Annotated in this window: 62 protein-coding genes (2 of these 62 cut by a window edge); 13 read left to right on the top strand and 49 right to left on the bottom strand. The window is 64.6% G+C overall.

The features are described from left to right. Positions 1 to 811, bottom strand: the 5' portion of a protein-coding gene (locus WP12_RS11515; RefSeq protein WP_235399107.1) for a peptidylprolyl isomerase. The gene continues 506 nt to the left of window position 1, outside the view; 811 of the gene's 1317 nt are visible here — the first part of the coding sequence; it begins with the start codon at positions 809 to 811; its stop codon lies off the left edge, out of view. A 98-nt stretch (positions 812 to 909) separates the two neighbouring features. Further along, positions 910 to 3156 (bottom strand): LPS-assembly protein LptD, encoded by a 2247-nt coding sequence (locus WP12_RS11510; RefSeq protein ID WP_046193891.1) that lies wholly within the window; start codon positions 3154 to 3156, stop codon positions 910 to 912. A 188-nt stretch (positions 3157 to 3344) separates the two neighbouring features. Here WP12_RS11510 and WP12_RS11505 point away from each other — a divergent pair, with 188 nt between their 5' ends. After that, entirely contained in the window at positions 3345 to 4814 is a 1470-nt protein-coding gene (locus WP12_RS11505; RefSeq protein ID WP_046193890.1) for a leucyl aminopeptidase, read from the top strand. Here the strand turns inward: WP12_RS11505 and WP12_RS11500 are convergent. Together WP12_RS11500 and WP12_RS25830 are read right to left on the bottom strand one after the other, a co-directional pair. After that, on the bottom strand, positions 4763 to 5305 hold the full coding sequence (locus WP12_RS11500) for a 5' nucleotidase, NT5C type (protein ID WP_084691108.1): 543 nt from the start codon (positions 5303 to 5305) through the stop codon (positions 4763 to 4765). The two genes, WP12_RS11505 and WP12_RS11500, sit on opposite strands and share 52 nt — an antisense overlap. After that, positions 5305 to 5904 carry a hypothetical protein gene (locus WP12_RS25830; protein WP_235399104.1) on the bottom strand — a complete coding sequence of 200 codons (600 nt, stop codon included), beginning with the start codon at positions 5902 to 5904 and terminating at the stop codon, positions 5305 to 5307. Before WP12_RS25830 ends, WP12_RS11500 begins: the two co-directional genes overlap by 1 nt. Here WP12_RS25830 and WP12_RS11490 point away from each other — a divergent pair. From WP12_RS11490 to WP12_RS24085, 3 genes are read left to right on the top strand one after another with little or no spacing between them, the layout of a single operon-like run. Then, positions 5839 to 7248, top strand: coding sequence for a cytochrome ubiquinol oxidase subunit I (locus WP12_RS11490; RefSeq protein ID WP_046193840.1), 1410 nt, complete (start codon positions 5839 to 5841; stop codon positions 7246 to 7248). The two genes, WP12_RS25830 and WP12_RS11490, sit on opposite strands and share 66 nt — an antisense overlap. Then, positions 7245 to 8249 carry a cytochrome d ubiquinol oxidase subunit II gene (gene cydB / locus WP12_RS11485; protein ID WP_046193839.1) on the top strand — a complete coding sequence of 335 codons (1005 nt, stop codon included), beginning with the start codon at positions 7245 to 7247 and terminating at the stop codon, positions 8247 to 8249. Before WP12_RS11490 ends, cydB begins: the two co-directional genes overlap by 4 nt. Beyond that, positions 8230 to 8358 (top strand): DUF2474 domain-containing protein, encoded by a 129-nt coding sequence (locus tag WP12_RS24085; RefSeq protein WP_084691107.1) that lies wholly within the window; start codon positions 8230 to 8232, stop codon positions 8356 to 8358. Before cydB ends, WP12_RS24085 begins: the two co-directional genes overlap by 20 nt. A 17-nt stretch (positions 8359 to 8375) precedes the next feature. On the opposite strand, the gene WP12_RS11480 is transcribed toward WP12_RS24085, so the two are convergent. The 16 genes from WP12_RS11480 to WP12_RS11405 form a co-directional block, all read right to left on the bottom strand. After that, positions 8376 to 8906 carry a dihydrofolate reductase family protein gene (locus tag WP12_RS11480; protein ID WP_046193887.1) on the bottom strand — a complete coding sequence of 177 codons (531 nt, stop codon included), beginning with the start codon at positions 8904 to 8906 and terminating at the stop codon, positions 8376 to 8378. A gap of 528 nt (positions 8907 to 9434) precedes the next feature. Beyond that, positions 9435 to 11156, bottom strand: coding sequence for a dihydroxy-acid dehydratase (ilvD, locus tag WP12_RS11475; protein WP_046193838.1), 1722 nt, complete (start codon positions 11154 to 11156; stop codon positions 9435 to 9437). Positions 11157 to 11193: 37 nt separating this feature from the next. Further along, positions 11194 to 12228 carry a dihydroorotase gene (gene pyrC, locus WP12_RS11470; protein ID WP_046193837.1) on the bottom strand — a complete coding sequence of 345 codons (1035 nt, stop codon included), beginning with the start codon at positions 12226 to 12228 and terminating at the stop codon, positions 11194 to 11196. A gap of 115 nt (positions 12229 to 12343) precedes the next feature. Beyond that, entirely contained in the window at positions 12344 to 12610 is a 267-nt protein-coding gene (locus WP12_RS26470) for a pyruvate kinase (RefSeq protein WP_200894510.1), read from the bottom strand. A gap of 57 nt (positions 12611 to 12667) precedes the next feature. Beyond that, positions 12668 to 13546 (bottom strand): ion transporter, encoded by an 879-nt coding sequence (locus tag WP12_RS11460; RefSeq protein ID WP_084691106.1) that lies wholly within the window; start codon positions 13544 to 13546, stop codon positions 12668 to 12670. A gap of 76 nt (positions 13547 to 13622) precedes the next feature. Further along, on the bottom strand, positions 13623 to 13973 hold the full coding sequence (locus WP12_RS11455) for an ATPase inhibitor subunit zeta (RefSeq protein WP_100951620.1): 351 nt from the start codon (positions 13971 to 13973) through the stop codon (positions 13623 to 13625). Beyond that, positions 13973 to 15034, bottom strand: coding sequence for a TerC family protein (locus WP12_RS11450; protein WP_083579235.1), 1062 nt, complete (start codon positions 15032 to 15034; stop codon positions 13973 to 13975). The genes WP12_RS11455 and WP12_RS11450 overlap by 1 nt, the downstream gene beginning before the upstream one ends. Positions 15035 to 15237: 203 nt before the next feature. After that, positions 15238 to 16083 carry a universal stress protein gene (locus WP12_RS11445; RefSeq protein ID WP_046193835.1) on the bottom strand — a complete coding sequence of 282 codons (846 nt, stop codon included), beginning with the start codon at positions 16081 to 16083 and terminating at the stop codon, positions 15238 to 15240. A gap of 209 nt (positions 16084 to 16292) precedes the next feature. After that, positions 16293 to 16586, bottom strand: coding sequence for a TFIIB-type zinc ribbon-containing protein (locus tag WP12_RS11440; protein WP_046193834.1), 294 nt, complete (start codon positions 16584 to 16586; stop codon positions 16293 to 16295). 3 nt (positions 16587 to 16589) lie between these two features. Then, positions 16590 to 16769 (bottom strand): DUF465 domain-containing protein, encoded by a 180-nt coding sequence (locus WP12_RS11435; RefSeq protein ID WP_046193833.1) that lies wholly within the window; start codon positions 16767 to 16769, stop codon positions 16590 to 16592. An 11-nt stretch (positions 16770 to 16780) separates the two neighbouring features. Then, positions 16781 to 17260 (bottom strand): LysR family transcriptional regulator, encoded by a 480-nt coding sequence (locus WP12_RS26465; RefSeq protein ID WP_083579234.1) that lies wholly within the window; start codon positions 17258 to 17260, stop codon positions 16781 to 16783. 314 nt (positions 17261 to 17574) lie between these two features. Continuing rightward, positions 17575 to 17880 (bottom strand): hypothetical protein, encoded by a 306-nt coding sequence (locus tag WP12_RS11425; protein ID WP_046193831.1) that lies wholly within the window; start codon positions 17878 to 17880, stop codon positions 17575 to 17577. A gap of 121 nt (positions 17881 to 18001) precedes the next feature. Next, entirely contained in the window at positions 18002 to 18997 is a 996-nt protein-coding gene (locus tag WP12_RS11420; RefSeq protein WP_046193830.1) for a TerC family protein, read from the bottom strand. A 140-nt stretch (positions 18998 to 19137) separates the two neighbouring features. Then, on the bottom strand, positions 19138 to 19434 hold the full coding sequence (locus tag WP12_RS11415) for a TFIIB-type zinc ribbon-containing protein (protein WP_046193829.1): 297 nt from the start codon (positions 19432 to 19434) through the stop codon (positions 19138 to 19140). A gap of 3 nt (positions 19435 to 19437) precedes the next feature. Then, positions 19438 to 19617: a DUF465 domain-containing protein gene (locus tag WP12_RS11410; RefSeq protein WP_046193828.1), complete on the bottom strand. Its 180-nt coding sequence runs from the start codon at positions 19615 to 19617 to the stop codon at positions 19438 to 19440. 244 nt (positions 19618 to 19861) lie between these two features. Then, positions 19862 to 20764 carry a hydrogen peroxide-inducible genes activator gene (locus tag WP12_RS11405; RefSeq protein ID WP_046193827.1) on the bottom strand — a complete coding sequence of 301 codons (903 nt, stop codon included), beginning with the start codon at positions 20762 to 20764 and terminating at the stop codon, positions 19862 to 19864. Between the two features lie 205 nt (positions 20765 to 20969). On the opposite strand from WP12_RS11405, the gene WP12_RS11400 reads away from it, so the two are divergent. Together WP12_RS11400 and WP12_RS11395 are read left to right on the top strand one after the other, a co-directional pair. Then, positions 20970 to 21704, top strand: a complete 735-nt coding sequence (locus tag WP12_RS11400; RefSeq protein ID WP_046193883.1) for a Bax inhibitor-1/YccA family protein — start codon at positions 20970 to 20972, stop codon at positions 21702 to 21704. Positions 21705 to 21913: 209 nt separating this feature from the next. Further along, the gene (locus tag WP12_RS11395; RefSeq protein WP_046193826.1) at positions 21914 to 22675 is read left to right on the top strand and encodes a sulfite exporter TauE/SafE family protein; all 762 of its coding nucleotides are present in this window, start codon (positions 21914 to 21916) and stop codon (positions 22673 to 22675) included. 209 nt (positions 22676 to 22884) lie between these two features. Here WP12_RS11395 and WP12_RS11390 read toward each other — a convergent pair whose 3' ends face one another. Both WP12_RS11390 and WP12_RS11385 read right to left on the bottom strand, forming a co-directional pair. After that, entirely contained in the window at positions 22885 to 24192 is a 1308-nt protein-coding gene (locus WP12_RS11390; RefSeq protein WP_268794730.1) for a bifunctional folylpolyglutamate synthase/dihydrofolate synthase, read from the bottom strand. 357 nt (positions 24193 to 24549) lie between these two features. Then, positions 24550 to 25443 carry a LysR family transcriptional regulator gene (locus WP12_RS11385; RefSeq protein ID WP_046193824.1) on the bottom strand — a complete coding sequence of 298 codons (894 nt, stop codon included), beginning with the start codon at positions 25441 to 25443 and terminating at the stop codon, positions 24550 to 24552. 101 nt (positions 25444 to 25544) lie between these two features. Between WP12_RS11385 and WP12_RS11380 the strand changes: the two genes are divergently transcribed. The 5 genes from WP12_RS11380 (at position 25545) to WP12_RS11355 (ending at position 32860) form a co-directional block, all read left to right on the top strand. Beyond that, positions 25545 to 27176: an NADH-quinone oxidoreductase subunit L gene (locus WP12_RS11380; RefSeq protein WP_046193823.1), complete on the top strand. Its 1632-nt coding sequence runs from the start codon at positions 25545 to 25547 to the stop codon at positions 27174 to 27176. Then, on the top strand, positions 27173 to 29740 hold the full coding sequence (locus WP12_RS11375; RefSeq protein WP_052730342.1) for a YbcC family protein: 2568 nt from the start codon (positions 27173 to 27175) through the stop codon (positions 29738 to 29740). Before WP12_RS11380 ends, WP12_RS11375 begins: the two co-directional genes overlap by 4 nt. Then, a complete protein-coding gene (gene cysD / locus WP12_RS11370) occupies positions 29737 to 30642 on the top strand; it encodes a sulfate adenylyltransferase subunit CysD (protein ID WP_046193881.1) in 906 nt (301 codons plus the stop codon). The genes WP12_RS11375 and cysD overlap by 4 nt, the downstream gene beginning before the upstream one ends. Positions 30643 to 30644: 2 nt before the next feature. After that, positions 30645 to 31508, top strand: coding sequence for a DUF6671 family protein (locus WP12_RS11365; protein ID WP_046193822.1), 864 nt, complete (start codon positions 30645 to 30647; stop codon positions 31506 to 31508). A gap of 398 nt (positions 31509 to 31906) precedes the next feature. After that, on the top strand, positions 31907 to 32860 hold the full coding sequence (locus WP12_RS11355) for a LysR family transcriptional regulator (RefSeq protein WP_046193880.1): 954 nt from the start codon (positions 31907 to 31909) through the stop codon (positions 32858 to 32860). On the opposite strand, the gene WP12_RS24075 is transcribed toward WP12_RS11355, so the two are convergent. From WP12_RS24075 to WP12_RS11245, 24 genes are all read right to left on the bottom strand, one after another. Next, positions 32769 to 33029, bottom strand: coding sequence for a DUF2274 domain-containing protein (locus WP12_RS24075; RefSeq protein ID WP_072598055.1), 261 nt, complete (start codon positions 33027 to 33029; stop codon positions 32769 to 32771). The two genes, WP12_RS11355 and WP12_RS24075, sit on opposite strands and share 92 nt — an antisense overlap. A gap of 3 nt (positions 33030 to 33032) precedes the next feature. Continuing rightward, positions 33033 to 34157, bottom strand: coding sequence for a TrbI/VirB10 family protein (locus tag WP12_RS11350; RefSeq protein ID WP_200894509.1), 1125 nt, complete (start codon positions 34155 to 34157; stop codon positions 33033 to 33035). A gap of 71 nt (positions 34158 to 34228) precedes the next feature. Further along, complete coding sequence (trbG, locus tag WP12_RS11345) at positions 34229 to 35251, bottom strand: P-type conjugative transfer protein TrbG (protein ID WP_046193819.1); 1023 nt, start codon at positions 35249 to 35251, stop codon at positions 34229 to 34231. Beyond that, the gene (gene trbF, locus WP12_RS11340; RefSeq protein WP_024924691.1) at positions 35248 to 35931 is read right to left on the bottom strand and encodes a conjugal transfer protein TrbF; all 684 of its coding nucleotides are present in this window, start codon (positions 35929 to 35931) and stop codon (positions 35248 to 35250) included. The genes trbG and trbF overlap by 4 nt, the downstream gene beginning before the upstream one ends. Then, entirely contained in the window at positions 35931 to 37283 is a 1353-nt protein-coding gene (gene trbL / locus WP12_RS11335; RefSeq protein WP_046193818.1) for a P-type conjugative transfer protein TrbL, read from the bottom strand. Before trbL ends, trbF begins: the two co-directional genes overlap by 1 nt. A gap of 3 nt (positions 37284 to 37286) precedes the next feature. Further along, entirely contained in the window at positions 37287 to 37580 is a 294-nt protein-coding gene (gene trbK-alt / locus WP12_RS11330; RefSeq protein ID WP_046193817.1) for a putative entry exclusion protein TrbK-alt, read from the bottom strand. A 22-nt stretch (positions 37581 to 37602) separates the two neighbouring features. Then, on the bottom strand, positions 37603 to 38364 hold the full coding sequence (gene trbJ, locus WP12_RS11325) for a P-type conjugative transfer protein TrbJ (RefSeq protein ID WP_046193816.1): 762 nt from the start codon (positions 38362 to 38364) through the stop codon (positions 37603 to 37605). Then, complete coding sequence (gene trbE, locus WP12_RS11320) at positions 38361 to 40799, bottom strand: conjugal transfer protein TrbE (protein ID WP_046193815.1); 2439 nt, start codon at positions 40797 to 40799, stop codon at positions 38361 to 38363. Before trbE ends, trbJ begins: the two co-directional genes overlap by 4 nt. A 7-nt stretch (positions 40800 to 40806) precedes the next feature. Continuing rightward, positions 40807 to 41088 (bottom strand): VirB3 family type IV secretion system protein, encoded by a 282-nt coding sequence (locus tag WP12_RS11315; RefSeq protein ID WP_046193814.1) that lies wholly within the window; start codon positions 41086 to 41088, stop codon positions 40807 to 40809. Beyond that, a complete protein-coding gene (locus WP12_RS11310; RefSeq protein ID WP_046193813.1) occupies positions 41088 to 41420 on the bottom strand; it encodes a TrbC/VirB2 family protein in 333 nt (110 codons plus the stop codon). The genes WP12_RS11315 and WP12_RS11310 overlap by 1 nt, the downstream gene beginning before the upstream one ends. Continuing rightward, on the bottom strand, positions 41417 to 42400 hold the full coding sequence (gene trbB, locus WP12_RS11305) for a P-type conjugative transfer ATPase TrbB (RefSeq protein WP_046193812.1): 984 nt from the start codon (positions 42398 to 42400) through the stop codon (positions 41417 to 41419). Before trbB ends, WP12_RS11310 begins: the two co-directional genes overlap by 4 nt. A 172-nt stretch (positions 42401 to 42572) precedes the next feature. Continuing rightward, positions 42573 to 43001 (bottom strand): ribbon-helix-helix protein, CopG family, encoded by a 429-nt coding sequence (locus WP12_RS11300; protein WP_200894508.1) that lies wholly within the window; start codon positions 42999 to 43001, stop codon positions 42573 to 42575. Positions 43002 to 43012: 11 nt separating this feature from the next. Beyond that, positions 43013 to 45001: a conjugal transfer protein TraG gene (locus WP12_RS11295; RefSeq protein ID WP_046193811.1), complete on the bottom strand. Its 1989-nt coding sequence runs from the start codon at positions 44999 to 45001 to the stop codon at positions 43013 to 43015. Between the two features lie 31 nt (positions 45002 to 45032). Then, entirely contained in the window at positions 45033 to 46772 is a 1740-nt protein-coding gene (locus tag WP12_RS11290; RefSeq protein WP_046193810.1) for a relaxase/mobilization nuclease domain-containing protein, read from the bottom strand. A gap of 244 nt (positions 46773 to 47016) precedes the next feature. After that, complete coding sequence (locus WP12_RS11285; RefSeq protein ID WP_046193809.1) at positions 47017 to 47778, bottom strand: lytic transglycosylase domain-containing protein; 762 nt, start codon at positions 47776 to 47778, stop codon at positions 47017 to 47019. Positions 47779 to 47781: 3 nt separating this feature from the next. Then, positions 47782 to 48117: a DUF736 domain-containing protein gene (locus WP12_RS11280; RefSeq protein ID WP_046193808.1), complete on the bottom strand. Its 336-nt coding sequence runs from the start codon at positions 48115 to 48117 to the stop codon at positions 47782 to 47784. Positions 48118 to 48162: 45 nt separating this feature from the next. Further along, complete coding sequence (locus tag WP12_RS11275; protein WP_046193807.1) at positions 48163 to 48708, bottom strand: S26 family signal peptidase; 546 nt, start codon at positions 48706 to 48708, stop codon at positions 48163 to 48165. Further along, on the bottom strand, positions 48705 to 49214 hold the full coding sequence (locus WP12_RS11270) for a DUF2840 domain-containing protein (protein WP_046193806.1): 510 nt from the start codon (positions 49212 to 49214) through the stop codon (positions 48705 to 48707). Before WP12_RS11270 ends, WP12_RS11275 begins: the two co-directional genes overlap by 4 nt. Continuing rightward, positions 49211 to 49465: a ribbon-helix-helix protein gene (locus tag WP12_RS11265; protein WP_046193805.1), complete on the bottom strand. Its 255-nt coding sequence runs from the start codon at positions 49463 to 49465 to the stop codon at positions 49211 to 49213. Before WP12_RS11265 ends, WP12_RS11270 begins: the two co-directional genes overlap by 4 nt. After that, the gene (gene parA, locus WP12_RS11260; protein ID WP_046193804.1) at positions 49462 to 50100 is read right to left on the bottom strand and encodes a ParA family partition ATPase; all 639 of its coding nucleotides are present in this window, start codon (positions 50098 to 50100) and stop codon (positions 49462 to 49464) included. Before parA ends, WP12_RS11265 begins: the two co-directional genes overlap by 4 nt. Beyond that, positions 50097 to 50390 (bottom strand): helix-turn-helix transcriptional regulator, encoded by a 294-nt coding sequence (locus tag WP12_RS11255; RefSeq protein ID WP_046193803.1) that lies wholly within the window; start codon positions 50388 to 50390, stop codon positions 50097 to 50099. The genes parA and WP12_RS11255 overlap by 4 nt, the downstream gene beginning before the upstream one ends. Positions 50391 to 50541: 151 nt before the next feature. Further along, positions 50542 to 51048 (bottom strand): DUF2285 domain-containing protein, encoded by a 507-nt coding sequence (locus tag WP12_RS23440; RefSeq protein ID WP_200894504.1) that lies wholly within the window; start codon positions 51046 to 51048, stop codon positions 50542 to 50544. Next, positions 51041 to 51322: a transcriptional regulator domain-containing protein gene (locus tag WP12_RS25535; RefSeq protein ID WP_200894503.1), complete on the bottom strand. Its 282-nt coding sequence runs from the start codon at positions 51320 to 51322 to the stop codon at positions 51041 to 51043. Before WP12_RS25535 ends, WP12_RS23440 begins: the two co-directional genes overlap by 8 nt. Positions 51323 to 51447: 125 nt before the next feature. Continuing rightward, entirely contained in the window at positions 51448 to 51711 is a 264-nt protein-coding gene (locus WP12_RS11245; RefSeq protein WP_046193877.1) for a DNA -binding domain-containing protein, read from the bottom strand. 186 nt (positions 51712 to 51897) lie between these two features. Here WP12_RS11245 and WP12_RS11240 point away from each other — a divergent pair, with 186 nt between their 5' ends. Beyond that, positions 51898 to 52125, top strand: a complete 228-nt coding sequence (locus WP12_RS11240; protein ID WP_046193802.1) for a helix-turn-helix domain-containing protein — start codon at positions 51898 to 51900, stop codon at positions 52123 to 52125. 185 nt (positions 52126 to 52310) lie between these two features. Here WP12_RS11240 and WP12_RS11235 read toward each other — a convergent pair whose 3' ends face one another. The 3 genes from WP12_RS11235 to WP12_RS25530 form a co-directional block, all read right to left on the bottom strand. Next, positions 52311 to 52634: a DUF736 domain-containing protein gene (locus tag WP12_RS11235; RefSeq protein ID WP_046193801.1), complete on the bottom strand. Its 324-nt coding sequence runs from the start codon at positions 52632 to 52634 to the stop codon at positions 52311 to 52313. 588 nt (positions 52635 to 53222) lie between these two features. After that, positions 53223 to 53663 (bottom strand): hypothetical protein, encoded by a 441-nt coding sequence (locus tag WP12_RS11230; protein WP_046193800.1) that lies wholly within the window; start codon positions 53661 to 53663, stop codon positions 53223 to 53225. A gap of 148 nt (positions 53664 to 53811) precedes the next feature. Next, positions 53812 to 53979, bottom strand: coding sequence for a hypothetical protein (locus WP12_RS25530; protein ID WP_168226284.1), 168 nt, complete (start codon positions 53977 to 53979; stop codon positions 53812 to 53814). 358 nt (positions 53980 to 54337) lie between these two features. Here WP12_RS25530 and WP12_RS25525 point away from each other — a divergent pair, with 358 nt between their 5' ends. Beyond that, positions 54338 to 54516, top strand: the 5' portion of a protein-coding gene (locus WP12_RS25525; RefSeq protein WP_200894502.1) for a hypothetical protein. It continues 103 nt past the right edge of the window; the window shows 179 of its 282 coding nt (coding positions 1–179); it begins with the start codon at positions 54338 to 54340; its stop codon lies beyond the right edge, outside the window.

Here is a 54516-nt window from a genome sequence, read left to right as displayed (position 1 = left end):
GGCTGATCTGCCCCGAATTGAGCTGGCCGAGAACGCCTGACAGCGCGTCGGGGAGCTGTTCGGCGCGAACCCAGCCAAGGTCGCCGCCAACCGCGGCGGTCGATGCCTCGGAGAACTGGCGGGCATAGGCGGGGAAGGACGCGCCCTTGCGGATCTGATCGATGATCCGCTCCGCGTTGGCCAGCGCATCGCCCATCGTCTCGGGAGTCGCCGAGAGGAAGATTTCACCGACATGATATTCGTTCGCGCCCTTGGACGCGTTGAGGCGCGCGATGATAGCGTTGACCTCGTCTTCACTGACCGCGACGAACGGCTCGACCCGGCGGCTCAGCACCCGGCGCCATGCGGCCTCGCCCTCGATCTGACGCTTGATCGATGCGTCCGATGCGCCCTGATCGCGCAAGAACTTACTGAACTCCTTGGGCGATTTCTTGAAATTGGCGGCAACGCGCTCAAAGGTCTGCTGCACTTCCTCGCGCGACACCTCGATCTTCTGCGCGGCGGCTTCCTGGATCTGCAGCGTCTCGTCGATGAGGTTGCGCAGCACCTGGAGTCGCAGCCGTTCCTTCTCCTCATCGGGCAGGCGGCCGCCATTGGCAGCGATCACTAGCGCGAGACGCTGATCGACGTCGGTCTGGGTGATGATGGTGCCGTTGACGATCGCCGTCGCGGTGCGGACGTTGGGATCGCGATTGCCGAAGACCGTGACGTCCTTGGGAATGTTGAGCCCACCGGAAATGTCATCCTCATTCGGCACCGTCTGGCCGATCAGCGGCGCGGACAGCGCCACCGCACCTACGACGGTCAACAGGAGAAACTTGCCCTGGCTCAGCTTCTTTCCACGCACCTAGTCACATCCTCAATCATATGGGGTGGGCGTCTCCTGACACGCGCCCGCTGAATGCACGCTTAGCGGCCCAAATTCTTGAGCGCCAGCCGCAACAGGAAGGTATTGCCGCGGCGGGCGTCTCCGATTGCGTCATATTCGCGCCGCCAGGTGACGCCGAGCTCGATGCAGTCGTCATCATACAGGATACCGAGCCGATGGCGGATCGGCTGATAACCATCTGAAAGCGTAAGAGGATCTTCCTTGCGGCTCGTCAGGTCGACCACGGTCGACCCGAACACAGACCAGTAGCGCGCGAGTTGAATTCGGCCGCCCAGACGAACCTCCTCACGATCGCGAAGATCCTCGATCCCGGGGGTCACATTGCGGTTCAGCTTGAGGTAGCCGACGATCGCGTAGGTCCTGCTCGTGCCGATCGTCGCGTCGATCTCGTTGCGGCGGATCGCGAAATTGTCCTTGTCGAGCCGGAACCGGTGGGTGAATTCGAGGAATCGTCCATATTTCAGCGTAGTCCGGCCGACGACGTCCGACAGCCGGTCCGACAGGCCGGTGCCGACCGGCAGCAGGCTGGGCTTGTCGGTCAGCCGGTAACTCTGGCCGATCACGGTGGCGAAGGAGATGCCGGGGACATCGACCGCCCATTCGGCGCCGTAGGTGATCCGGCTGCCGTCCTCCCAGCGATCATAGCCCGAGAAGCGGTTGAGCGCGAAAAGGTTGGAATCCTCGAGATCGATCGACCGGGAGTCCTCGTTGGGGAGGCTCAGGTTGCGCGTCTTGGGGCTGGCGACGATCTGGACGCGCGGGGTGATGCGCTGCGATCCGTTGAGGAACTCGCCGATCAGCGGCCAGCGAACATCGGCGGCCAGCGCGGCTATGCCCCGTCCGGTCCAGCCTGGATTGCCGCGATAGACCACCGTGGTCGTCCGGCCGACCTGATCGGTATGATAGATGTCGCCCCGGGCATAAGCGGTCAGCGAGACCTCCTGGCCCATCGGGGTGTAGCGCCGCAACATCCACTGCGCGCCGGCAAAGGCGCGTTGCGTGTCCTGGCCGTTGGTGCGCAGCAGAGCGAGCGAATTGGCCTGAAGCTGAACGATGCCACCCGCCCACGGATCTGTCAGGCGCATACGAAAGTCGATGGCGGGCAGGGCAATCGGCTGCTGCCCCTGCGGGTCGTTGGTCCGCAGCGTCTGCACCGCCCAACCCTTGATCGACAGATAGCTGCTGGCGGTGATCCGTTCGGCGTTGATCTGGTTGCGGAGCCGGTCGTCGCGCGAGATATCGTAACGGCGCAGGAAGGTACGGTCGCTGGCCGCGCGCAGCGATCCCGACAGCGTCCAGTCCGGGCCGAACTGAAAACGGCCGTTGGCGTCGATATAGCCGCGAATGTCGCGATTGCCGTTCGGTGCCGCGATGCCGCCCGCCGTTGCTGCGAAGCGCGAGCTGTAGGTCAGCATGCCCGTCGCCTGCCAGGCTCCATTGTCGGTCAGCGCGCGATATTGAGCTTCGATCGCCGGCAGCACCTTGGTGTAGATGTGCGGGGTGATCGTGAGATCGCGGTTGGGCGCCAGCTGAATATAATAGGGCAGGCTGAATTCGGCGCCGTTGGTGCGGCTATAGCGGATATCGGGAAGAAGAAGGCCCGATCCGCCGCCCGAACTGCCATCGGGATGCGAAAGGCCGGGTAGCCAGAGGATCGGCGCGCCGAGGAAGCTGATCCGCGCGCCGTCATAGCTGATGCGATGCTTGGCCGGATCGTGGACGACGCGGACCGCGCTGATCTTCCAGATCGGCTCCTTGGGGCATCCGCCACTGTCGATCACCGAACAGGGCGTGTATACCGCCTTGTTGAGGGTCGACACGCCATTGCGGCGTTCGCCATGGACAGCGGCAAGCCGGCCGCCATCATTGAGTACGATCAGCAGATTTTCGATCACGCCGTCGCGCAGCGAATCTGTCAGTTCGACCGAATCGCCATAGACCGTATCGTTGCCGGAATTGACCACCGCGACATTGCCATTGGCTCGGACCACGCCGGTCTTCTGATTCCACTCCACCTTGTCGGCGCGCAGACGATCGCCCTGCCGCATCATCCGGACGTTGCCGGTCGCGGTGACGACCTCGCTACTGTCGTCATAGGACAGGCTGTCGGCGGCAAAGGTGATCTCATCCTCGTTCGCCGGGGTAGGGGCGTCGCCCTGCAAGGGCGGGCCCGCCGCTGGCGTCGCCAGCTTCTGAGCGAGCAACGGCGTTCCTGTGCTCAGGAAGGGAAGGCTGGCCGCGAGCAGGAAATGGATAGGTTTCTTCACACAACCCCACATGACGGGCGCCAACGGCCGGGCCTTCAATCGCGTTCGCGCCGCCTATCGCACCCGGACCCGCCCTGCAATCCTTTGGCGGCTATCCCGTTTGTCGTCATGACGTCGATCAGCACCGTTGCGGCGTGGAAATCGCCACCCTAGATGGGATCCACGAACATAATAAGGAAATCCTCTCCATGCGTATCAGCTTTGCCGACAGCCGCCCGGCCGCGACTCACGCGCTGGCGATCGTCGTCGCCCCCGCCATGATCGGGGGTGCCGGATTGTCGGCCTTGCCGGAACCCGCCCAGGCGCTCGCCCGCGCGGCGGCACAGGCCAACCGCTTCGACGGCGAAAATGGCGCGGTCGTCGAGTTCTTCGGCGAAACCGACGCCGCGCATCGCCGCCTGCTCCTCGTCGGCATCGGGGCGAAGAATGATTTCGAGCGCGCTGGCGCGGCGCTGACCGCAAAGCTGCTGACGTCGGGTGAAACCAATCTGGTGGTCGATATTTCCGCCGTGGCCGGAGACAAGCCCGCCGAAGCCGCGATCTCGCTGGCATTTGGTGCGGTGCTGCGCAGCTGGCGCTACGATGTCTATCGCACCAAGCTGGAGTCCAAGCAGCGGCGCTCGCTCGAACATATCACCATCGTTGGCGGCGGTTCCGAAGCCGCCGAGCTGTGGAAGGATCGTGAGGGGGTCGCCGAGGGCGTGATGTTCACCCGTACGCTGATCACCGAGCCCGCGAACATCCTTTATCCCGAAAGCTTTGTCGAACGTTGCCGACCGCTCGCCGATCTGGGCGTGAAGATCGAAGTGCTCGGCCGCGACGCGATGGCGGCGCTTGGAATGGGCGCTCTGCTCGGCGTCTCGCAGGGCTCGGTTCGCGAGCCGCAGCTGCTGGTGATGACCTGGGACGGCACCGATGGCGCGTCGCCGCCGCTCGCGCTGGTCGGAAAGGGCGTTACCTTCGACACTGGCGGCATCTCGCTCAAGCCGCCTGCCGGCATGGAAGACATGAAGTGGGACATGGGCGGCGCGGGCGCGGTCGCGGGCACGATGAAGGCGCTGGCGCTGCGCAAGGCGAAGGCGCACGTCATCGGCGTATGCGGCCTCGTCGAGAATATGCCCGACGGCAACGCGCAACGCCCCGGCGACGTCGTCACGTCGATGTCCGGCCAGACCATCGAAGTGATCAACACCGATGCCGAGGGCCGACTCGTGCTGTGCGACGCGCTGACCTGGGTCCAGAAGACCTATAACCCCAAGACGATCGTCGACCTCGCGACGCTGACCGGTGCGATCATCGTCACGCTGGGCTATGAATATGGCGGCATGTTCTCGAATGATGACGGCTTGGCCGGCGAGTTGCTGGCGGCGGGCGCTTCGGTTGGCGACAAGTTGTGGCGGCTGCCGCTTGGCGACCCGTATGACAAGCTGATCGACTCCCCGATCGCCGACATGAAGAATGTCGGCCCGCGCGAAGGTGGCTCGATCACCGCCGCGCAGTTCCTGAAGCGCTATATCGACGATGGCGTGCGCTGGGCGCATCTCGACATCGCCGGCATGGTCTGGGCGTCCAAGCCCGGCGCCACCTGGGACAAGGGCGCGACCGGCTATGGCGTGCGGCTGCTCGACAAGTTCGTGGCGGATAATTTCGAGCAATAGTCAGGATCTCCCGGACGGCTGTCCAGGCCGCCCGGGAGCAGACTATCGAGCGCCGCGATCGAGCGGTCGGCATCGACATGGTGGATGAAGACGCCGCCAGCCGCTTCCCAGAGGTGGCGGTGCTTCAGCGTGTCATCGATCAGAATGTCGCCGCGGACGGCATGGCGGCGCTTGTCGACCGCCATGCATGTGATGATGCGCGTGCCCGGAAAATGCGCTGCCGCCCAACGCTCCTTCTGGCCCTCGGCCCATCCGCCGCGTGGACAACCTGTCAGGATGACCGGCTTGAGGTGCCTGACGGCGTCAAACAGCCGTACGGCATCGGGCATCAGCGGCAGCGTAGCGTAGAAGTCGCCGTGCCGGGCGAGCCGTCGCCAGAATTCGGCGAGACCATGACGGCTCTGGAACTGGCGCGGTGGCATGCCGAGTACCGTTTCCGCGCCGCGATCGAAATCGGCGAGCACGCCGTCACAATCGAGGAAGAGTTGCATCAGAATCTCGCCGGACGCAGCGAGAGCGGGATCGGCTCGTCCAGACTGATCCAGCCATGATCAGCCAACACCTGATTGCTTTCCACGGCGCGCCGTCCGCGCTTGCGATCGAGCGACCAGGTGATGTGATAGACGCTGCCGTCGGGTCGCGCGGTCGTGCCGGCTATGCGCACCACCATCGCCTGTAGTCCCTGTCCGTCATCGATACGCCCGACCAACTCGCCTGCGGTAGCGGCAGGCAGTGCGGCGTCATGCGGTGCGTTCGCCTGCAGCGTGACATGATCGGCCACGACATCCGGCCAACGCGGTGGGAAGCGCCGAAGCAATTCGGCCCGTTGGATAGGATCGAGCTTCCAGCCGATCACATCGCCCATGATCTTCTCCGCGTCATAAAGCGGCTTCGTTGGACACGAGGGATAAACGCGGGGCATGGCAACCTGATCCATGCTGAAGCCGATCGTACAGAATTCGATCTGTTCGATCGGCGGAGTGTGCCATAGCGGCGCTGTCATCCATCGGGGAATCGCCAGCTGATGTTCGACGCCTTCGATCCTGTCCTGCTCGCGCGGATCCAGTTCGGATTCACGGTCAGCTTCCATTTCATCTTCCCGTCCTTCTCGATCGGACTGGCAAGTTTTCTGATGGTGCTGGAGGGGCTGTGGCTGGCGACCGGCAAGCATGTCTATGACAATCTCTACCGCTACTGGCTGAAGATTTTCGCGATAGCCTTCGCGATGGGCGTCGTCTCCGGCATTGTCATGTCCTATCAGTTCGGCACCAACTGGTCGGTGTTCAGCGACAAGGCAGGCCCGGTGATCGGACCGCTGATGGCCTATGAGGTGCTGACCGCTTTCTTCCTGGAAGCGGGCTTCCTTGGCGTGATGCTGTTCGGCATCAACAAGGTCGGCCCCAAGCTACATTTCGCGGCGACCTGCGCGGTCGCGGTCGGTACTTTCATCTCGGCATTCTGGATATTGTCGGTGAACAGCTGGATGCATACGCCGACGGGCTATGAAATCGGCGCCAACGGGCAGTTCTTGCCGGGGCCGAGCTGGATCGCGATCATCTTCAACCCCAGCTTCCCTTATCGCCTCGTCCACACCGTGATCGCCGCTTATCTCACCACGTCGCTTGTGGTCGGCGCGGTCGGGGCGTGGCATCTCATCAGGACGCCCGACAACCGCGGCGCGCGGACGATGTTCTCGATGGCGATGTGGATGGCGTCGCTCGTCGCGCCGGTCCAGATTCTTGCGGGCGACGCGCATGGCCTCAACACGCTCGAGCACCAGCCCGCCAAGGTGATGGCGATGGAAGGCCATTATGAAAGCCATCCCAAGGGCGCGCCGCTGATCCTGTTCGGCATACCCAACAGCGCAGAGAAACGCGTCGACTATGCGATCGAAATCCCCAAGGCGTCGTCGCTGATCCTGAAGCATGACCCCAATGCGCCGCTTGCTGGACTCGACACGATTCCCGATGATCAGGAGCCGCCGGTCGGCGTCGTGTTCTGGTCGTTCCGGATCATGGTCGGCATCGGCTTCGCGATCTTCGCGCTGGGCCTGTTCAGCCTGCTCGCGCGGGCACGGGGGCGGTTGTTCGAATGGCGGCTGCTCCACCGCGTTGCGATCCTGCTCGGTCCGGCAGGCTTCGTCGCCGTGATCGCGGGCTGGATCACCACAGAAGTGGGCCGCCAACCCTATACGATCTACGGTCTTCTGCGCACGGCGGACTCCGCGTCGCCGCTCGCCGCGCCGGCCGTGGGCGCGTCGCTGGTGGCCTTCATCATCGTCTATTTCGCGGTGTTCGGGGCGGGCGCCTGGTATATCCTGAAGCTCATGGCGAAGCCGCCCAAAGCCTTTGAGAAGGCCGATCCCGTCGACCATGGTCCGATCCGCAGCGCTGGCATCACTCCCGCACCCTCTGTCGACGGAGGGAAATCATGATGGGTCTCGACCTCACGATCATCTGGGCGGGCATCATCGCCTTCGCGGTGGCTGCCTATGTGCTGATGGACGGGTTCGATCTGGGCATCGGTATTCTGTTTCCCTTCTTCCGGGTCGGCGGCGAGCGCGACATGGCGATGAACAGCATCGCTCCGGTGTGGGACGGCAACGAGACCTGGCTGGTGCTGGGCGGGGGTGGGCTGCTCGCCGCCTTTCCGCTGGCCTATGCGATCATATTGCCTGCGCTTTACGCGCCGCTGACCGTGATGCTGCTCGGGCTTATCTTTCGCGGCGTCGCCTTCGAGTTGCGCTGGCGCGATCCGGATCATCGCGCCCTCTGGGACTTTGCGTTCACCGCCGGTTCGCTGCTCGCGACGATGGCGCAGGGCATTACTCTCGGCGCGCTGCTTCAGGGAATCGAGGTGCAGGGAAGGGCCTATGCCGGGGGCTGGTGGGATTGGTTGACGCCGTTCTCGCTGCTCACCGGAGTCAGCCTGATCGTCGGCTATGCCCTGCTCGGCGCGGGGTGGATGATCTGGAAGACGCATGGGCCGGTGCAAGAGGACGCACGTCGGCTCGCGCGTTATTTCGCCATCGCCCTGCTGGTCGCGATCGCCGCCGTCAGCGCCTATACGCCGTTCCTCGAAGGGCAATATTACCAGCGCTGGTTCGCCTTTCCGGGGCTTCTCGTCACGATCCCCGTGCCGCTGCTCGTCGCGCTGACCGGCCTTTATCTATGGAAGTCGATCGACGGGCCGCGCGACGGCATGCCCTTTCTGCTCACCCTGATGCTGTTCGGCCTCTCCATGCTCGGTCTGGCCATCTCGATCTGGCCCGACGTCATTCCCGGCCGCGTCTCGATCTGGCAAGCCGCCGCGCCCGAGCGTAGCCAGGTCTTCATGCTGGTCGGGGCGGCGGTGATGGTGCCGATCATTCTGGGCTATACCGCCTGGGCCTATTGGGTGTTCCGGGGCAAGGTCGATGAAGCCGGCTATCACTGAGCCCGGCCCCCTCTGGCGCAGGCTGGCATGGTTTGCGGGAATATGGGCAATGAGCGTTGCCGTGCTGGGCGCGGTCGCCTGGCTTTTGCGCGCGATGATCAACGCTTAGCGATGCGCGTCCCGCGCTTAAGCGGGAACGTAGCTCAACCTGATAACATCCTTCCCAATCCGGTCATGGGTCACCAGGCGAAGCGGCGGTCGGGGGCCGACAAAATATGGCGAGCCCTCGCCGAGTATGACGGGATGCAGGTAGATTCGATATTCATCGATCAGGCCAAGCGCGGTGAAGCTGTGGGCCAGATTCGGACCCGCAAGTTCGATCTCCCCGTCATGCTCCGCCTTCAGCGTTCGAATCGCGCTGGCAAGATCGTCGCCAACCAGCGTGGCGTTGGGGCCGACCGACTGCGACGTGCGCGAGACGACCCATTTCGGTTGGTTCCGCCACGCAACCGCGAAGGCGCGTTCCTCGTCATTCCACTCGCTATGATCGTCGTCCCAGTAGCGCATGATGTCATACATCCGGCGCCCGTACACACTGCCCGTCTGGGTCTGGGCTTCCTTGATGAAGTGGCGGAAGAGCGTGGGGTCGGGCGCAAAGGCCATATGGTCAATATAGCCGTCAAGCGACTGGTTCATTCCGAACACGAGCTTTGCCATGTTCCACATCCTTTCCACAGGCGCAGGCGGTGATAGTGGCGCCCCACCGTAGATGAAACTGATAACTATGTCTCCGCTGGTGCACTCTGATAACGCCGCCTTGGGCTTGCGTGAACCGCCGAGCGTATCCGGCATTGGCCAGATGCACTGCGATCATTCATTCAGCGCCCACCCCGTACAGCCGATCTTGGCGGCGATCGACAGGATGATTGCCTAGCGAGACGGGGGCTACGGCTCATGATCCAGCACCATCCGCACTGCACGATCCCGCACCTCAGGCGAAAATTTGTTCGTCGTCTTGCTCGTCATCGCTCCACCTTCTCAAGAGTTGGAGCCTCCGACAAACCGGGGCGGTTCAAGCTAAAGCTTCCAACTCTTGAAATTGTGCCGCCGCGCGGGTTACGGCTTCTCAACGTCGCCAAGGGCCATTGTGGATACCTTGCTCTGCGTCGGGCTTGGCCAAGTTGGCGAGACGCGGTGCACCCATCGCAAATGGGCCGCTGACAACCTTTCTGGTGCAGCCGGCTCTCAGATGTCGGCATAGGTATGCGTCTCGGCGGTGGCGCCGGGATGAGTGACTGCGCCCTTTGCCGCCGGCCCCACGGTTTGCGCAAATTTCCATAGCGCACCCGACTGGAAATCGTGACGGCGCGGGCGCCACTCCTTGCGGCGAGCCTCCAATTCCTCGGCCGAGAACTCGACATCGAGCGTGCCCAATTCGGCATCGATGGTGATGATGTCTCCGTCCTTCAGCAGAGCGATCGGGCCGCCAACTGCTGCTTCGGGGCCGACATGGCCAACGCAGAAGCCGCGCGTGGCGCCGGAGAAGCGTCCGTCCGTGATCAGCGCCACCTTGTCGCCCATGCCCTGGCCGTAAATCGCCGCCGTGGTCGCCAGCATCTCGCGCATGCCGGGACCGCCTTTCGGCCCTTCGTAGCGAATGACAATGACCTCGCCCGGCTTGTACTCACGCTTCTGCACGGCGTCGAAAGCCGCCTCCTCGGAGGCGAAGCACCGGGCCGGCCCGCGGAACTTGAGGTCCGTCATGCCGGCCACCTTGACGATCGCGCCCTCCGGGGCGAGCGTGCCGCGCAGACCGACTACGCCGCCGGTGGTGGTGATCGGGTCGGAGATCGGGCGAACAATGTCCTGGTTGGTCGGGAAGACCACGTCGGCCAGGTTTTCGGCGATCATCTTGCCTGTCACCGTGATGCAGTCGCCGTGCAAGTAGCCGCCGTCGAGCAGCGCCTTCAGGATCACCGACACGCCGCCGATCTCGAACAGATCCTTGGCGAGGTAGCGCCCTCCAGGCTTGAGGTCGGCGATATAGGGTGTGCGCTTGAAAATCTCGGCAACCGCATTCAGGTCGAAGTCGATGCCCGCCTCGTGTGCGATTGCCGGCAGATGCAGCGCCACATTGGTCGACCCGCCGGAGGCCGCCACCACGGCGGCGGCGTTCTCCAGCGCCTTGCGGGTGACGATGTCGCGCGGCCTGAGGTCGCGAGCCAACAGGTTCATCACGGCCTTGCCAGACGCTTCCGCGAAGGCGTCACGGCTCTCGTAGGGTGCCGGCGCACCGGTCGAACCGGGCAGTGCGAGGCCGAGCGCCTCGGAGACGCAAGCCATGGTGTTGGCGGTAAACTGGCCGCCGCACGAACCAGCGGAAGGGCAAGCGACACATTCGAGAGCGTGTAGCTCGTCCTCGGAGATTTGGCCGGCCTGGTAGCTGCCCACCGCTTCATAGACGTCCTGCACGGTGACGTCCTTGCCGCGGAAGCGCCCCGGCAGGATCGTACCGCCGTATATGAACACGCTCGGCACGTTGAGGCGGACCATGGCCATCATCATGCCGGGCAGTGACTTGTCGCACCCGGCAAGGCCTACCAGCGCGTCGTAGCAATGGCCGCGCATGGTGAGTTCGACCGAATCTGCGATCACCTCGCGGCTCACCAGCGACGACTTCATGCCCTGGTGGCCCATGGCGATGCCGTCGGTCACGGTGATGGTGGTGAACTCGCGCGGCGTGCCGCCACCCGCCTTGACGCCCAGTTTGACAGCCTGCGCTTGACGGCTGAGGGTGATGTTGCACGGGGCCGCCTCGTTCCAGCACGTGGCGACACCGACGAAGGGCTGTGCGATCTCGGCATCGGTCAATCCCATGGCGTAGAGGAACGACCGATGCGGCGCCCGCTCGGGGCCGACTGTCGTGTGGCGGCTTGGCAGTCTGGATTTGTCGAAATGATGTGCCATGGGTCGGGTTCCCTCATTGAACTGGGATCAAGCTCTTTCAGTCCGCCGGTTCGAGCAGGCGCCAACGAGCTTTGCCCTCCGGGCAGAATACACGCACGTGATCAGCCTCGCCGACCGGCAGCAATTCTGGCGGTTGCCACGGCGATTGCACGAGCGTGACTGTCTCGGTGTTCGGCGGCAGGCCGTAAAACCGTGCGCCGTTGAGCGAAGCGAAGGCTTCGAGCCGATCGAGCGCCCCTTCTTCTTCGAAGACCTGGGCGTACAATTCGAGCGCAACCGGCGCGCTGAAGATGCCGGCGCAGCCGCATGCCGATTCCTTGTCCTGGATCAGGTGCGGCGCCGAATCCGTGCCGAGGAAGAACCGGGGATCGCCCGAGGTCGCGGCGTCCCTCAATGCGAGGCGATGGCCCTCCCGCTTGGCCACGGGCAAACAGTACATATGCGGCCGGATGCCGCCTGCGAACATCGCATTGCGGTTGATCATGAGGTGGTGCGCCGTGATGGTGGCGCCGATGGGACCCTCGGCGTGCTGCACGTAGTCCACGGCTTCGGCGGTCGTAATGTGCTCCAAGACGATCCGCAGCGCGGGGAAATCGGCTCGCAGCCGGACAAGCACCCGGTCTATGAACGCCTTCTCCCTGTCGAAAACGTCCGTTTCCTGATCGGCCACCTCACCATGGAGCAAAAGTGGCATGCCGACGCCCTGCATCCGCTCCAACACCCGGTAGACCCGGCGAATGTCGGTCACGCCGGCGGCGGAGTTCGTGGTGCTGCGCGCCGGATACATCTTGACCGCCGTTAGCACCCCTTCGGCGAAGCCTCTTGCGACGTCTTCGGGACCGGTCTCATCGGTCAGGAAACACGTCATCAGCGGCTCGAACCTCGAGCCGTCGGGCAACACGCGCCGGATCCGATCGCGATAGGCGGCCGCCTGGGCGGCCGTCGTCACCGGCGGATCGAGGTTCGGCATGACGATGGCGCGTCCGAACGTGCGTGCCGTCCAGGGCAGCGCCATGCGCAGCATATCGCCATCGCGAAGGTGCACGTGCCAGTCGTCGGGTTTAGGAAGCATTATCTCATTCACTCGGGTCACCTTCGCCCCGCTTCCCGCGTCTGACGCGCGCCTTGCGGTCTCATCCGGACGCCCATCGGCTCGAGTCTCACCGTCTTCTTCGACTGGTGGCGATCTATGCGGCGCAGCACATCGCCGAGGAAACGCCCTGCTTCGACGATGAATGGTCCTTGTTGAGCATCACCCATTCGGCGCGCTGCCCCCTGGCCGCGTCGGTTGCTTCCGTCCGCCTGGGCGCTCCTTGTTCGACCATCCCAGCCAAGACCTGGGTCGCCCAGATGACAGGCACGTGGGCCGCCTCGCAACGCCAGGGAATGTTCTTTTGGACTTTGCGGATGCGTCCGAAGCCAAGTTCGACAGCCAGATCGAGGGCGCGAGCTATTGCTTGATTTGAGACAGCACGCCGATCTGGTGTCTGAGCGCGTTCGCTCGAAGTTGGTCATCGCTCGCTGGACTTGCTGCCAAGCTCAGCAATCTGGAGCCGAAGCGATCGAAGTGCTGCAAGGATTTCTGCCCGTTCGCTCTGATTTTTCTCAGCCAGGGTTTTCTGTGCATCCGCTTCTCCTGCTTCGTGCTGGCGCTGCATGGCGTCAACCACGATGCCGATAAACAGGTTCAGCACAGTGAAAGACGTCACCAGAATGAACGGCACGAAAAAGATCCATGCCAGTGGGTAGACCTCCATCACCGGGCGGACGATGCCCATCGACCAGCTTTCCAGGGTCATGATCTGAAACAGTGAGTAGGCCGATGCGCCGATCGAGCCGAACCATTCGGGATAGTCGGCCCCGAACAGTTTGGTCGCCATCACCGAGAAAACGTAGAACAATAGCGACAGAAGCCCGAGGATAGAAGCGATTCCAGGCACGGCGGCCAGCAAAGCACCTCCCCCCCGCCGCATCGACGGCACCGCCGACACCAGTCGTAGCACACGCAGGATTCTGAGCGCCCGCAGGACCGAGAGACTGCCGGTCGCAGGCAGTAGCGCAATCGTCACGATTGCCAGATCAAACAGGTTCCATGGGTCCATGTGAAAACGCGTTCGGTAGACAAGCAGCTTGGCCACCAGTTCAACGACGAACACGCCCAGGATGATCTGGTCCAACAACATCAACTCGGCGCCGATCGACCCCATGATCGTTGGGCTTGTTTCAAGGCCCAGCGTGATTGCGTTGATCACAATCAGCACAATGATCGCGCTCTGAAGTCGAGCCGATTCCAGCACTTCCTGCAGCTTGCCGATAGGGCCCGCCTGACGCGGCGCAATACGGCGCAGATTGTCTTCGGGTCTGCGCGTTTTCTCGGTGCGCGCCGTCATTGGTCTCGATCCTTTGGTTTCATGTCTGCAAGCCCTCCACGCGACCGCAGACCGCACGAGTGAGGCCGAGCCGAGCCTAGATATCAGTCAGTCGTGTGCGTCTGAAGGAGTGCTTCGCGATGGAAGGAGCACAGCTTCTCGTGCACCACTTCAGCTGGGATCGGCAACCCGGATCATTCAGGTCGCGCGTGAGCTTTTCGACTACGACCATGTCGCCGCGCACCTCGCAGTCGGCAAGATGCACCTCGACCGCATAGGTCGTTATCGTGACGTCAGACAAGCCCATGAGGCGCCCGGCCCATAGCGCGGCAAGTATGTTTCGACGGGCGATAACGTTGTCGCGAGTATCGACATCAATGCACCAGGCGGGGGCGCCGGAGGATGCAGAGGTGTCCTTGATGGCGGCAGATAGGACATCAATAGTCATCAATCGTCTCCGGCAGGGCGAGCGGAGGGACGTTTCCCGATGGGATCCGGGAGCGAAGCTGTCAGGCGGTGGCGAGCGGCTTCGTCTGTCGTGGCCGCACGGGTTTTCCAGAGCGAGAACAGGACGCCGGCTGCGATGATGGACAAGGTCACTCCGAGCGAGATCGCGGGATCGACCTTGCCGACGATCTGATTCCAGAAGATCTTGGCCCCGATGAAAACGAGCACGATGGCGAGCGCGTATTTCAGATACTCGAAGCGGTGCACCATCGCAGCGAGGGCAAAATAGAGGGCGCGGAGACCGAGGATCGCCATGATATTGGCCGTAAACACGATGTAGGTGTCGGTCGTGATGGCGAAGATTGCTGGCACCGAGTCGACCGCGAACACGAGATCCGCGATGTTGATCACGACGAGCGCCAGGAACAGAGGCGTCGCGAAGCGCGCGAGCTTCCCCGTCTCCGGATCGGGTTTGCGGACGAAGAAGTGCGAACCGTGCAACTCGGCCGAGACCCGCATGCGCCTGGACAGGAAGCGCACGATCGGATTCTTCGACACGTCCTGCTCGCTCTCTCCCATGACGAGCATCTTGATCCCCGTGGCGATCAGGAAGGCGCCGAAGATATAGAGCACCCATTCATACTGTTGTACGAGCGCTGCGCCGAGCCCGATCATAATGCCGCGCAAGACCAGCACCGCGAGGATGCCCCAGAGGAGCGCTCGGTACTGGTATTTGGCGGGAATGGCGAAGTAGCCGAAGATGAGCGAGATTACGAAGACATTGTCGATCGAAAGCGCCTTCTCGAGGGCATAACCCGTGAAATACTCCATGCCAGAGGTCGGGCCCATGGACCACCACACCCAGGCGCCGAACACCAGCGCGATCGCGATGTAGAACGCGGACAAGAACAAGCTTTCGCCGACACCGAGCTCTTTGTCCTGCTTGTGGAGTATTCCGAGGTCGAAGGCGAGCAGCGCGCCGACCACGCCGAGAAAGGCGAACCAAAGCCAAGCAGACTTTCCAAGGAAATCGCTGGTCAGGATATCGGTGAGCAGTTCCATGGGTAATCCTTACTTTTCGGGTGTTTGGGAGCACCCGTTGAATGGGTTACAGGCTCCTCATTGCGTCCATGTTCGACCGCTAGCGGGGCCCGGACCTTTCGGGAGTGCCTGAGACGGTGGCGAGCGGCCCCAATTGCGATTGCGCCAATGGGCTCGTGGTGGTGTCGTCCTGGTTCTCGCGTTGCGCAGCCGCGGACGCAGCATCAATGTGAGAGGAGCACTGGCAGCGGCGGGTTGGCGACGATGGTCTTTGTCGCGCCGCCCAGGATGAAGTTTTGCATCCGTGAGTGCCCGTAGGCTCCCATTACGAGCAGGTCGAGGTCGTGTGCGGTTGCATATTCCTCTAGAGCCTGTCCGATCGTGCGGCCGGCGGCGCCTTCTTCCTCCAGGACAACCTCGATGCCATGCCAGGCGAGATACTTCGCCAAATCCTCGCCCGAGTGCCTAGTGTCGATCGTCTTCTCCTGTGTGATCGTGACCACCCGTATGGTCTTGGCGCGCTGCAGGACCGGGAGGGCATCGGCCACCGCCCGCGCCGCGGCCCGGCTGAAATCCCAAGCCACACCGACCACGTCGAGGGGAAAGGAATTGCTGCTTTTCGGCACTTCCGGGAAGACGATCGTCGGTCGCCCGGAGCCGAATATCACAGACTCGGCGACGTATTGCTGAAGAGCCTGCTCGCCGATCGGGATCATCGTGACATCGTGCATCCTGGCGTGTTCAGTCACGATGGCCGCGAGCTGCGAGCTCGGGCACGACCCGACGATCTGGTCGTGTGCAACGCCACGCTGCGTCGCCATGCCTTCGAACACACTGACCAGATTTTGGGCATTCGCCACACTCTTCTGCCGCTCGGCCGCAATCATGCCCGGGATGTTCAGCAGTGCGTTCGCCAGTGCGTTGCCGGCGTTCGGAATCTCTATTTTGAAAGTCAGCGCCGAGATGTGCGCGCCCAGCGCCTCAGCGAAGCCGACCGCTTGGTCGATCGCCGCAGCCGGGGTCGGTTCGGGATAGCTGCTCAACTGGAGCAGGACATCCTTGAAAGCCATTCTCTTATCTCCTCAATTGATCGGCTGCTTCACATTGACCGCGTCACGCGGCTCTGAGTTAGGAACAAGCTCGGCGGTGGTTGTGCATGAGCTGCGGAGACCGACCATGATGAGGGATGCAATATCGAGGTCGCCGGTTTAGATACTGCGGCGTCGATAGGGTCGCGGAAGGAGAGACGCCGCCTGCTCGACGCAAGCGGCTGCTCCCTTCAGTCGAACAGCTCCGACAGAAACGACTTCTTCCGCTTGCCATGGCGATAGCGGCCGTCGTCGTCGTCATATCCACTCGGCCTGTAGCCTCGGCCCGGGGGGGCCGGTTCACGGCGGGCCGGCGCCGCATCTTCGATGCTGCGTTCGATGACCTTGTCCAGCTCTCCACGGTCCAGCCACACGCCGCGGCAAGTGGGGCAAAAGTCGATCTCGACGCCTTGGCGATCGGATAAAGTCAGCCCGGTCTTGCAGATCGGACAGGGCATCGCGGCGACTGTTTCTGCGGTTCGCATGGCTCATGCCGCCCCAGTTTGGTGGACGAACGCGAGCCGGTACATGCGATCCTTGATTGCGAGCCTGAGCTTCTTCAGCCGCAACAGCCGCAACGCGTTCGGGAAGCGCCGCTTGTGCTCCCGACGCACCTCGGCGTCCAGCTTGCTGTGGACAAGGAGCAGTCGGTAATTGAGTGCGTTCATGGCTTTTTCTCCTAATCGATGGTTCGATCGATCGGGCCAGCCACGATGCAGCAACGGGGGCGTGAACTGCATCGAGCTGGCTCGATGCGGTCCGACATCGCAGCTGTCAGGGGGAACAGCCACCAGAGGGGCCCGGTCCGCGACAACCAATCTAGTCTTAGCCGCGATTGGCGGCCAATCCGATTTCTCGCGCGGAGCAATAGCCCCAGGCTATCGTTACCTCCGCAGCGGCAAGCAGTCACCCGATCAGAGGGCGAGCCTCTGTCTGAATCCGGTCGGCAATCGTCCGATAGACATCCCCGTAAGCAGCCCCGGATCGGGGTCAACTCCGCCCCCGAGGTTCTTCGTTCGATCAGCGCGACTCCGAGCCGATCCTCCAGCGCACGCAGCTGCTGGCTGAGCGTCGATTGCGAGACGTGGCAGGCATAGGCTGCGCGCCCGAAGTGCCTGAGGTTGGCAAGCGCGACGAGATACTCAAGTTGACGAAGCATCGGCACAGGTCATCCAGAGTCGCTGCTTCACCCTTGTAGGAGCGCGCAGTGAAACCCAGGCGGGCGGCCGCCAGCACCGCCGGGCACGCCGTCGTGAGTGCTTGCGGTTCAGCGGTCATGAGCGGGTTGATGTCGGCCGCATCCAGCACTTCGTGCCGGCTGACCCGCCGCACCCGGTGCCGGCTCGCCAGGCACCACAGCCAAGCCGGGGCCCACGCGAAACCGACGATTAACAGATCGAAAACGAGGAAGCCGGCCATGGACACAAGCCTGTATCGTCAAGGTCGTGATGTGAGACCCCGCTTCTGCGGCCGTCACGACGACGGCTCGGTTAGGAAGGGTCGCGCCGCCTCGACGGCCGCCGCGCAGCCGGGCGCGGCCTCGACGAGCACCTGGTCGGGGCGCACCCAGCCCGCCCAGAGCCGGACGGCGTTCGAAGCCGCCCATGCCGGATCGTTCGTGGCACGCTCCAGGAGCGTGGGCGCGCCGCTCCGAGCGCATGCGGTCAACTCGGCGACCACGGCCTGTGGCGCCTGGGCGGCCGCAAGCCTCTCGGCCATCTCTGCTTGGAGCGGCTCGATCAGGAAGAACGAGACCAGGGCGGCGATGAAGTCCTGCATAGGAACTCTCCTTTGTTCGCAAGGGTCAGGGAACAGTTAGTGCGGTGTCGGCCGGGGCGGCTCCCCGCGTCTTCAGCAGGCTCCAGAACACGCCTAAATCCGGCCGGGGGGCACCTGTCGCTCACGGCTGCCTGGACCCGACCTCCGCGATCGCCCTGCCACGTGTCTTCCAGAGCGAGTAGCCGACGCCGACTGCGAGAATCGCGAAGGTGATCGACAGCGATGCGGCCGGCGGGACCTTGGCGAGGCCAAGCGCATCGGCGACGAAGATCTTCGAGCCGATGAACACCAGCAGCACCGCGAGCGCATATTTGAGATAGTGGAAGCGGTCGACCATCGCCGCGAGCGCGAAGTAGAGCGCGCGCAGGCCGAGGATCGCGAAGATGTTCGAGGTGTAGACGATGAACGGGTCGGTGGTGATGGCGAAGATCGCCGGAACCGAATCAACCGCGAACACGAGGTCGACAACCTCGACCATGATGAGGGCCAGGAACAGCGGCGTCATATACCAGGCGAGTTTGCCGGTCTTAGCATCCGCCTGCTTGACGAAGAAGCGCTCGCCGTGGAGGTCGTCGGTCACCCGGAACCGCCGCTTGACCCAGCGGAGCACCGGCGACGCGCCTACGTCATACGCCTTGTCGGCGAGCGCCCACATCTTCACGCCGGTAAAGATCAGGAAAGCCGCGAAGACGTACAGCACCCAGCTGAACTGCTCGACCAGCGTCGCGCCGAGCCCGATCATGATGGCGCGCAGGATGATGACGCCGAGGATGCCGTAGAACAGGACCCGGTGCTGGTAGAGGCGCGGCACCGCGAAATAGGCGAAGATCATCGCGATGACGAACACATTGTCCATCGCGAGGCTCTTCTCGATGACGAAGCCGGTGACATACTGCATGCCGGCGGTCGCGCCCATGTACCACCAGACCCAGCCGCCGAAGCCGAGCCCGAGCACGATGTAGACGGCCGAGAGCGTCAGGCTTTCGGTGACGCCGATCTCGCGCTGCTTCTTGTGCAGCACGCCGAGGTCGAGCGTGAGCAGCGTCACAACGATCGCGAGAAAAGCAGCCCACATCCACAGCGGCTTGTCGAGCCAGATGTATCCTAGGAATTCCATGTGTCCGATCCGATCTAATCGCTCATCACCGAGCGGTTTGGTCTTGATCCGACATCACGGCCGATCGCTCAGCCATCAAAGGGTTCCGGATCGCTTGGCACGAGAAGGCCACCACCGACCTAGGTCGGTGGTGGTGATCGTTAGTCAAACATCTCCGACAGGAATGACTTCTTCCGCTTGCCGTGACGGTAGCGGTGATCGTCATCGTCGTCGCGATAACCGCCTGGCCGGTAGTCCGACCTTGGCTCGGCTTCGCGCCGGGCCGGCACCGCATCTTCAACGCTGCGTTCAATGATCTTGTCTAGTTCGCCGCGGTCGAGCCAGACGCCCCGACACGTCTGGCAATAGTCGATTTCGACGCCCTGGCGGTTGGACAAGGTCAGGCCGGTCTTGCAGATCGGACAAGGCATAGCGGCGACGGCTTCTGCGCTTCGCATGGCTCAATCCCTTCCACGCTTGGGGAAGCGGGCCAGCATATGCAGTCGATCTTTGACCGCCAGCCTCAGCTTCTTCAGCCGCAGCAGCCGGATACCATCGGGAAATCGCCGCTTTAGCTCTTGGCGAATTTGGTCGTCCAGTCTGTGATGAACGACGGTCAATTTATACACTAGGGCACTCATAGCCTCTCTCCAGATCGATGGTTTCACCGATCGGGTTAGCCATGACGCAGCGACATATGGGCATACGCACTGCATCGAGCTAGCCCGAAGCGGTCCGACATCGCGACTGTCAGGGGGAACAGCCGCCAGAGGGGCCCGGTCCGCGAGAACCAATCTAGGCTTACCCGCGATTGGCGGCCAATCCGACTTCTCGCATGGAGCAATAGCAGCAGGCTATCGCCACTCAATGCGGTGGGCAGGCATTTCACCCGATCAAAGCGCGGGCTTCAGCCTGAATCCGGTCAGCAATCGTCCGATACGCGTCCCGGTAAGCAGCGCCGGATCGCCACGCCGCGGCGATGCTGCGTGTGAATTTCCATCCCTGAGGCTTAAGCACTTCGATGCCCGTACGGCCTCCGACATCCGAGCCGATGTAAAGCTCTGGGAGGACCGCAAGCCCCACCCCTGAGCTGGCCATCTGATGAACGCTATCGAGGCTTGTGCCCTCATAGTCACGCAGCAGTTCCATGCCGAGTTCCGCGCAGATTTCGGCCACTTGGCGATGCAGATGGTGGGACCTACCGAGGCTGAGAACCTGCGCGCCTTTCAGATCCTCGACGCAAAGTTTGGGGCGCATGGCGAGCGGATGGTCGGGAGGTGCGACGAGAAACAATCGCTCGCGAAACAAGGGCTGGACTTCAAGGTCGCCACCCTCGATCGGCAGCGGTCCGAGCAGCATGTCAAGCGCGCCTCGCGAAAGCACGAGCGCCTGCTCTTCCGGAATGCCCTCCCTGATATGAAGCCTGAGATCAGGCTGCTCGCGGTGGAGCGCAGCGACGATCGGGGGCATCAAATAGGGCCCCAAGGTGGGCGTCACTCCGAAGCGGAGTGTCCCCACGAGATGCTCGCCGGCCCGCCGCGCTAGGTCGCGAATATCCTGCACCTCGATCACCAAACGTCGGGCCCGTGCAGTTATCTCGCGTCCGATCGGGGTCAACTCCGCCCCCGAGGTTCTTCGTTCGATCAGGGCGACTCCGAGCCGATCCTCCAGCGCGCGCAGCTGCTGGCTGAGCGTCGGTTGCGAGACGTGGCATACATCCGCCGCGCGGCCGAAATTCTGAAGGTCAGCCACGGCAACGAGATATTCCAGCTGGCGCAACGTTGGCATGGGAAGACTCCATAGCGATAGCCAATACCTATCACGTTCAGGGTATCCTTTCGAATGGACTCAATCTCGAGCCTGAGGCAACGTCGCTCAATCAGCATGAGGCCCACCACACTGGTTGCGGGTGAAGGCAGATTGAAAGCAGTCCGAAGCCACCTGATATTCCTCGCTGACGGGCAGGTGACTCTTCGGAAAATGGAGAATGAAAGTGGCAAACGGATTTGATCCACGGATAATAGCAGTGCCGGAATCGACCCGGATCGGCCGTGAAGACACGACGATCGATGTGGGCCTACGGTCCTACATGCTGTCCGTGTACAATTACATGGCCTCCGGGGTGCTGCTGACGGGCATCGTGGCGCTGTTGTTCGCCAACAGCGGCTACGCGGCTGCCGTGCTCGGCGGGCCGGGGATCCTCAAATATGCCATCATGTTTGCGCCACTGGCGTTCGTTCTGGTGCTCAGCTTCGGCATCACTCGTCTTTCGACCGGGACGGCCCAATTGCTGTTCTGGGCGTTCGCGACGGTGATGGGTCTGTCGATGGCGTCGATCTTTCTGGTGTTTACGGGAACCTCGATCGCGACCACCTTCTTCGCGACCGCGGCGGCGTTCGGGGGTCTCAGCCTTTACGGCTATACGACCAAGCGTGACCTGTCGGCCTTAGGCACCTTCCTGATCATGGGCGTGGTCGGCTTGCTGGTGGCGATGATCATCAACCTGTTTCTCCAGTCGGGGACCATGAGCCTGGTGATCAGCTTCATCGGCGTGCTGCTGTTCGCAGGCCTTACCGCCTACGACACGCAGCGGATCAAGAGCCTGTACGCGCAGGTTGCGGGGACGGACATGATGGGCAAGACCGTTATAATGGGCGCGCTGTCGCTCTACCTCGACTTCGTCAACATGTTCACCTTCCTCCTTCAGTTCATGGGCCAGCGACGCTAACTAAATCAGCACCATGATGCACAGGCACCAAGGTCCGGGCACGGCGCATGGAAGGCGCCAGGCACGAGAACCAAGGCGGTGGAGGAGCCGTCCCTCAACCGATGAGACCCGTTCGTCTGAGATGTTTGGCTTATAGCGATTCACTGACATATGGCCATCAAACCACAAGAACGGCGTCCATAGCTCGACCTTGAGGAGGGAATAGCCGCGTGGACCTTTCCGGTTTCCCACTTGAGGCACTGCTGCCCTTCATCGCCATCGGCTTTGCGGCGCAACTGGTGGACGGCGCGCTTGGCATGGCGTTCGGCGTTATCTCGAACACGCTGCTGATAAGCATGGGTGTCCCCCCGGCGGCAGCCTCGGCGGGCGTCCATGCGGCCGAAAGCTTCACCACCGCAGCCTCCGGTATCAGCCACATTGCCCATCGCAATGTGGATTGGCGACTCTTCGGGCGGCTCGTGATTCCCGGCGTGGCTGGTGGCATCTTGGGCGCCTACGTATTGACTAGGATCAGCGCCGAAGCGGCGCGACCGATCGTACTCGCCTACTTGACTGCCATCGGCCTATATCTGCTTTGGCGCGGCATCAAAGTTCCTTCTGTGGAAAAGAGGCCTAAGTTTGTCGCGCCGCTTGGGCTTGTCGGGGGCTTCCTGGATGCAGCAGGCGGCGGCGGCTGGGGGGCAGTGGTGACCAGCAACCTGTTGGCACAGGGCGGGAGCCCGCGAAAAGTCGTCGGTACCGTGAACACCGCCGAGTTCTTCTTGGCAGTGACCATCTCCGCCACTTTCATCGCCACCCTCGGCCTAGGAGCCTTCACCACCGCCACGGTCGGGCTGCTTATCGGGGGTATCGCCGCTGCGCCCCTTGGCGCTTTGGTGGCGAAGCGGGTCCCGGCCAGGCCGCTGCTCATCCTGGTAGGCGTCGTGCTCACGATCACCAGCATCTACGGAGTGATACGGGCACTGGTTTGATCCTGATTCCTTTCGCTTGAGTTTAGCATTTCTAAACAAGCCGGGACGGAATCATATTTTTTGATCTTTGCCGTCCGCTTTCTTGTTATTAATCTGAAGTTCATTGCTGTGTCCTCGACAAGCAATGTGACCAAGTCGCTCTTTACGCGAAAAGCAGCAACTTTTTATGGGTGTAGCTAAGGTATGCCATTGCGACCACGCGTATCAGATCAGATCGGCAGGGTGCCGTTCGCGGCAAGCACCTCCCCGGCGAGATAGAGCGAGCCGGTAATGAGAATTCGGGGGGCTGGATCGAGGCCAAGCGCGGAGATGGTGGCAAGCGCGTCCCCGACACTGTCGCGGGTCTCGGCCGGGATGCCGACGCAGCGGGCAACTTGTGCGATCTCCTCGGACGGCAGAGCCGTGTCTTGCTGGATCGGCACCGCGATGACACGGCAGACGAGCACGGCGAAGTTCATGAGAAAGCCTTCGCAATCCTTGCTCGCGAGCATGCCGACGATGAGTATGAGCGGCCGCGGACCGCGCTTCTCAAGATCGGCAAGCGCGCCGACGACCGCACGGCCGCAGTCTGGATTGTGGCCGCCGTCGAGCCACAGCTCGCTGCCTTGCGGCGCCAGTTCCACCAGCCGGCCGTGAGGGAGACGCTGCATGCGCGCTGGCCATTCGACCTTGGCGACGCCTTGCTTGAAGGCCGCGTGCGGAATCTGCAGTGCAGGGATGCTGCGCAAGGTGGCGATTGCGGTACCCGCGTTGTCGAACTGGTGACGGCCAGACAGACAAGGCGCCGGGAGGTCGATGAGCCCGTGCTCGTCCCGATAGGCCATGCGACCGCGCTCGGGCGTCACGACCCAGTGCTTGCCAGCAATCCGAAGCGGCGCGCGCATGCGCGCGGCCTGCCGTTCGATCACCGTGAGCGCCTCTCGCGACTGCGGCGCGGTTACCGCCAGCACATTGGGCTTGAGGATACCCGCCTTCTCCGCCGCGATCAGCTCGATGGTGTTGCCGAGGAAGTCCTGATGGTCGAGCGAGATTGGAGTGATCACGCTCGCAAGCAAGCGTTCGATCACGTTGGTAGCGTCGAGCCGGCCACCCAGGCCGACCTCGAGCAGCAGCACATCGGCGGGATGGCGCGCGAACAGCAGGAAGGCTGCAGCGGTGGTGATCTCGAAGAACGTGATTGGATCTCCGGCATTCAACCGCTCGCAGGTCGCAAATGCATCCGCAAGCTCGTCGTCCTCGACCAGCGCGCCGCCGCCCGGTCGCGCAAGACGGATGCGCTCGTTGAAGCGCACGAGGTGGGGCGAGGTGTAGACGTGCACGGCGCGCCCGGCCGCTTCCACGATCGCGCGGAGAAAGGCGACGGTCGAACCCTTGCCATTGGTGCCAGCGACGTGGATCACCGGCGGCAAGCGTCGCTCGGGATGCCCAAGCCGGTCGAGAATGCGCCACATGCGGTCGAGGGAGAGATCGATCCGCTTGGGATGGAGCGTGAGCAATCGCGTAAGAAATGCATCCATTCGGACCATTGCGCTTCTTCTACTTGTCTCTTTTTAGGTGGGTGGCCATCGTTTACCCGCGTGAGCGCGGAACTATCCTAGTTCCCAAATGAACGCGAAGCTCGGGCCAGATCCAATCGAAACACGCGACTGCGCCCATTGCCCAGCAACGAATTAATGCCGCCATGCACATGTAACGATGTTGCAGCGAAACAGACACACACGCCTTCTAGAAATCCCCCTGCACACACCGCGACTCGGCGGAATGGAAAACGCGCCGATCAACTTTCAGCGGGGGTCAGGCTCTCGAACCTGCCTACTACTGGGAGTGGCAACCGCTTGCAAGATTGCCCTGATCGACTCGGTCGGTCGGCTCGATTACGACTGCTCCTGCCTCGCAGCTCGTGCCATAAGTTCGGCGAGCAGTGGGTTCGGGAACCGCCGCTTCTGCGTGATCGCGTAGAAGCTCTCGCTGAGCGTCGGGATTCGACAGACCTCGACGAGGGCGCCGGAGGCCAATTCGTCGCGGACTACGATCGGGGGCACCAGCGTGAGACCCTGGCTGTCGCGGGCGAGCAGGCGCAACATAGCCATGTCGTCGACCTCGGCCAGGATGACCGGGCGCACTCCGGCACGCTCAAGGATCCGGTCAAACGCCAGGCGAATCTCGCTGTCCAAACTTGGCAGGAGGATTGGTTCGGAGGCCAGGTCTTCCGGAAAGCGGAACGGTGACGCCGCCGCGCCGGGCCGGCGGACCAGGCCGACCGGCTGCTGAGCGAGCAGTTGGCTCCGAAACGAAGACTGTGCGTCCTGCTGCGGCGCGCTGTTGGCGAGCACGACGTCGACCGTGTGCGCCTTAAGTTGGGCGAGTAGATCATACATCGTACCCGAGCGGACAATCAGCTCGACATCCGCGCGGCCGACCAGGGGACGGAGGAACTCCAGCTGGAAGTTGCGCGACAGGGTCGTCAACGCCCCGACCCGGAACGCCTGTCGCCGATCGAGCGGTCGTCCTTGCATAGTGCTGACGAGTTCATCGCCGGCCTGGAACACGGTGTCGGAGTAGTCGAGCGCGATGCGGCCCGCCTCTGTGAGCACGAGGCGCTTGCCTGTTCGCTCGAACAGCGGATGCCCGAGCTGCTGCTCGAGCTTTCCCAACTGCACCGAGAGCGCCGACTGAGACAGGTTGAGGCGTTCGGCGGCGCGCGTCAGGCTGCCCTCGTGGGCGATCGCCCAGAAGTATCGTAGATGGTGGTAATTGAGGCTGGCCATCGGCATAGTTTTATGGAAGCGAACGAATTCCCACAATCTTTATATTATCAAGAAGGGTGGATGGGCGCTAGGTAAGGGGTCGCTTCTCGCCGGAGACGACCATGACCTCAGCGCTGCCCTGGTGCCTTGCTCTCGGGCCCCTCGCACTCGTAGCGTCCGGCCTGGTGGCTGGTGCCGCCAAGCTGCCTCGCCGACAGGCCGGGACGAGCGCAGCCCTCGTGGCGGCGTTTGCACTGGCCGTGGCTGTCGCCGCGGGCGTTGCCGTCGCACTGCACGGTCCGTTCGCAACGGTCACCGTCGGGATCGAGGGCGTTGGGCTCGGCTTCTATGTCGATGCGCTGAGCGCGATCATGTTCGCGCTCGTCGCCTTCGTTGGCCTGATCGTGGTCGTCTACAGCCGAAACTATCTCGACGGCGATCCCGGCCAGGACCGTTTCACCCAGTGGCTGTGCCTGACGCTCGCGGCAGTGCTGCTGCTGATCGTCTCAGGCAATTTGTTCCAGTTCGCGCTCGCCTGGATCGCGACGAGCGTTGGTCTCAACAAGCTCCTGCTCTTCTATCCCGAACGACAGGCGGCCGTGCTCGCGGCACGTAAGAAGTTCATCGCCAGCCGTGTCGGCGATGTCTGTCTGGTCGCCGCGATGGTGTTGCTCCACCAGACGTTCGACAGCCTCGATTATGCGGTCCTGTTCGCCGGCGCCGAGGCGATGCGCGTCGCCGGAGTCGTTCCGGGCACAATCCACGCCGTCGCGGTGTTGCTGGTCATCGCCGCGCTGCTCAAATCGGCGCAGTTTCCGCTGCATGGCTGGCTGACCGAGGTGATGGAGACGCCGACGCCGGTGTCGGCGTTGCTTCACGCCGGCGTAATCAATGCCGGCGGCTTCCTGGTGCTGCGCTTCGCCGGCGTGATCTCGCTGTCGTCGCCCTCGCTGGAGGTCCTCGTCATCGTCGGCGGCTTCACGGCCTTGTTCGGCTCGACGGTAATGCTCACACAGACCAGCGTCAAAGTCTCGTTGGCCTATTCGACGATCGCGCAGATGGGTTTCATGATGCTGCAATGCGGGCTCGGCGCCTTCTCCGCCGCGCTGCTGCACATCGTCGCCCACTCACTCTACAAGGCGCACGCCTTCCTATCGTCGGGCAGCGTCATTGATCTGGCGCGGGCGTCGTGGTCACCGAGCCCTAGCGGGCGGCCGCACAGGGCGCGGATGGCGATGGTCGTTGGCCTCGTGCTGGCGGTGACGCTCGTGATCGGCACGTTGTTCGGCGCTACGATAACGCAGCAACCCGGCGTCTTCGCGCTCGGCGCGGTGGTGATGCTCGGCCTCGCTCATCTGGTCACGCAAGCGCTCGATGAACGGCCGAGCGTCTATGTCATCGGCCGCACGGTGGCGCTCGCAGTTGTAGTTGGGCTCGCCTATTTCTGGCTCCAGTTCGCGACTGAGCATCTACTGGCCGGCTCGCTGCCGCCGGTTCAGGCGCTACGCGGCCCCTTCGACCTCGCCATCGTCGCTCTGGTTGTGCTTGCCTTCGGCACGGTGACCGTTTTCCAGAGCCTGCTGCCGGGCCGAGCCGCCGCGCCGCGCTGGCAGGCGTTCTACGTCCACCTCGCCAACGGTCTCTACGTCAACACGCTCGCGAACCGGCTTGTGCTGCACTTCTGGCCCAGCCCGCCACCTGGTTACGGCGCACGATCCCCCTCCACTACGTCCGCCGGCGGGGTCCGCCCATGAGTATCGCCATCGCCTCCGAGACCGGTCCGCGAAGCCCCATCGCTGTAACCTGCGAAAGACCAGGCGCGAAGACAGCCTCGATCGAGGCGGCCATCGCCCAAGCGTGCGACAAGATCGCGCCGCTCTGGCCGCTCAAGCATTTCGTCGCGGTGAACCCATTCCTCGGCTTCAGTGACCAGAGCTTCGCTGCGACCTGCGCTACGCTTCGCCGGGTTGCCGGAGTCGATATGCTGATGCCGCGCGCCTTCTACCGCCAGGCGCTGGCGGCGGGGACCATCGAGGAGCACGACCTGGAGGCAGCCATGGCTGCTGCTACGTCCGGCCATCCGGCCTTCGCGCACGACGCCGCCTCGCTCCGCTTAGCCGCAGCGCGCGATCCCGTCTGGACCAGTCGGCCGGGCCCGGTCGTCGCGACCGTCGCCGAGGTCCTGGACGGCTTGGCGGCCGGCGACCGTCAGGCCTCGCGCACCGCGTTCATGGTCGACGAGATCTCGAAATGGTGCGCCGCCTATTTCGACGAAGGACAAGCCGCCTGGAAGCTGCCGTCGCGCGCGCTCCCGGCCTATACCGCGTGGCGTGCCGCGATGCGGTTCGACCGCAACCCGGAGACGATGGGCATCCGGGGCTTCCGCAAGGCCGTCGCCGCCATGCCCAAGGACCCACGCGAGGCGATCGCGGCGGTCGTCCTGGCGCTGGGCATCCCTGATCGCGCCATCGAGGATTATCTGCACCGGGCGCTGATCGATATCGGCGGCTGGGCGGCCTATGCACGCTATCTCGTCTGGGACAATGCACTTTACGGGCGCGACGACGATACGCTGGTGGAGTTGCTCGCGATCCGCGTCGTCTGGGGCTACGCGCTGTTCCTCGAACGCCCCGACACCGCGTTCACGGCGGCCTGGGCAAAGGCGATGGCCGACGCAGCGACACTGCCCAAAGACGAGCGGCTCGGCGACGATCCAGAGCTCGCGCTCGATCTCATCCTGCACGAAGCCTATGAAGCGGCCTACCGGCGTCGGCTGCTCGCGCGGCTGTCGCAGCATTTCGAGGCGCCCGTGTCAAAGCCCGCCCCCACGCGTAAGGCGTTCCAGGCGGCATTCTGCATCGACGTTCGCTCCGAAGTCTATCGACGCGCGCTCGAGACCGTCTGCCCCGACGCCGAGACGATCGGGTTCGCTGGCTTCTTCGGCTTCCCGATCGAATATGTGCCGATCGGCCGCGAGACCGGTGGGGCGCAGTGCCCGGTGCTGTTGAAGCCCGCCTTCGTGGTGTGCGAGGCAGTCGCCAATGCGTCGGAAGCCGAGGAGGCGGAGATCATGAACCTCCGCCTGCTGCGCCGCCGCGCGGCGAAGGCGTGGAAGGCGTTCAAGCTCTCGGCGGTGTCGTCGTTCACCTATGTCGAGACGGTGGGGTTGTTGTTTGCCGCCAAGCTCGTCGGTGACAGCGCGCGCCTGACGCGGACGGTCAGCGACCCCAATACCGATGGCCTCGACAAGGGTGTGATCGGCCGCATCGGACCGCGGCTCGAACCGGGCGCGGTGGGCGGTCGGGTCACCGGCTTCGACGACGGGCAGCGCGTCGCCATGGCCGAGGCGGTGCTGCGGGCGATGTCGATGACCCAAGACTTCGCGCGGCTGGTCCTGCTGACGGGACACGGCAGCACGACCGTCAACAATCCCCATGCTTCGGGGCTGGATTGCGGAGCGTGTGGCGGGCACACGGGCGAGGCGAACGCGCGGATCGCCGCCGCCATCCTCAACGATCCCGGCGTCCGGGTGGGGCTGGCCGCCAAGGGCATCGACATCCCGAAGGACAGCTGGTTCATCGGCTGCCTGCACGACACCACGACCGACGAGGTGCGCATCTTCGATGCCGATCGGCTGCCGGCGTCGCATGCCGGCGATCTCGCGCGGCTGCGCGAAGCGCTCGCCAAGGCCTCCTCGCTCGCCCGCGATGAGCGGGCACAGCTGCTCGGCATCGGCAAGAGCGAGGATGTCGATCGCGCGGTAAGGGCGCGCAGCCGCGACTGGGCGCAGGTGCGTCCCGAATGGGGCCTGGCAGGAAATGCCGCCTTCATCGCCGCGCCGCGCGAGCGCACGCGCGGGCTCGACCTCGCCGGCCGCGCCTTCCTGCACGATTACGACTGGCAGAAGGACGCCGGGTTCAGCGTGCTCGAACTCATCATGACTGCCCCCATGGTCGTCGCGAGCTGGATTAACCTGCAATATTACGCCTCGACCGTGAACAACCGCGCCTTTGGCAGCGGCAACAAGCTGCTCCACAACGTCGTCGGCCAGCTCGGCGTCCTCGAAGGCAATACCGGCGATCTGAAGGTCGGGCTGCCTTGGCAGTCGGTGCATGACGGGACACGCTTCGTCCACGAGCCGCTGCGGCTCACCGTCTTCATCGAGGCGCCCGAGGACGCGCTGAACCGTGTCATCGAAGCGCACGCCAGCGTCCGGCAACTTATCGACAACGGCTGGGTCCACCTGTTCCGTCTCGGGGACGAGGGGTGGACAATCCGCCGCTATGCCGGCGATTTGAGATGGGAGGCCGCGACGTGACCGCCCGGCTCTCCCATCTCGCGCGACTGGAATCCGAAGCGATCCATATCCTACGAGAAGCGGTCGCCGAAGGACGCAAGCCGGTGATGCTGTTCTCGGCGGGCAAGGACTCGACGGTGCTGGCGCATCTCGCGCTGCGCGCCTTCTTTCCGGGCCGCCCGCCGTTCCCGCTGCTCCATATCGACTCCACCTGGGAGTTCCGGTCGCTCCTCGACTTCCGCGACGCGTTTGCGCGCGAGCATGGGTTCGAGCTCATCGTCCATGCCAATGAGGAGGGGCGAGCGGCCGGCCTCAATCCCTTCGACCATGGCGACCGCTACACGCTGGCGATGCGGACCGAACCGCTCAAGGACGCGCTCGACCAAGGCGGCTATGACATCGTCTTCGGCGGCGCCCGCCGCGACGAGGAGAAGTCGCGGGCGAAGGAGCGGATCTTCTCGGTCCGCTCTGCTGGCCACGCTTGGGATCCGCGCCAACAGCGCCCCGAGCTCTGGAGCCTCTATAATGCCCGTCTTGGCAAAGACCAGTCGGCGCGGGTGTTCCCGGTGTCGAACTGGACCGAAACCGACGTCTGGACCTACGCGCTTGCCCACGACATCGCGCTCGCCCCGCTCTACTTCGCGGCTCCGAGGCCGGTGGTTGAGCGGGGCGGGGGTTTGATCGTCATCGACGAAGAATCCCGCATGCCGCTCCGGACAGGGGAGACCGTCGAAACAAGGGCCGTGCGCTTCCGAACGCTAGGCTGTTGGCCGGTCACCGCGGCGATCGCGTCCGAGGCGACCGACCTCCCCTCCGTCGTCCAGGAAACCTTGGCGGCCTCGGGCTCCGAACGTCAGGGCCGGATCAGCGACGGCGAGGATGGCGGCTCGCTCGAGCAGAAGAAGCGCGAGGGGTATTTCTAGCGATGACCAGCGCGCCACGACCCTACGAGCGCACGGACGCCGTCCTCGCGACGATGCACGGCAAGGAGCGGGTAATCGCACCCCTCCTGGAGCGGGCACTGGGATTGCGGGTCGCCGCGACGACGAATGTCGACACCGACCGCTTTGGCACCTTCAGTCGTGACGTCGAACGAACCGGTTCGCAACTCGATGCGGCGCGGGCTAAGATCGCCGCAGCATTCGCGGCCGCGCCCGATGTCAACGTCGCGCTGGCCAGCGAAGGCAGCTTCGGGCCTCATCCCCAAATTCCCTTCGTCCCGCTCGGCCGCGAGCTCGTCGTAATGAGGGATCGCGTCAGCGGTCTCGAATTGATCGGTCATTATGCGGGCCTGTCGACGAATTTTGGCCACGCGGTCGTTACGGACCTGGCCGGCGCCAGTGCGTTCGCCGAACGCGCGCGATTTCCCGGACATGGGGTGATCGTCATGGGCTGCGTCGATCAGCAGCCGGCGCCCAGGCGCGCGCTGATCAAGGACATTGACGCTTGGGCCGAACTGCAAAGGGCGATTGAGGAGGTGATCACGATCTGCGGCGCCGCCTTCGTTGAGACCGATATGCGCGCCCATCGCAACCCCACCCGAATGCGCACCATCAAACGCGCGACGCTGGACCTTGTCCGCCGGTTTCGGAGCCCGTGCCCGATCTGCGCTCGACCCGGATTTGCCATCACCAAACGGCTATCCGGCCTGCCATGCTCATGGTGCGGAGGCCCAACGCTCGCGCTGAAAGCTGATGTCTATAGCTGTGAGGGTTGCGGTTACCGGGAAGAGCGCGCGGTGAAGGCGGCGACAGCGGACCCGGGGCAATGCGGGGAGTGCAACCCGTGACCAAGGGAACGAAGGGAGAGCAGAATGGCCGCTTCGCAATCGCCCGTTGAGCCTCTCCTCGAGGCCGAAAAGCAGATCGCGTGGGTGCTCGCCCATCCTGGCATGAGCGACTGGCTGAAGGACGCTCTTAGGACCGCAGTCGATCGCGATCCCGAGCACCTTCTGAATGACTTGGAGATACTATGTTTGCTTTTGAGAGCGAAGTCCCAAGCCGCCATAGATGAGCGGCTACGGTAGTCTCCAAGTCCGGTAGGTATCGGGGCGAATATTGAACTGCGTGAGGAGCGTCACAGAGATGATGAAATGCGTAGACGACGTCTACCGAGCGCTTCCGATGTATGCGGAACGCGGTGCGTTCTTCGACAGCGCTGTTTCCGCGCAGCGAGACGAGCGCTCTCGTGTCGATCGAGATTAAACATCTGCGATACGCTGAGGCGGCGGAACGCTGTGGCAGTTTTCGCAAGGCGGCAGATCTGCTCGCCCTCAAGCAGTCTAATCTCAGCCGACGAATCCGACATCTGGAGGAGCAACTCGGCGTAGCGTTGTTCGAACGAACGAATGGCGGCGTCAGGCCGACGGCGGCAGGCCGGGACTTTGTGAACGGCGTTCGCCGGGTTCTCAATGATTTGCAGATTGTCGTCGACGGAGCCAAGGCCGTCGGACGCGGCGAGGCCGGGTATTTGACGATCGGCTTCTACACGTCCCTCTCAGCCGGCAATCTCAGGGCAAGTCTTGTCGAGTACGGCCGTCGCTTTCCCCAGGTTGAGATCAAAACTATCGAAGGATCGCGAACGCGATTGTTCGACGGAATACAGAATAGCATGATCGACATTGCCATCGTCACCGGGGAGCCGGCTTCAGATTGCAATCGCTCGATGGTGCTCTGGAGCGAGCGCATCATCGTCGCTTTGCCCGAGGATCATCCGCTCGCAGCGAACGAAGTCATCTATTGGACAGACTTAAAGCATGAGCGCTTCTTGCTGAGCGAGCGCGATCCGGGACCGGAGATCCAAGACATCCTCGTTGCCAAGCTCAGTTCCCCTGGCGATCTGCCCGACGTCGTCCGGCACGATGTGAGCCCGGAAAACATCAAGAGCCTGGTTGGGGCCAACCGCGGCGTCAGCCTTATGTGTGAGGCGTGCATGGGAGCCAGCTATACCGGCGTCGTCTACCGCGAGGCGCGCGACGGCAACGGCTCGACCCGGATCGGGTATCGCGCCTATTGGCGAGACGGCAACGACAACCCAGCGCTCCGGAACTTCATTCGCCTCTTGGAGGAGCGCTTCCCGCCGGTTGCGAACGGGAACGGGCCGCGTGGCGCATCTTCGCGAATCCCCGATCCGTCGCCATAAAACGCTCAATCATTGGTGCGATCAGCTTAGCGGGCTCGACGGCTTGCCCGCTTTCTCGGCCAAGGATTTCTGCATACGCGATGAGATCGCGGTGAAGGGCGGCGGGCAGTTCCACCGAGATCTTCACCGGCTTGTCGTCTTCGAGCGGCCCGAGCTTCAGCTTGGCCATCGGCTAGCCTCCGTAAGGTTCGAGCACCAAATCCCGGGTGACAATCACGCGCACGGGAAAGCCCGGCCGGATCGTCAGCGTCGGCGCGACGTTAAGCTGACGGCGCACGATCTGCTGGCCGGCATCGTTGATAGTGTCCTGCCCGCCGTTGCGGATGGCCTGAATCAAGCGGTCATCGTCGTTGGCGGCGAGTTCGGCGCCGACGCTCAGCAGCGTGGAAAGCCCCGCTGCCTTGGCCAGCTCCCACCAGTGATAATCGACGCCATCCTGAAGGCCGGCATAGCCCTCGGCATCGGCGCCGGGCTGACGCTCGAGAACGATCGAGCGTCCGTTCGGGAAGATCAGACGATTCCAGACCAAGAGGACGCGGCTTTGGCCGAACTGAACATTGTTGTCATACTGGCCAATGATCCGCGTGCCTTGCGGCACCAGGAGGATACGTCCCGTTGGGCTGTCATAGATGTTCTCCGTCACCTGCGCGGTGATCTGGCCGGGTAGGTCGGAGCGGATGCCGGTGATGAGCGCCGCCGCGATCACGGCGCCTGCCTGAAGGATGTAAGGCGACGCCGGTGCGGCGACGCGATCGGGTGCGACGGTGCGCCGATCGGCCGCCGCATTGAGAAATGCGAGCTGTCGATCCTGGGCCGATGGGGTGGCGGGTGGCGGCGCGAGGCCGAGGCCGGTGAGGTCCGGAGTGGGCGGCGGCGCGATCGTCGCGGCGCCGGGGCCCGTCGAGGCCATGGACCTGTTCTCGGCGCCGCTGAACAGCCTACTGACGCGGGCGGTCTCTATTTCCTGCAGCCGGCGTTGCTCCTCCGCGCTGAGGCCGGGCTGGTTTGGCAATGGCTGGCCACGATTTTGCGCGCCCAGAATGGGTCGCCCGAGGTCGCCCGGAAGCGGCGGACCCAATTGGGGAACACCGCTGTAATCGCGCGGCAATCCGGCCAGGCCATCGGCGGTCGACCGATTATCGGTCGAGTAAAGTTCGTCCGCCGGCCTCCCCGCGTCGCCGGTCTGGAGCGCATAGATCAACGCGGCGCCGATTCCGACGCTCGCCACGAGTCCGATGCCGGCGAGCACCTTTCGCGAGAGCCGTGTGACACGCGGCGCTTCCGCACGCAGCCGCATCGGGGCGGCCGCGTCGTCCGCCGACCCGGTCAGCGGCGCCTCGTCTTCTTCTTTCCGGGGTTCTGGCTCGCTCACGACGCCGGCCTCCCATCGGTGCGGACGATCCGGACGCGCTTCTGGCGGTCGCCAGCGCCGAAACGCAGCTCCGCGGCCGCGAACAGCCGGTCGACGATCATGTAGTTGGCACGGACGCGGTAGTTCACGAGCTCGGAGGTGTTGCCCTCCGGACCGACCACAAACAGCGGCGGCATCTCGCCCTGACCGATGCCACGCGGAAACTCGATGAAGACCTGGCGTCCATCATCGTAGGCGCGCAGTGGCCGCCACGGCGCACGATCGCCTTCGATGGCATAGCGGAAATTGATGTTGGCGAGGTCGACGCCGGTGGCGACGGGACTGCTGGCCTCGGCCTGCGCGTTCTGGCGGCGCAGCGCGATGAGCTGATCCTGCGGATACTGCCAGGACACCGAAGCCATATAGGTGCGTTCGGTCGAGCGCAGCTCCATGTGATAGGTGCGCAGATTGGTGTTGATGATGAGATTCGTCATCAAGTCGGCGCGGGTCGGCTTGACCAGGATGTGGACTTGTTGGGTGGCGCCCGAACCGCTCACCGTGTCGCCGATGATCCACCGCACGGTGTCGCCAGCGGCGACCGGGCCGGAGCCGACCAATTGTTCGCCCGGCTGGAGGGCGATGTCGGTGATCTGGCCGACGGCGGTGTAAACCTGATAGAGCGCGCCGCCCGTATAGGGATAAACCTGCATGGCGTTGATGAAGCCGTCGCGGACGGGCTGAACGCGCGCGGCGGCATTGGCCTGGTTGACGCGCGCTGTGGGCTCGGCCGGCTCCGGCGGTCGGCGCGTCGATTCAACGGGCTGCAGTTGCCCGGGCAGTGGGAGCGGCCTCGGGATTTCGACCACGCGCACGGGCGCCGGAGGATCAGCGCTTAGCGCCGCAGGGACGGCGTTGTCGTAGGAGATCTCCGGCGGCCTGTTCGCCGTGGCGCAGCCGGCGAGCGCCGACGTGCAGAGCAAAATCGCAAGTGTGGAAGTGCGGAAAGCCGGGTCGCCGGCTTTACGGAAAGACGGTTTCATTGCCCAAGCTCCCGTGACCAGTTGATGGCGTTGACGTAGATTCCGAGCGGGTTGGCGCGCAGCCGGTCGGCGTTGCGGGGCACCTGCACGACGATGGTGAGGATGGCGGTCCAGCGGGTCGTCTCGGCGAGCTGGCCATTCTCGTACCGGCGTTCGGCCCATGCGACGCGGAAGCTGTTGGGCGAAGCCCGGATGACGCTGGAGACGTCGACGGCGACCTGCTGCCGGCCGACCTTGGTGAAGGGGTCGTTCGATCGCGCGTAGTCGTTGAGCGCCATGGCGCCGCGATCCGTCGTGAAATCGTAGGCGCGCAGCCAGTTCTGCCGAACGATGATGGCGTCGGACGGAATCGAGCGCACCTGCTCGATGAAGCGTGCGAGATGAAAGGCGATCTGGGGATCGGTCGGACGATAGTCGGCGACCGCTGGCGCCACCGCCTGCGCCTGGCCGAGCCGGTCGACCTGCACAACCCATGGCACGATCGTGCCGCGGGCCGATTGCCAGACCAGCGCCGCCGCAAAGCTGGCGGACAGGACCAAAGAACCGAAGGCCATGAGCCGCCAATTCTTCGCCTGGACGCGCGCGGCGCCGATACGCTCGTCCCAGACCTGAGCGGCGCGCTGATATGGCGTCTCGGGTTCTGGTGCTTTGCCGTAGTGAGTAGAAGGTCTTTTGAACATCAGCGATCGCCTTGGGAGAGGTTGATGGAGGAGCCGCCGCCATGGCTGTCGCCGCTGCGAACGGCGTGGGCGGCGGCCGTCACACCGTGGCTCAGGGCTTGTGAGCGCTTCATGCGCTGGGCCCAGGCCGGCGGTCCGTCAGCCGCAACGGGTGACGCAGCCTCGGCCGCGCTTCCACCGATCGTGCCCATGGTCGACGTGCCGCCGGTGGCCGCGAACGCGGATTTGGCGCCCTCGGAGAAGCTCGACTTCATGCTGTCTGCTGCCTGGGAGGCCGCGCGACGCAGGGGTGACGTGGCGGCCGCGCCAGCGGCGCGAGCAACGCCACTGAGTCCAGACCCGACGGCAGACGCGCCCGACTGGCCAGCGGCGCCGAGGCTGTAGGCCGTCGAAGCGCCACCTGCCATCGCCGCGCCACCGCGCGCGGCCGCAGCGGTTCCGGAAAGAGCGGCGCCGCCGCCGCGCAGGGCCATTCCGCCCGCCGCGCCGGCCGCGACCAGAGCGCCACCCGCCGCGAGGCCGGTTCCGACCGCCGCGCCAGCGCCGAGCTGGGGACCGCCGGAGACGAGGCCGTTGGCGATGCCGGGACCGAAGATTCCGAGTCCGAGCAGCGACAGCGCGGCGAGCACGATCGCCATCGCCTGGTCGATCGTCGGCGTCTGGCCGGCGAAACCGGCGGTGAACTGGGAGAACAAGGTTGAGCCGATGCCGATGATGACGGCGAGGACCAGCACCTTGATGCCGCTCGAGATGACGTTGCCGAGGACGCGTTCGGCCATGAACGCGGATTTGCCGAAGAGGCCGAAGGGAATCAGCACGAAGCCGGCAAGCGTCGTCAGCTTGAATTCGATCAGGGTGACGAAGAGCTGGACGGCGAGAATGAAGAAGGCGAGCAGCACCAGCGCCCAGGCGAACAACAGGCAGGCGATCTGGATGAAATTCTCGAAGAAGGCGATCCAGCCCATCAGGTTGGAGATGGAATCGAGCAGCGGGCGGCCGGCGTCGAGGCCGGTCTGCGCAACGCGGCCGGGCCGCATGAGATCCTCGATGGTGAATCCGGTGCCTGACGCTTTCAGGCCCAGCCCCGCGAAGCTCTCGAACACGATGCGCGCGAGGCTATTCCAGTTGCCGATGATGTAGGCGAAGACGCCGACGAACAGCGTCTTCTTGACCAGGCGCGCCATGATGTCGTCGTCGGCGCCCCAACTCCAAAACAGTGCGGCCAAGGTCACGTCGATGACGATCAGCGTTGTGGCGATGAACGCCACCTCGCCGCCGAGCAGGCCAAAGCCGCTATCGATATAGCGGGTGAAGACCTCTAGGAATTGGTCGATGACGCCGGTGCCGCCCATGGATCACCGCCCGTCGTCATGCTGCGGCGATGTCCGCGCTGGTGCGGGCGCGACACCGAGAAAGCGGTCGCGGGTTTCGGCCCAGGTGCGCAGGCATTCGGCATCGCGCGCGGCGGCCTCGCCAAGCAGTTGGCACCGCCGCTGCGCCTCGCGCAGAGGATCCGTCGGCGCGTCTTCGCTTGGGCGCGACGCCTGGACGGGTTCTTCCTCTTTCCGGGTCATCTCGATCGCCGTCGCGGTGATGGCGACGGCGACGAAGACGACGGCGCCAAGGCGCGCCAAGAGCTTGCCGTCCATGACCTGATCCTCGCGAGGGGCCTTAGTTGCCATTCGGGAACATGCGGGCGTTGCCGGGCTGATAGCCGCTGCCGGGGGTCAGGAAGCGGCGGCGCTGCTCGCGACCCTGCTCGGCAGCCGCCGCGCGCTCCGCTTCGGACAGGGCTTGGGCCCGCCCGTTCGCGGCAACGACAGCCGTGAGATCGGCGAGCTGCTGGGCCTGCAGCGCGAGGAGCTGATTGCCGGCCTGCGCCGCCTGCAGGGCGCCGGTCGCGCCCTGGCTTTGACCGATGAGCGCCGACATTTCGGCGCGGTTGGTCTCGATGTTGCCGACAACACCGGCCTGCACCCGCATGGCGTCCTGCAAGCCGCCGACCGTGTTCTGCCAGCGCTCGCGCCCCTGCGCCACGAGTTGCTGATCCGATGCCGAGAGCGACGCGTTGCCGTAGGTGGACGTGAAGGCCTGGTCGATCTGCTGGACGTCGTAGGCGATGCGCTGCGCCTGAGCGAGGAGTTGCTGCGTCCGCTGCACGGACTGCTGCAGGCGCTGAAGCGAGGAGTAAGGCAGACTCGCGAGGTTGCGCGCCTGATTGATCAGCATCGTCGCTTCGTTCTGAAGCGAGGTGATCTGATTATTGATCTGCTCCAGCGCGCGGGCCGCTGAGAGCACATTCTGCACGTAGTTCGTCGGATCGTAGACGATCCATTGCGCGGACGCGGGCTGGACCATCACGGGCGACATCGCCACGGGGACGGAAAGGATCGACGCGGCAAGAAGCGCCGCGCGCGAGCGACGGAAGATCATGGCTGGGTCTCCAGGTTATTGAGGTTGGGGATGAGGTCGGCGGCCCAGGCGACGCCGCGCAGACGCAGCCAGGCCGGCAGGAATCCTTCGCGGCCGTGCTCCGCCACGATGCGTTCGATCGCGGCCTGATCAGTCTTCGAGGAAGCGGCGCAGAGCGCCAGCGCCACGTCGGACAGACCGAGCTCGAACAGCCGGTTGCCCCGCCGGGACTGGCAGTAGTAATCGCGCTTCGGCATCGCGCGGGCGAGGATCTCGATCTGGCGGTCATTGAGCCCGAAGCGGCGGTAGATCGCGGTGATCTGCGGCTCGATCGCACGTTCATTCGGCAGCAACAGCCGCGTCTGGCAGCTCTCGATAATGGCGGGCGCGATCGCCGAGCTGTCGATGTCGGAAAGCGATTGGGTGGCGAAGACGACGGAGGCGTTCTTCTTGCGCAGTGTCTTCAGCCACTCGCGGAGCTGACCAGCGAAATCCTCGTCGTCGAGCGCCAGCCAGCCTTCATCGACGATGAGCAGCGTGGGGCTGCCGTCAAGGCGGTCCTCGATGCGGTGGAAGAGATAGGCGAGCACGGCCGGTGCGGCGCCGGTGCCAATCAGGCCCTCGGTCTCGAACGCCTGCACAGAGGCTTCGCCAAGATGCTCGTTCTCGGCGTCGAGCAGCCGGCCACAGGCGCCGCCGACGCAATAGGGCCGGAGCGCCTGTTTGAGATCGTTCGATTGAAGGAGGACGGCCAGTCCGGTGAGCGTGCGTTCGCCGACGGGCGCGCTCGCCAGCGAGGTCAGCGCAGTCCAGATGTATTCCTTCACCTCCGGCTCGATCGTCACGCCCTCGCGCTGCAGGATGGCGACGATCCAATCCGCCGCCCACGCGCGTTCCGGCACGTGGTGGATGCCGGAGAGCGGTTGCAGCGACACGCTGTCGGCCACGCCCCCGGTCAAACCGCCGCCGAGATCGTGCCAGTCACCGCCCATCGCGAGCGCCGCGGCTCGGATGCTTCCCCCGAAGTCGAAGGCGAAAACCTGTGAGTTGGGATAGCGCCGGAACTGGAGCGCCATCAGCGCCAGGAGCACGGATTTGCCGGCGCCCGTCGGTCCGACGACGAGCGTGTGACCGACATCGCCGACATGAAGGGAAAACCGGAACGGGGTCGAGCCTTCGGTCCTGCCATAAAGCAAGGGGGGTTGCCCGAAATGCTCGTCCCGCTCCGGCCCCGCCCACACCGCCGACAGCGGAATCATGTGGGCGAGATTGAGCGTCGAGATCGGCGGTTGCCGGACGTTGGCGTAGACATGGCCGGGCAGCGAGCCAAGCCAGGCGTCGACGGCGTTGATCGTCTCAGCCATCGCGGTGAAGTCGCGGCCCTGAACGATCTTCTCCACCAGGCGCAGCTTCTCGGCGGCGATGCGTGGATCGGCGTCCCAGACGGCGACCGTCGCGGTGACATAGGCCTGACCGGCATAGTCCGCGCCGAGTTCCTGAAGCGCGAGATCGGCATCGGCCGCCTTGTTCGCCGCATCGGTGTCGACGAGGACCGACGCCTCGTTGGTCATCACCTCCTTCAGGATCGCCATGATGCTCTTGCGCTTGGCGAACCATTGCCGGCGGATCTTGGTGAGCAGCTTGGTGGCGTCGGTCTTGTCGAGAAGGACGGCGCGCGTCGACCAGCGATACGGGAAGGCGAGCCGGTTGAGGTCATCGAGCAGCCCGGGCGTGGTCGCGGTCGGAAAGCCGACGATGGTCAGGATGCGGAGATGCTTGTCGCCGAGGCGCGGCTCCAATCCGCCCGTGAGCGGCTGATCGGCCAGCAGCGCATCGAGATACATGGGCGTCTCGGGCACGCGCACACGATGGCGTTTGGTCGAGACGGTCGAATGAAGATAAGTCAGCGTCTCGCCGTCATCGAGCCATGCACATTCCGGCATGAAGTTCTCGACGAGCTGGAGCACGCGATCGGTGCGATCAGCGAAGCCGCGTAACGCCTCATGTGGGTCAAGACCGTTTTCGGCCTTGCCTTCATACAGCCAGCTTTCGGCGCGGGCGGCGTCCTCGGCCGGTGGCAGGTAGACGAAGGTCAGGAAGTAGCTGGACTCAAAGTGCGAGGCGTCTTCCTCGAAATCGGCTTTGCGTTCGGCGTCGACCAGGGCGGACGCGGCCTCGGGAAAGCGGCTCGCCGGATAGGCGCCGGCGCCATGCCGCTGCGCCTCGACGAAGATCGCCCATCCCGAGCCAAGCCGGCGGAAGGCGTTGTTGAGGCGGCCGGCGACGGCGACAAGTTCGGCCGGCACCGCGGAATCGAGGTCGGGACCGCGAAAGCGAGCGGTGCGTTGGAAGCTGCCGTCCTTGTTGAGGACGATGCCCTCGCCCGCGAGCGCGGCCCAGGGCAGGAAATCCGCGAGGCGGGTTGAGGTCCGGCGATATTCGGCAAGGTTCATCATCGGGGCCTCACGCGCTCAGGTGGCCGGGGATGCGCAGGTGACGGCGCACCACGTCGACGAATTGCGGATCGCGTTTGGCCGCCCACACCGCCGCGAAATGCCCGATCGCCCAGAGCCCGAGACCGACCAGCCAGAGGCGCAGGCCGAGGCCGAGCGCCGCCGCGAGCGTGCCGTTGAGGATGGCGATCGAGCGCGGCGCGCCGCCGAGCAGGATATGCTCGGTGAGCGCCCGATGGACCGGGACGGCGTAGCCCGGCACGTCGCCGGTGCTATCGATCAAGCTCGCCATCAAACGAGCGCTCCGCCGCCGAAAGAGAAGAACGACAGGAAGAAGCTCGACGCGGCGAAGGCGATCGACAGGCCGAAGACGATCTGGATCAGCTTCCGCGCACCGCCTGATGTGTCGCCGAAGGCGAGCGTCAGACCCGTGATGATGATGATCATCACGGCGATGATCTTGGCCACAGGTCCCTCGATGGATTCGAGGATGGACTGCAGCGGCGCTTCCCACGGCATCGATGAGCCGGAAGCATAAGCCGCCGGCGCCAGCATCATGCTGACGACGGTGACGGACACGGCTGTCGCGATGTGACGGCGCGCGAGCAAGGCATGACGGATCATTCGGGGTCTCCTGAGACGGGCTGGGTTGCGGGGATGACGCGGTAGTCGCCGTCCGGCTGAAGGCCTTTGACGCGGGCGAGTGCGGCGAGGCGACGGGTCGAGCCGCGGCCGCTGAGCACGGCGACGAGATCGATGGTCTCGGCGATCAGCGCGCGCGGGACGGTGATGACGGCTTCCTGAATGAGCTGCTCGAGGCGGCGCAGCGCGCCGATCGCGGTGCCGGCGTGGATCGTGCCGATGCCGCCCGGGTGGCCCGTCCCCCATGCCTTGAGCAAATCCAACGCCTCGGCGCCGCGCACCTCTCCGATCGGAATGCGATCGGGGCGCAAGCGAAGCGAGGAGCGGACGAGATCGGAGAGCGATGCGACGCCATCCTTCGTCCGCATGGCGACCAGGTTGGGCGCGGCGCATTGCAGCTCGCGCGTGTCCTCGATCAGAACGACGCGGTCGGAGGTCTTCGACACCTCGGCGAGCAGCGCGTTGGTGAGCGTCGTCTTGCCGGTCGAGGTGCCGCCGGCGACGAGGATGTTGCGGCGGTCCGCGACGGCGTGGCGGAGCACCTCCGCCTGTTCGACCGACATGATGTCGGCGGCGACGTAGTCATCGAGCGTGAAGACAGCGACGGCGGGTTTGCGGATCGCGAACGCCGGCGCCGCCACGACAGGAGGCAAGAGGCCTTCGAACCGCTCCCCCGTTTCGGGAAGCTCCGCCGAAACGCGTGGTGAACCGGAATGAACCTCTGCGCCGACATGATGCGCGACGAGGCGGACGATGCGCTCGCCGTCCGCGGGCGACAGACGCTCTCCGCTGTCGGAAAGGCCCTCGGACAGCCGGTCGATCCAGAGCCGTCCATCGGGATTGAGCATCACCTCGACGATCGACGGGTCTTCCAGGAATCCGGCGATGGCGGGGCCAAGGGCGGTGCGCAACATGCGCGCGCCTCGAAGGATCGCTTCAGATTGCTGGTGAGAAACCGCCATGTCGTCCCCGTTCTGCGCGGGACCGCAAACATGCGGCCCTGGATCGGGGATCAGTAGAAGAGGCAGAAATCAGGTCATGACAACAAGCAGGATGGGGTCGTAGTGCTGTGGCGTACAAAGACAGGGCGACGGCGGAACGGACAAACTCTTGCGATGCCCGGGGCGACGATTATTACGCGCCCGGGACACCTGCGACGTCTTCGGAAATCTCCTCACGCACCTTCGGTCCCTTCGCGAGTCGTCGGCCGAGCGCGGCGACGAAGGCGTCGTACCGCTCGCCCGCCTGTGCGCGTGCGGCCGCCTGGGCTGGCTCCGGCAATGGCGGGTTGGTGGTGAGCCAGTGGCGGACGAACACCGCGAGCATTTCCACCGAAATGCCGAGGTCGCGTTCCATGCGCGTCATGCGCCGGTCGAGCTGGTCCAATCGCTTGGTGGTCGCGGCTTCCTGGCGCTCGGCGGTGTCGGGTGACAGGAAGGATGCGATCGCCGCTTCCGCGACCAGGGATCGCGATTGATCGCGACGAGCGGCATAAGCGGCGAGCGCCTTCATGATGTCCGGATCGAGATAGACCGAGAGGCGCTGCTTCTTCGGAATCTTCATGATCGCCACGCTCAGAGGTCCATGCCGTCGTTGGGATCGAGCGAGACCTGCCGCGCGACGCCCTGCATCACCTGGTTCAGCCGGCGTGCGCGCGCGGCGTCGTCATCGGCGTCGTCGGGACCATCGAGGTCGAACTCGTTGTCGATCGGCGCCTTCTTCTCGACGGTCCCGGCCTTGTTCAGCTCGGGCTGGTGGCGGCGTTCCGAGCCGGTCGGGTCCTCGTCGTCGCCCTGGCCATCCTTTGCGGCGGCGCCCCCGATCTCCGGCCGCGGCGGCAGCGGCATCTTGCTCCAGTCGTCCGGCTTTGCCGCCGCTGTCTTTGCCAGCGCCGGCGGTGGCAGGATGCGTTCCTGAAACCTGCGATCCTCGAAGTAGCGCGCCTTCTTCGCCCGGATCGGCGGCGTGCCCGCGATCATGACGATCTCGTCCGCGGGCGGGAGCTGCATCACCTCGCCCGGCGTCAGCAGCGGGCGCGCCGTCTCCGATCGCGACACCATCAGATGGCCGAGCCAAGGGCTGAGCCGGTGTCCGGCATAGTTCCGCATCGCGCGCATCTCGGTCGCGGTGCCCAGCGCATCCGACACGCGCTTGGCCGTCCGCTCGTCATTGGTCGCGAAGCTGACGCGGACATGGCAGTTGTCGAGGATCGAGTTGTTCGGGCCATAGGCTTTCTCGATCTGGTTCAACGACTGCGCGATCAGGAAGCTCTTCAGGCCATAGCCGGCCATAAAGGCCAACGCGGACTCGAAGAAGTCGAGGCGCCCGAGCGCTGGAAACTCGTCGAGCATGAGGAGCAGACGGTGTCGGCCTCCCTTTGCCCGCAGGTCCTCGGTCAGGCGGCGTCCGATCTGGTTGAGGAGAAGCCGGATCAGCGGCTTGGTGCGCGCGATGTCGGACGGCGGCACCACGAGGTAGAGCGTCGATGGCCGCGTCCCGCCGACGATGTCGGTGATGCGCCAATCACAGCGGCGAGTCACTTCGGCCACTACCGGATCGCGGTAAAGCCCGAGGAACGACATGGCGGTGGACAGCACGCCGGACCGCTCATTGTCTGATTTGTTCAGCAGCTCACGCGCCGCCGACGCGATGACCGGGTGCGGTCCAGCTTCGCCGAGATGCGCCGTCTTCATCATGGCGGCGAGCGTCGACTCGATCGGCCGCTTGGGGTCGGACAGGAAGGCGGCGACGCCGGCGAGCGTCTTGTCGGTCTCGGCGTATAGAACGTGCAGAATGGCGCCGACCAGCAGCGCGTGGGACGTCTTCTCCCAATGATTGCGGCGTTCCAAACTCCCTTCGGGATCGACGAGAATGTCGGCGATGTTCTGGACGTCGCGAACCTCCCATTCGCCGCGGCGGACCTCGAGCAGCGGGTTGTAGGCGGACGACTTCGCGTTGGTCGGGTCGAACAGCAGCACCCGGCCGTGTCGGGCGCGGAAGCCGGCGGTGAGCTGCCAGTTCTCGCCCTTGATGTCGTGAACAATGGCGGAGCCTGGCCAGGTCAGCAGCGACGGCACAACAAGGCCGACGCCCTTGCCGGAGCGGGTCGGGGCGAAGCACAGCACATGCTCAGGTCCGTCATGACGAAGATAGGCGCCGTCGAACCTGCCGAGCACCACACCATCGGGTCCAAGCAGGCCGGCCGCCCGGACTTCATCGGCTCGCGCCCAGCGCGCCGAGCCGTAGGTCTCGACATTCTTGGCCTCGCGCGCGCGCCAGACCGACATACCGATGGCGACCGCGATGGCGATGAAGCCGCCGGATGCCGCGATATAGGCGCCCTCGACGAAAACGTGCGGTGCATAGGCATCGTAGAAGTACCACCACCAGAAGAAGGCCGGCGGATAGTAGATCGGCCAGCCGAAGAGTTCGAACCATGGCCGGCCGAGCTGCGGCTGGAAGCCGAGCTGCCATGCCGTCCACTGCGTCGCGGCCCAGGTGGTCGCGAGCACAATCAGGGAGACGACAAGGATCTGGCCCCAGAGGATTTTGGTGGCCGACATAGTGGAGTCCTTTCTTGATGAGGCGTGCTGTTCACAGGCCCAGCCTCCGCTTGCGGCCGAAGCTCCAGTCGATGCCGCCATCGCTGCGCGCGAGACCGGAGACATGCCGGCCGAGTTTCTTTTCGAGTGAGGGCGACCAGGGCACGAGCTGGAAGCCGAGGCCGTCATCGATCATCGCGAAGCGGCCGGAGGCGAGCGCGATGCGCCGCTGGTAGGCGCCAGCGACGTATTCCCCCGCCGCAGCCTTATTGAATGGGCGGCCGCTTTCTGCCGCGATCTTGGCGCCCACGGCGTCCAACTCGCGCCGGCGGAGCGTCTCGATCAGGTTGCGGCTGAAGCTGACGCCGCGGTTCTGACGTTCGGCCAGACCTCGCCCAATCAGGTGTTCGGCGCGCCGGTCCAGGGCGTCGCGCACCTCCGCGCCGAAGCCCCCGCCACCGAGCGCAACCGGCTCGCGGGCGATCGCCTGTCGATCAAGCCAAGTGGCGCCGGTCGCGGTGATCTGCTGCTCGATGGTGAGGTCTGATCGGACCGCCATCGCGACGCGACGCTGCCCCTTCGCGTCGTCGAACCTGCGCAGCTCGACGATTGAGCCGGGCGCGCTATCGCCGGCGGCGTCGAGATCGGGCAGCTTGATGTGATGGGTGCGGCCGTCCATGCCGTCGACCACGGCATAGGCTGTACCCTTCAGCTCATCGTCGAGACCGCGGGCGACCAGCCGGCCGACGACAGGATCGTCCAGGCTTTCCCCGGCGAGCACATAGTTGGACGCGCCGCGCTCGATGCCGTGTTCGGTCAGGCCGCGATGGATGCGCTTTATGATGTCGCCGCGTTCACCGAGCTGGCGTAGCGTCGTCTCGGCGTTCTCCGAAATCGCCCACTGGCCGGGACCGATCTGATCGGCGAGGCCGAGGGACTCAAGCTTTCGCAGGCGTCCGACCTTGAGCGCATGAAATTCGTCAGGCTGGCGGTCGGGCCGCGGCGCGAGGTCGACGACGCCGGTGCGGTAGCTGTCGCGGGCGAGCTGCCGATCAAGATTGGTCCAGCGCTCCGTGTCGACTTGGCGCTCGAGCGTGCGGCGGATTTCATGATCGGTGCGCGGTCCGAGTTCTTGGGTGATCAGGTCGCGCGCCCGGTCGCGCATGCCCTCCTTGATGTAGTCGCGGGAGATGACGAGGTTTTCGCCATCCTCGCGCACGCCACGCACAATCAGGTGGAGGTGCGGATGCTCGGTGTTCCAATGGTCGACGGCGACCCAATCGAGCTTGGCGCCGAGGTCTTTTTCCATCTGCCCGACGAGATCGCGCGCGAAGGTCTTGAGGTCCGCCATTTCGACGGCGTCGTCGGGCGATACGATGAACCGGAAATGATGCCGGTCATTCTCGCACCGCTCCGCGAACGCCTTCGGGTCAGCGTCATCGGCGCCAGGCCCGAACAGCCGGGCCTTCTCTCCATCCCGGGTGACGCCCTCGCGGCGCAGATAGTTCAGGTGGGTCGCGAGCGGTGCGTTGCGTCCGCCGTGGCGGACCACACGCGCCTTGACGACAGCGCCGCGCGAGCGGGAGGTGATGAGCCGATTGGCCTGCAACGATGCACGCTGGCCGCGGCCGAACCGAGAGCGGTGGCCGGGACCGATCGTCCCTTGCCGGGAGACCGATCCGCCCGCGCGCTGGGCGGCGGCCAACGCTTGGGCGATGAACGGTCTCGCGCGCTGCGCGCGCGTCGAGCGGATGCGGCCTGGCCGGACGCGGAAATCGTTGTCGTCGCTCATGGCGGCAAGACCGCACATCGCGCGATAGCGCTGATTTGCTTATGAAATCGCCGGAGCCGCAGGCTGCGCCGAACAGGCGCACCTCGCGAATTCGCAGCGTAAGCCATTGAAAAAGCACAACCGAACCGAGGCGCACATCGCGCCCCTTTATCCTGCCATCGTGCGGTTGTGCTGCCCTGCTTCCCCCTCCACGCACTCCATGATGCGCTGGAGCCCGCCAGACCGCGATCCGGGCGAAGCGCCGTCATCGCGGGCCTCCACCATCCGAGCGCGCCACGAACAGGCCCGAGGATTGCGGGACGATCGCAGAAGTCTCGCGCGCCGGAGTTGCTGCCGGAGCGTCATCCGGAGGGCTTTCCGTCTGCGCTGGATCGACAGCGGTGGTGCCGCCAGCGCGCGTGATGAACAACGGTGCGCGAGTCCAGGCGCGAGGATCAGCCGCGGCGACGGTGACTGCACCGGGCAGGTCACCGCCGCCGAAGGAAGGGACCAGCGCGGCTACATAGGCGCGGGTCTCGGCCGGCAACGGGCGGCCCGCGAGATACTCTTCGTAGCGCCCTGGTCCCGCGTTGTAGGCCGCAAGAAATCCCGGCGAACCGTAGCGATCATACAACTCGCGCAAGTACGCAGCGCCGGCCAGGATGTTATCGCGCGGATCGTATGGGTTGCGCCCGAGCCTATGGCGGACGCGCAGCTCCGCCCACGTACCGGGCATGATCTGCATCAGGCCCATCGCGCCGGCAGAGGAGATCGCGCGCACATCGCCAGCGCTTTCCGCACGCATGACGGCGCGAATCCACGCGGCCGGAATGCCAAAACGCCGTGCGGCCTCGTCAATGTTGGCCGCGAACGGATGGGTCGGCGCCGTGCGGGTGGCGGGTGCATTCTGAGCGTTCGCTGTAGCGCTTAGTGGCGCGGCGAGGAGCAGGCCGGAAAGGAGAAGGAAGGCTGTCGGTCGGACGGCGTTTGGCCGCCCGACGACAGCTTGATGGCGCGGGCCGGACATCGTTTAGTCCCGCTCGCCGCGCTTGGGCGGACGATTCCAGTGCAGGCTCCAGGCGGATTTGTCCTCTGTCGATTGGAAGAGGTTCGCGCGGATCGGCTGGGCCAGGGTGGGATCGTCGATCTGCAGGGAGACGTAATCGCCGGCCTTTTCGCCGGTGCGTTTCCATCCGGCGCCGATCTCAGGTCCGTCATCGTTGCCGTGGTGAACGCGATAGTCCGGCGCATTCTCGGCGTCGGTGTGCTCGGCGGGGACAAGCACGATATCGAGGTCGAGCGAGAGTGTGCGGATGTGGCCGGCGTAGCCGTTCTTTGTGCGCGTGAATTCGCCGATCTGCGGCATGGAAAGACTCCTTTGTTATGCGGTGAGGTCGAGTAGGCGCGTCGTTCACCGCGTCGCGGCGCGCCATTCGAAGCGGCCGCTGCCGTCTTCATCGGTCCACACGGGCGTTGCGCGGCCGATGATCGAGCGGGCGGAGATCGGACCGAAGTAGCGACCGTCGAGGCTGTCCTCGACGGACCAGTTCATGAGGAAGATCTCGCCGTCGGCGATGCGCCGGCAGCCCTGCCAAATGGGAAGATCGCGGCCGAGACGGTCGCGCGTCAGCGCATCGCCCATTGCGATGCCGTCGACGGTGACGTGTGCGCCGGTGCGGCAGACTTGTTGCCCCGATAGACCGGCGACGCGTTTCATGAGCGGGAGGCCGCGAGGCAGGTAGCCGCGCTCGGCGAGGAACGAGGCGAGCGGCTCGGGTGCGTTCACGGCGACCAAGTCGGTCACTTCGAGCTGCGGCGACCGATCGATTGAATAGAGGCCGACCGGCGTACTGGCGGACGCATTCCAGATCAGCCTGGGCGTGACGTGGATGAAAGACAGGCCACCGATCAGCATCACGGTGAAGTACGTCGTCATGACGTAGCCGAAGCGGGTCATGGCTCGACCTTCCGACGCAGAAGGATGGCTCGATGCTGGTCGGCCGTGTAGCTGCGCGGCTCCTGGCCGGCAGAGAGACGATTGTGAACGTGCCGCCAGTGATGCGGCGAGACCTCGGCCGGATTGATGCCGATCGCCTCGATGGCGTCGACAATCTGCAGGACGCGTTCGACTTTCGGCCAGCTCTCGGCCTTCAGCAGAATGTCGCCGCCGGGGCGCACGAAGGGCAGCGTCTGATAGGGTTCGCCCGGCGAGACCGCGCGCAGGATGTCGATGCGTGAGATGATCGTCCCGAAGTCATTGGCCGCCCAACGGACAAAGGCGAAGACGCTATGGGGCGGGAAGCTGACGACTCGCTGGCGGCGGTCGAGAATCTGTTCCTGGACGTCTCGGCCGAACCGAATCCAGTATTCGATCCTCTTCTCGATCCAGGTCAGTTCGACGCGAGTCAGACCGTCGAAGAGGAGCGCCGCCGGTACACGGCGCAAATGAGCAGCGCCGTTCATGGCGTATCTCCTTCGGTTGGGGGAAACTCGCGGGCGAGCAGTTCGCGCAGCATGTCGGCGACGGTGACGCCGCGCTGAAACGCGGCGATCTTGATCTGGCCGCGCATGTCGGGCGTGACGTCGATGGTGATGCGCGCGGTGAAATTGGCGGCGTCGCCACCGCGCGCGGCGCGCGGATCGGGGGCTTTTACCCAGCTCTCAGGATCGGCTGGACGTGCAGTGAAGGCACGCTTGTGGAATCGCTCCGTCATGGCGCGATCCTCCCGACCTCGGCGCACAGCGCAGTGATTTCGCGCGCTGCCGGGCCGTGCCCGTTGATTTCCGAGACGAGGCGTCCAGACCGCGCGGTGTCGGCGAAAGCGACACGTTGGCCAATTGTGGACGCGAGCACCGGCGGATCGTGATCGGCCAGTGTCTCGGCCGTCTCGCGGGCGATGATGGTGCGCGCGGCGCATCGGTTGAGGACGAAGCGGGCGGCGAGCTGTGGACGATAGATCCGCGCTTCGCGGAACAGCGACAGCATCTCCGCGGAGGCCCAGCCGTCGAACGGCGAGGGCTGTACAGGGATCAGCACCAGGTCGGCGGCGAGCAGCGCGGAGCGCATCAGGCTGGCGACGCGGGGCGGTCCGTCGACCACCACATGATCTGCGTCTCTCGCCAGCTCAGGCGCCTCGCTGTGAAGCGTGTCCCGCGCCAGACCGACAACGCCGAAGAGGCGCGGCAGGCCTTCGCGCCCGCGCTGCTGTGACCAGTCCAGCGCCGAGCCCTGCGGGTCGGCGTCAATGAATAGAACGCGCCTTCCCCTGCTGGCCCATTCACCGGCTAGATGCAGCGCGAGCGTCGTCTTGCCGACGCCACCCTTCTGGCTGAGGAGCGCGACGATCATGACGCACCGCCACCGCGCCGGGTGGGAGTCGCCTGGGTGAGTCTCGCATGCGGCTTGGCCGGATGTACAACGTCATGGCCTGGATCGGACGTGGATAGGCGTGTGCCACGATCCGCCCAGGCCTGGAGATCGTCGAGGGCATAGACGATGCGGCCGCCAAGCTTGCGATAGACTGGTCCGGTGCCATAGGTGCGGTGCTTCTCCAGAGTGCGACCGGACAGACCCAGGAAGCGCGCCGCCTCGGGCGTGCGGAGATAGCGTGGAGGGGTGTCGAGTCGCGCTGCTGGCATGGCTGCCTCCGGGTGTCGGCTGCGCCTCCAGCGTGCGGTGGCGAAGCGACGACCACGATGGCGAAGCACGGGCGTCAAGGTGGATGACGGAGTGAGGCCCCCGCGTGCGCGTACCCCTCTCGGCGATGGTTGAGGCGAACTGTTGTGCGGGTTAGCGGCCGGCGAGCAGGCGGAGATAGCCGCCGCGCATCATTGTGTGCGCATCCTTGACCAAGCGGATCGTCTGGGCACGGATGGACGACGTCTTCCATTCGGTAGCGGACTGCCACTGCCTGTTGAACAGCACCCAGGCGATTTCGCGATAAGTCGCGCCCGCGGATCGGCCATCGAGCGCGCGCACCATGCGCACCAGCCGCAAGCGGTGGCGCGGCGTGAGTGTGAGCGCGCGCGGTAGCGGACCGGCGGCGCGTCGGAACAGGCGGCGTTGGAATCGCAACGCCGCTTCGGCGCGAATGTGGAAGCTGTCGTCGAGCGGTATCAGGACGGCGAGCGGTTGAGCCGGGCTGATAGCGTCGGCGATCAAATAGTGGTCACCATCGGGATCGGCCAGGATGATCGCGCTTCCATCATCGCGGTGCGCGTGCAGCGTGGCGTCGGTCAGGTCGAGCTGTTCGAGCCGCCGGGCCGTGCGAAAGACGGCTGGCGCGGCTTCAAGCATCAGAACACTTGCGACAAGCTCGGGCCGCCAGAAAATCGCGGTCTCGCTGGCCGAGCGGTCGGGATCGAGCAGGAAATCGCAACCCCCATTGCAGGGCTGCGCTCCTGCGAGGCAATGAGGTGTCTGACCGGCTGATCGAAATGCCGCGCAGCCGGTCATAGTCGCCGCGATAGTCGGGATTCCGGCGCAGAAATTCCCACGCGAACCCTTGCCGCTCCAGCCGGTTCAGCGCGCGTTCGGTTGTATGCAATCGCCAATCGGGCGGCTCGGCCATACGCGTCTCCTGGTCCGCGCTTTGAGTGGCCCCCTGCACACTAAGCTTGCCGCCGCCGAGGCGCGGCGGAAGTCCCCAAAACCGCGGGGCGCGATGCCCCGCACAACCGGGAAGAGTGTCCTGCTCTAGGACACACGGGGACGGAGGAGCTCGCGATAACCCGTCGTGGTCATCCAGCGGGCACGGGCGAGATGGCTGTCGTGAATCGTTCGGGCGCGGTCGGGATCGCCGTCGGGATCAAGCCCGAAAAGAATTTGCACCGCCTCACGCCAATCGGCGCCTTCGGCAGCGGCGTCGAGGAGCCGGATATAGAGCGCAAGATGGCTTTCGTCGTAGCCTGTCAGGCGGTCACCGTCGGGCGGACGATCCTGAAAAGTAATGACGGTCATCGACGCGCTCATTTTCTTTGGTTAATCGATCGTATCCACATCGCAACTGCAAACCAGACCGACAACTGAAATTTCCCGATGCTTTTCACGCATCGCGCCGGACCATCTGCGGCATCGCGAGCGGGCTTCGCGGCCGTGTATTATAACACGTAGCGCTATAATGCACGATTGCCTTCTAACCTGCGGATGGACATTCGCAGAGTTTTTGGAGCCAACGTCAGGAGGTATCGCGTCGCTGCCGGTCTGAGCCAGGAAGCGGTCGCCGTGAAGATGGGCGTGGACCGCGCCTATGTGAGCGGCATGGAGCGGGGCCAGCAGAATGTGACGTTGTTGACGATGTGGCATTTGTCGGAGGCGTTGGGTGTGAGACCTGCCGACCTTCTCGATGAGACGGTGGAGGACGCTGAGACATAAGTCTCAGCGAGTCGCGGAGCGAATCCCGACTCGCCGGCGCGATCCGCACAGTCGGATCGACGGAAACGTGCAAAGCCGGCAAGCCGCTAACGCGTAAAACCGACGTTGCGCCAAAAGCCGGATCGGCGAACCCTGAAAGGACTTGCCCCGCCCGATGATCGGGCGGGGCGTCCTGAGCCAGTCGGTCAATCCGCGTTGCGGCGGCTGGGGCGGGACCAGATGAGGCTGTAGCCCTCGCCGCCTTCGTCGTCGAAAAGGTTGGCGAAGATAGGGGCGGTGAAGCTCGGATCGTCGAGCTTGAGGCCCAGATAGTCGCGGCCTTCGTTCGAGCGCTTGGACCAGGCGGCGCCGATCTCAGCCTTGCCAACGAAGACGCGGTGCGAAGGGGCGTTGTCGTTGGAGCGAGTCTCCTCGGGGACGATGCGGACGTTCTTGGCCTGAACGCTTAGGGTAACGATTTCGCCGGTGTAGTTGTTGCCGGTCTTCTTGAAGGTGCCGATGGTCGCCATGATAGTTCTCCTTGAACTCTGTTCCGAGCCCGCACCATTGCGGTCTCGATGGCGATCGGCAGGCCGGAGGCGATCGACGCGACATCGCTTGCGACCGCAGCGCAGCGGAGGATGGGGGCCAGGCGACTTTGTTGTTTCGCGAGGAATGACGGCACAGCCGGCAGGGGAAGAAAGTCGATAGGCGCCATTGCCGCATAGGCGATCGAGGCGCAGCCGGCCTTCGGTCAGATCAGCCCATTGAAGAGGCCGTTTTGGAGCGGTCGGTTAGACAGAGATTGATCAAGGAGAACGTGGCGGGCACGGCGCTGCCGTCACGATTTCGGCAGCAACAGAGTCGGCGATTCCACGGAGCGGTTCCAGGCTTGACCGCGTCCCGATGCCGACAGAGCTCTGGCAAGAAAGCCAGCGCACCGATGCTTTGATCGCGCGACCGAACAGCGTCACGCTGCTCCAGCGGAAGACTGCGATGACGCGACACGGGTCGGCCGAGGCTTAGGTCTGCGCGCCTATCGCCATCTCGGGGTTTCGATGACGGGGGGCGGCGCGGTGAAGATCGGCCGAAGGTTCCACCCTCCGCTGCTGTTAGCGTTAGGCACGCGCCAAGCCCCGCCCCGACTGTCCGGGCGCTGCCATAGCTGTCACCCGAACGAACGCGGTGATGCCAACGGCAATCGCACCGACGACGGAAAAGATGACCTGCCACGTATCGGAGGGCATGGTGTGCTGCACGATGCCGTGGGTGGCGTGATAGCCGGCGAGCGCCGCGGGCGCGACGAATGCGAACGCGATCGCGAGGCGCAGCCAGAGCGGCCTCGCGAAGGCGAGTAGGAACTGGCTGATGCCGAACGTCAGTGCGGCGGCAACCAGGCCAACGACGATGCCGCCGATCCAGCCTGCGCCGGTCTGATAGGCCCAGACTCCGGCAGTGACGCCGACGAAGGCAGGCAGCGCGAATACAGCAAGGGTGAACAAGAGCCAGCAGAGCATGCCAATGGCGGCGATGCTGGCGAGGATGCCAATGAAGATCATGGCGATGGTCTCCCGTGAGAAAAGGTCTGACGGTCGCGCCTTCCACCACCACCCCGGCGCGACCACGAGTATAGCCGCAAACAGGCGTCAGCAGGAGTGGAAATCCCGCTGGCCTTCTGCGATGCAGCTTACGTGGCACTACGCCCCTTCATGGTTGGAAGGGGTCGAATTCGTGGATCACGGCGCCGGGATCGCCGTCATATTCGGCGGCCGGCATGACGCCATAGTTGCCAGTGTCAGCATGAAAGACGACCACGCAGACCATGAGGGTGGTGGCGAGGTTCCAACCGTTAGCGAAAGCGAGGGATTGAGACATCGATCCGGCTCCTGTGCAGAGGCGGGGACCATCCCCGCGCGACAGGCGCCCGATGTGTTCGGCAGAGGGCCGCAATCACCGCGAAGGCGAAGACGCAGCGGCGGCACGCTTCGCGTAAGCCGACCCTTTACGGGTTGATGGCGTCAGGCCCTCGGCCGGACCAAGGATCAGCGCTACTGCGAGCAGGGTGGCGCCCGCCGGCAGGAGTCCGGTTGTCAGGGCCGCGTGGCTCTCGGCTGGAACATCGTTACCGTCACGATGCGACGGCTGATCGGCTAGAATGGACTGTGAGTCGGCGCGCGGTAGAGGTCGTCACAATCACTCGAGCCGCAACAGACAAAACGTAAGGGAGCAAGGCATGGGAGAGATCAACATCCCTCGCGATCAACAGAATGCCCTCAAAGCGATAGACACCAACGATCTGGACAGGCTTGTCGATCAGGCGATCCGGGAAGAACGATCGGGCGATCTGCATGGTCTCCCTCTCACAAGCTGCGGTCCTTACATCTCGACAAAACTCCATTACTTCGAACAGGC

Source organism: Sphingomonas sp. SRS2 (genome assembly GCF_000971055.1).
Lineage (GTDB): Bacteria > Pseudomonadota > Alphaproteobacteria > Sphingomonadales > Sphingomonadaceae > Rhizorhabdus.
This window is presented reverse-complemented; position numbering and strand designations above follow the sequence as displayed.

Coding starts and splice junctions, on each gene's coding strand:
- WP12_RS11505 (WP_046193890.1), top strand. CDS start 3,345: ATGCGTATCAGCTTTGCCGACAGCCGCCCGGCCGCGACTCACGCGCTG.
- WP12_RS11500 (WP_084691108.1), bottom strand. CDS start 5,305: ATGCAACTCTTCCTCGATTGTGACGGCGTGCTCGCCGATTTCGATCGC.
- WP12_RS11490 (WP_046193840.1), top strand. CDS start 5,839: ATGTTCGACGCCTTCGATCCTGTCCTGCTCGCGCGGATCCAGTTCGGA.
- WP12_RS25830 (WP_235399104.1), bottom strand. CDS start 5,904: ATGGAAGCTGACCGTGAATCCGAACTGGATCCGCGCGAGCAGGACAGG.
- cydB (WP_046193839.1), top strand. CDS start 7,245: ATGATGGGTCTCGACCTCACGATCATCTGGGCGGGCATCATCGCCTTC.
- WP12_RS24085 (WP_084691107.1), top strand. CDS start 8,230: ATGAAGCCGGCTATCACTGAGCCCGGCCCCCTCTGGCGCAGGCTGGCA.
- WP12_RS11480 (WP_046193887.1), bottom strand. CDS start 8,906: ATGGCAAAGCTCGTGTTCGGAATGAACCAGTCGCTTGACGGCTATATT.
- ilvD (WP_046193838.1), bottom strand. CDS start 11,156: ATGGCACATCATTTCGACAAATCCAGACTGCCAAGCCGCCACACGACA.
- pyrC (WP_046193837.1), bottom strand. CDS start 12,228: ATGCTTCCTAAACCCGACGACTGGCACGTGCACCTTCGCGATGGCGAT.
- WP12_RS11460 (WP_084691106.1), bottom strand. CDS start 13,546: ATGACGGCGCGCACCGAGAAAACGCGCAGACCCGAAGACAATCTGCGC.
- WP12_RS11455 (WP_100951620.1), bottom strand. CDS start 13,973: ATGACTATTGATGTCCTATCTGCCGCCATCAAGGACACCTCTGCATCC.
- WP12_RS11450 (WP_083579235.1), bottom strand. CDS start 15,034: ATGGAACTGCTCACCGATATCCTGACCAGCGATTTCCTTGGAAAGTCT.
- WP12_RS11445 (WP_046193835.1), bottom strand. CDS start 16,083: ATGGCTTTCAAGGATGTCCTGCTCCAGTTGAGCAGCTATCCCGAACCG.
- WP12_RS11440 (WP_046193834.1), bottom strand. CDS start 16,586: ATGCGAACCGCAGAAACAGTCGCCGCGATGCCCTGTCCGATCTGCAAG.
- WP12_RS11435 (WP_046193833.1), bottom strand. CDS start 16,769: ATGAACGCACTCAATTACCGACTGCTCCTTGTCCACAGCAAGCTGGAC.
- WP12_RS26465 (WP_083579234.1), bottom strand. CDS start 17,260: ATGCTTCGTCAACTTGAGTATCTCGTCGCGCTTGCCAACCTCAGGCAC.
- WP12_RS11425 (WP_046193831.1), bottom strand. CDS start 17,880: ATGCAGGACTTCATCGCCGCCCTGGTCTCGTTCTTCCTGATCGAGCCG.
- WP12_RS11420 (WP_046193830.1), bottom strand. CDS start 18,997: ATGGAATTCCTAGGATACATCTGGCTCGACAAGCCGCTGTGGATGTGG.
- WP12_RS11415 (WP_046193829.1), bottom strand. CDS start 19,434: ATGCGAAGCGCAGAAGCCGTCGCCGCTATGCCTTGTCCGATCTGCAAG.
- WP12_RS11410 (WP_046193828.1), bottom strand. CDS start 19,617: ATGAGTGCCCTAGTGTATAAATTGACCGTCGTTCATCACAGACTGGAC.
- WP12_RS11405 (WP_046193827.1), bottom strand. CDS start 20,764: ATGCCAACGTTGCGCCAGCTGGAATATCTCGTTGCCGTGGCTGACCTT.
- WP12_RS11390 (WP_268794730.1), bottom strand. CDS start 24,192: ATGGATGCATTTCTTACGCGATTGCTCACGCTCCATCCCAAGCGGATC.
- WP12_RS11385 (WP_046193824.1), bottom strand. CDS start 25,443: ATGGCCAGCCTCAATTACCACCATCTACGATACTTCTGGGCGATCGCC.
- WP12_RS11380 (WP_046193823.1), top strand. CDS start 25,545: ATGACCTCAGCGCTGCCCTGGTGCCTTGCTCTCGGGCCCCTCGCACTC.
- WP12_RS11375 (WP_052730342.1), top strand. CDS start 27,173: ATGAGTATCGCCATCGCCTCCGAGACCGGTCCGCGAAGCCCCATCGCT.
- WP12_RS11365 (WP_046193822.1), top strand. CDS start 30,645: ATGACCAGCGCGCCACGACCCTACGAGCGCACGGACGCCGTCCTCGCG.
- WP12_RS24075 (WP_072598055.1), bottom strand. CDS start 33,029: ATGGCCAAGCTGAAGCTCGGGCCGCTCGAAGACGACAAGCCGGTGAAG.
- WP12_RS11350 (WP_200894509.1), bottom strand. CDS start 34,157: ATGCGGCTGCGTGCGGAAGCGCCGCGTGTCACACGGCTCTCGCGAAAG.
- trbG (WP_046193819.1), bottom strand. CDS start 35,251: ATGAAACCGTCTTTCCGTAAAGCCGGCGACCCGGCTTTCCGCACTTCC.
- trbF (WP_024924691.1), bottom strand. CDS start 35,931: ATGTTCAAAAGACCTTCTACTCACTACGGCAAAGCACCAGAACCCGAG.
- trbL (WP_046193818.1), bottom strand. CDS start 37,283: ATGGGCGGCACCGGCGTCATCGACCAATTCCTAGAGGTCTTCACCCGC.
- trbK-alt (WP_046193817.1), bottom strand. CDS start 37,580: ATGGACGGCAAGCTCTTGGCGCGCCTTGGCGCCGTCGTCTTCGTCGCC.
- trbJ (WP_046193816.1), bottom strand. CDS start 38,364: ATGATCTTCCGTCGCTCGCGCGCGGCGCTTCTTGCCGCGTCGATCCTT.
- trbE (WP_046193815.1), bottom strand. CDS start 40,799: ATGATGAACCTTGCCGAATATCGCCGGACCTCAACCCGCCTCGCGGAT.
- WP12_RS11315 (WP_046193814.1), bottom strand. CDS start 41,088: ATGGCGAGCTTGATCGATAGCACCGGCGACGTGCCGGGCTACGCCGTC.
- WP12_RS11310 (WP_046193813.1), bottom strand. CDS start 41,420: ATGATCCGTCATGCCTTGCTCGCGCGCCGTCACATCGCGACAGCCGTG.
- trbB (WP_046193812.1), bottom strand. CDS start 42,400: ATGGCGGTTTCTCACCAGCAATCTGAAGCGATCCTTCGAGGCGCGCGC.
- WP12_RS11300 (WP_200894508.1), bottom strand. CDS start 43,001: ATGAAGATTCCGAAGAAGCAGCGCCTCTCGGTCTATCTCGATCCGGAC.
- WP12_RS11295 (WP_046193811.1), bottom strand. CDS start 45,001: ATGTCGGCCACCAAAATCCTCTGGGGCCAGATCCTTGTCGTCTCCCTG.
- WP12_RS11290 (WP_046193810.1), bottom strand. CDS start 46,772: ATGAGCGACGACAACGATTTCCGCGTCCGGCCAGGCCGCATCCGCTCG.
- WP12_RS11285 (WP_046193809.1), bottom strand. CDS start 47,778: ATGTCCGGCCCGCGCCATCAAGCTGTCGTCGGGCGGCCAAACGCCGTC.
- WP12_RS11280 (WP_046193808.1), bottom strand. CDS start 48,117: ATGCCGCAGATCGGCGAATTCACGCGCACAAAGAACGGCTACGCCGGC.
- WP12_RS11275 (WP_046193807.1), bottom strand. CDS start 48,708: ATGACCCGCTTCGGCTACGTCATGACGACGTACTTCACCGTGATGCTG.
- WP12_RS11270 (WP_046193806.1), bottom strand. CDS start 49,214: ATGAACGGCGCTGCTCATTTGCGCCGTGTACCGGCGGCGCTCCTCTTC.
- WP12_RS11265 (WP_046193805.1), bottom strand. CDS start 49,465: ATGACGGAGCGATTCCACAAGCGTGCCTTCACTGCACGTCCAGCCGAT.
- parA (WP_046193804.1), bottom strand. CDS start 50,100: ATGATCGTCGCGCTCCTCAGCCAGAAGGGTGGCGTCGGCAAGACGACG.
- WP12_RS11255 (WP_046193803.1), bottom strand. CDS start 50,390: ATGCCAGCAGCGCGACTCGACACCCCTCCACGCTATCTCCGCACGCCC.
- WP12_RS23440 (WP_200894504.1), bottom strand. CDS start 51,048: ATGCTTGAAGCCGCGCCAGCCGTCTTTCGCACGGCCCGGCGGCTCGAA.
- WP12_RS25535 (WP_200894503.1), bottom strand. CDS start 51,322: ATGGCCGAGCCGCCCGATTGGCGATTGCATACAACCGAACGCGCGCTG.
- WP12_RS11245 (WP_046193877.1), bottom strand. CDS start 51,711: ATGACCGTCATTACTTTTCAGGATCGTCCGCCCGACGGTGACCGCCTG.
- WP12_RS11240 (WP_046193802.1), top strand. CDS start 51,898: ATGGACATTCGCAGAGTTTTTGGAGCCAACGTCAGGAGGTATCGCGTC.
- WP12_RS11235 (WP_046193801.1), bottom strand. CDS start 52,634: ATGGCGACCATCGGCACCTTCAAGAAGACCGGCAACAACTACACCGGC.
- WP12_RS11230 (WP_046193800.1), bottom strand. CDS start 53,663: ATGATCTTCATTGGCATCCTCGCCAGCATCGCCGCCATTGGCATGCTC.
- WP12_RS25530 (WP_168226284.1), bottom strand. CDS start 53,979: ATGTCTCAATCCCTCGCTTTCGCTAACGGTTGGAACCTCGCCACCACC.